The sequence below is a fragment of the Bradyrhizobium sp. SZCCHNS1050 genome, from assembly GCF_032484785.1.
Classification (GTDB): Bacteria; Pseudomonadota; Alphaproteobacteria; order Rhizobiales; family Xanthobacteraceae; genus Bradyrhizobium.
The window spans coordinates 1-56,208 of record NZ_JAUETR010000004.1; the positions used below are offsets into that span (position 1 = coordinate 1).

The window sequence follows — 56,208 nt, forward strand, 5'->3', positions numbered from 1 at the left end:
AGGCGGCAGGTACCACAGGTGCAGCCGAGAACGCCCGGCCTTCCCTGCGCGATGGTCTTCACGCTTATACGCAGTCTGCCTGGTGCGCCGGGCTTGTTGGCCACCTCCGCGCGAGGCGAAGCCTCGTCGCGATCGCGACAACGCGCAGAGCGCGTTGCGCGGGTAACACCAGCGTCGGGGTGTCAGCACGCTGCGACTTCACGTCCGCGCCGAGCCGTTCGTCCGCGCACCCGAGAGGATACGCTGCGGCTCCATCGCGGCCATCGCTCCCCGCCTCGCGTGTCGTGACGATCGCGCGCAACGCCCCTTCCGAGTGAGGCGGGATGGCGGCATCCAAAGCACAATTTCCGGAAAAGCGAAAGCGTTATTTCTGGAATGACGAACTTTTCTCGCCGTGACCGCGATGACCCGTCTGCCTGCTCTGCTTAAAATTCACCAAGGGGATCCCGAAGCAGGCGCCGCGGCACGGCGGTGGTTGAAGCGACCATCGGGCACCGCGGCTAACGCGAATCTTCCCGGCCCTTGCTTTCCCGTACCATTCCGGCCCCGGACTCGCCGAGCGGGCGGAGAGTCACCATCGCGACCTCGCCGATTCGTCATATTACGATAAAATTCAATATCTTAACCAGTTATCCCCAAGCCGCTGTACAACCTATTGGATTCCTAATAGAGTCTAAAAAGTTACTTTTCTGTACACCGGTTACGGACTAGCTTTTAGGCATGGCGACGGAAAAAGCCGAAACTGACCGCATCCCCGTAACCCTAGCCCTGGCAACCATCGGCTATCTCGAAAAGCTCGTGAAACAGGGAACCCACGGCACCAGCGTTCCGGGTGTCTGCAGAACGTTGATTGAAGAAGGCATCCGGCTCGCCATCAAGGATGGGCTGCTGTCGATTCGCGACAACGGACGGGCGTAAGCTAGGGACACGCAACGCGGACAACAGTTTCGGTGCAGCCGTCGGCCAGGACGATCCAGGACGGATCAAACTTGGAAGCGACAACAATGCCCGCCGAACGACAGACACTCCCCACCTGGACCGAGGAACGGCTCCAGGCCCTGAAGCAGCACTTTGAGGCCGGGCTGACCTGCCGAGAGATCGCCGCCGAGCTTGGCGTCAGCCGCAACGCCGTGATCGGCAAGATCTCCCGCCTGGCGCTGACGCGCGACAATGGCGGCGACACCAGGCGCGTGGTGCGCGCCGAGACGACACGCGATGGCGCACGCCGTCCCGTGCCGAAGCTGCGTCGCCGCATCCTGCGCGCGGTCCAGAACGACCCGCCGCCTGTGATCGTCGAGGAGCCGGTCGGCACCGTCGTAAACGGCTGCTCGCTGTTCGAGCTCTCTAAGGAACGCTGCCGCTGGCCGATCTCGACGCCCGGCGCGGATGATTTCTGCTTCTGCGGATCGAAGCCGATCGAGGGGCTGCCGTATTGCCCGAGCCACACGCGGATGGCGTACCGGGTGGCGTCGTCGCGGTAGGCAACAATCTGCCGAGCTCCTTGTCGGAGCCTTCCCCGCGCGGGCAGCAGAGCCCGCATAGAGCTAGCTGACGCGCTACGCCTTGCTAAGTCTCCGCGTTCTGCGGGGACGGCGCGGCGGTCTCGTCTCCCCTCCCCCTTGCGGGGAGGGGTCGGGGGTGGGGTCCACGCGCACCGGACTTCGTGAAGCACACCTTCGAATGTTGCCCAGCACGTCATTGTTCCAGAAGCGAAGAACGCGATAGCCGGCGGCTTCGAGCTGCCTGGTGCGCACAGCGTCCTCTTCTTTCCGCCAGTCATGCTGGCCACCATCAACTTCGATCACCAGCTTCGCTTTGCGGCTAGCGAAGTCGACGACGAAGGGACCAATCTGCGCCTGGCGGCGGAAGTGAGAGCCCGCCAGCTTGAGGTCGTTGCGAAGATGCTGCCAGAGGACGCGCTCGGCTTCGGTTGGCTCGGCGCGCATGTGGCGGGCGAAGGATCGTCGGCTGTCGTCCATGGCATCCGGTTTCATCATTGGCAGCGGGACTCGTGGACCCCCACCCCCGACCCCTCCCCGCAAGGGGGAGGGGAGCTCACCGTCTGCGTAGCGAGAGCAGCGATCTTTAACTAACAACAATCCCCTACCCCAGCTTCCACCCCGCCTCCTGCGCGAAGCGCTGGAAGAACTCGGGCTCGTAGGCCTGCTCCGGCGACTGGCGGACGCGCAGGTCCAGCAGCTTGGCGTCCTCGCCGACGAGGATGCGCCATTGCTCGGCCTTGACGCCGTCAAGGATGATCTTCGCCGCCTGTGCCGCCGTGGTCGGGGCGTCCTCGAGGAAGCTGCGGGCGCGCTCGCGGGCGGCAGCCTGGATGTCGGCATCGCTCATGGCGGCGACGTCGATGCCCATGCCCTTCATGCGCTGGCGCGCAAGCCCGATCTCGGTCTCGCTCAGCTCGTCTGACTCGGTGCCGCTCTGCACCTTGCGCGAGTTCGACACGATCGAGGTGCCGATGTGGCCGGGCATCACCACCGAGCATTTGATGTGCGGGGCGTTGAGGCGGAGGTCGTTGATCAGCGCTTCGGTAAATCCCTTCACCGCGAACTTTGCGGCGCTGTAGGCGGTGTGCGAGACGCCCATGCCGACCGAGGCCCAGAAGCCGTTGACGCTCGAGGTGTTGACGATATGGGCCTCGTCTGCCTTCAGCAGCATCGGCAGGAAGGTGCGGACGCCGAGATAGACGCCGCCCCAGCAGATGTTGAAGGTGCGCTCCCACTGCTCCCGGGAGTTGGTGAACAGGCTGCCGCCGCCGCCGATGCCGGCATTGTTGAACAGCAGGTGGATCCTGTCCGTGGCCTGCTGCTCGGCGAGCTCATCGCGAAAGCGCTGCAGCTGCGCTTCGATCGAGACGTCGGCGACATGGGTGGTGACACGCAGGCCCTGCGGCAGCTTCTCGGCCTCGCACAGCCGCTTGGTTTCGGCCATCGCCTCGGCCGAGACGTCGCACATGGCGACGTTGCAGCCTTCGGCAACGAGCTGGCGCGCGAGCTCGCGGCCCATGCCCGTGCCGCCCCCGGTGATCACGGCGATCCTGCCGGCGAAATCCTTCATTGGATGGTCTTCCTTCCCTGCTGCGGGACGGCCATGCCGTCCCGGCGACTTGCTCGTTCTCTTCGCGGAACGCGTTCCGAGCTTAGGACGTTTCGCCGGCCTGACCAGAGGGGATGTCGGGGATTTGCGTTGCAGCGCATGCAACGAAGATTTCAGCTTGGGGTTGAACCTTCTCGAGGGGCGTCCGACTTATTCCACGGGGAGGCAGGCTCGAGGAGGTTCGCATGGCGTACCAACAGGGGCACTGGCAGGACGAAGGCTGGCGCGACACGATGGTCGATCCCGCGGGATCTGACGACGGCGCCTATGTGACGGGCTGGACGATCAGCGGGCTCGCAGTGATCGGCACCATCGTCGCGGTCTGGCTGCTCGGGATCTGAGACCCCGAGACCGTCTGCAGCAGATATGAAAAGGCTCGCCACCGGCGATCGGCCTGCGCAGGACGATTGCGCCGCCGCTCCTCCTCGCCGCGACGTTCGTTCTGCACCGCTTTGAGCTGGAGGCCGCCGCCGCGTCGCAGGCAGCGGTACAGGTCCCATCCGGTCGAACTCGTTGCATACAATTAAAGTCAATTGACTAAATTTTAGGCTGATATCAGGCAGGAAATTCGTCTGCCTAAGCTGCGATCATCTGCAAAATGTTGCCATTTCAACAGCTTGGTGCGCCTGCCTTCCCGCGCGCCGCTGGCACAAAGCTTGCGATCACTCCCTTCAAGGCTCCGCCGTGGCGGTGAAGCCGAGATGACAGCGCGGGCGGACCGACCCGCCGAGGGAGCTCACCAATGGACTTTGGCAGGATTTCACGACGGCATCTGTTGCAGGGTGGCGCGGCGCTGACGCTCGGCGCAGCCGCGGGCCTGCGGCCGGCCTTCGCAGCGGAGACGACGATCGGCTTCATTTATGTCGGCTCGCGCGACGACTACGGCTACAACCAGGCGCATGCGCAAGGCGCGACGGCGCTGAAGAAGCTGCCCGGGCTGAAGGTGATCGAAGAGGAGAAGGTGCCGGAGACCGACGCGGTCGAGAAGACGATCGAGTCGATGATCAATCTCGACGGCGCCACGCTGCTCTTCCCGACCTCGTTCGGCTACTACAATCCGCACATGATCAAGATGGCCGCGAAGTATCCGAAGCTGCGCTTCGAACACTGCGGCGGCCTGTGGAGCGAGAAGGACCCGAAGAACGCCGGCTCCTATTTCGGTTATATCGACGAGGCGCAATACATTGCCGGTATCGTCGCCGGCTATACGAGCAAGAGCGGCAAGCTCGGCTTCGTCGCCGCCAAGCCGATCCCGCAGGTCCTGCGCAACATCAACGCCTTCACGCTCGGCGCCAAGCTCGCCAATCCCAAGGCCACCACGCAGGTGATCTTCACCGGCGACTGGTCGATGCCGGTCAAGGAGGCCGAGGCCACCAACAGCCTGATCGACCAGGGCGTCGACGTGCTGACCTGCCATGTCGATGGTCCCAAGACGATGGTGGAGAATGCCGCGCGCCGCGGCGCCTTCGTCACCGGCTATCACGTCAACCAGTCGCCTTTGGCACCGAAAGCGTATCTCACGGGCGCAGAATGGAATTGGGAAGCGCTGTATCCGAAGTTCGTCAAGATGCTCCAGGCTGGCGAGAGCATTCCGAACTTCTATCGCGGCGGCCTCAAGGAAGAAGTGGTCAAGATCTCGGCGTATGGCGAGGCGGTGTCCGAGCAGGCGCGCAAGCATGCCGACGACATCAAGAGCAAGTTCCTCGGTGAGGGCTACACCATCTTCAAGGGCCCGATCAAGGACAACAAGGGCAACACCGTGATCACCGCCGGCACCGAGCGCGGCCAGAAGGATCCTGAGCTCGAGAAGATGGACTACCTGGTCGAGGGCGTGATCGGAGCCACGTCGTGACATCGGAGGCGGCCGATCCGGTTGATGCGGCCGCCATCGCGCCGGCCGCCGACGCAGGTTTCCTGCAACGTTATGGCGCGAGCATTGAATACATTCTCATCCCGGGCGCGGCGCTGGTCGCCGCGCTCATCGTGTTCGGCATCTTCGTCGCGCTGTTCGGCAAGAACCCGCTCGATCTCTATTGGTACATGTATTACGGCGCGTTCGGCACCTTGTTCTCCTGGCAGAACACGCTGACGCGGGCAGCTCCCTTGATCCTGACAGCGCTGTGCACCGCCCTGCCCGCGCAATTGGGCATGGTGATCATCGGCGGCGAAGGCGCGCTGCTGATCGGCGCGCTCTCGGCAACCTCGGCGGCGCTGGCGCTGCAGGGCATGCCGCCGCTGATGGTGCAGATCGCGATGGTGATCGCCGGCATGACCGGCGGCGGGTTGTGGATCCTGCTGTCCGGGGCCTTGCGGCAGTATCGCGGTGTCAACGAGACGATCTCGAGCCTGCTGCTGGTCTATATCGCGCTCGCGATCCTCAACCATCTCGTCGAAGGCGCGATGCGCGATCCGGCCAGCCTCAACAAGCCGTCGACGCGCGAGATCGGCGCCGCCAACATGATCGGCAGCATTCCCGGCACCGACGTGCATTGGGGCCTGGTATTCGGCCTGATTGCCGCCATCGCGGCCTATGTGCTGATCTACCACACCACCTTCGGCTTTGCCGCGCGCGTCGCCGGCGGCAACATCCGCGCCGCCAAGATCGTCGGTCTGTCGGTCGGCAAATTGATCCTCACCGTCTGCTTTCTCGCCGGCGCCTGCGCCGGCCTTGCCGGCATGGTCGAGGTCGCCGCCGTGCAGGGCCGCACCAACGCCAACCTCGCGGTCGGCTACGGCTTCACCGGCATCCTCGTGGCGTTCCTGGCGCGGCAGAATCCGCTCGCCATCATTCCGGTCGCGATCCTGCTCGGCGGCATCAATGCGTCGGGCGGACTGCTGCAGCGCCGGCTCGGCCTGCCCGACGCCTCGGTGCTGGGGCTTCAGGGCATCATCTTCATCTCGGTGCTGGCGAGCGACGCGCTCTACGGCCGCATCGGTTTCCTCAAGGGAAAGTCCTGATCCATGGCTGACGGCAATATCGGGCTCTGGACCGTGCCGCTCGCGGTGCTCGGCGGCGCCATCCGCGTCTCCACGCCGTTCCTGTTCGTGAGCCTAGGGGAATGCATCACCGAGCGTTCGGGCCGCATCAATCTCGGCCTCGAGGGCACCCTGGTGATGGGCGCAATGAGCGCCTATGGCATCTCCTATCTCACGGGATCGCCGTGGGCAGGCGTGCTCGCCGCTGGCCTCACCGGCGCGCTGCTCGGCGCGCTCCACGCCGGCATCTGCTCGCTGCCGCGCGTCAACGACGTCGCGGTAGGAATCTCGCTGATGCTGTTCGGCACCGGCCTCGCCTTCTTCCTCGGCAAGCCGCTGATCGAGCCCACCGCCGCGCGGCTGCCGGCGATCGATTTCGGCTGGTGGAGCGACGTGGCGCAGGTTCGCGCCGCGCTGCGCATCAACGTGCTGTTCCTGCTTGGCGTGGGACTCGCGCCGTTGCTGCTGTGGGCATTCAAGACCACGCGCTGGGGCCTCCTGATCCGCACTGCCGGCGAGAGCGCCGACGCAGCGCGGGCGATGGGCCATTCGGTGCTGATGATCCGACTGCGCGCCACCATGGCCGGCGGCTTCCTCGCCGGCATCGGCGGCTCGTTCCTGTCGCTGTTCTATCCCGGCAGCTGGAACGAGGGCTTGTCGTCGGGACAAGGCATCACGGCGGTGGCGCTGGTGATCTTCGCACGCTGGGACCCGATGCTGTGCCTGTGGGCCTCGCTGGCGTTCGGCGGTGCTGCCGCGCTCGGACCGGCGCTGCAATCCGTCGGCGTCACCTCCGGCTATCATCTGTTCAATGCCGCGCCGTATATCCTGACGCTGCTGATCATGATCATCACCTGCTCGCCGAAACGCACCCTGAGCGGCGCGCCGGCTGAATTGTCCATCACCCGCTGATTTCGGAGGTCCATCATGACCGCGCGCACCATCCGCTCCGAGCCCTATGCCTGGCCCTACAACGGCGATCTCCGTCCAGAGAACACGGCACTGATCGTGATCGACATGCAGACCGACTTCTGCGGCGTCGGCGGCTATGTCGACAAGATGGGCTATGACCTCTCCTTGACCCGCGCCCCCATCGAGCCGATCAAGACGCTGCTGACGGTGATGCGCGCGCAGGGCTTCCTGATCATCCACACCCGCGAGGGCCACCGCACCGATCTCTCCGACCTGCCCGCCAACAAGCGCTGGCGCTCGCAGCAGATCGGCGCCGGGATCGGCGATCCCGGGCCGTGCGGCCGCATCCTGGTGCGCGGCGAGCCGGGCTGGGAGATCATTCCCGAACTCGCGCCGGCTCCGGGCGAGATCGTCATCGACAAGCCCGGCAAGGGCTCGTTCTGCGCCACCGACCTCGAGCTGATCCTGCGCCTCAAGGGCATCCAGAACATCGTGCTGACCGGCATCACCACCGACGTGTGCGTCCACACCACGATGCGCGAAGCCAATGACCGCGGCTTCGAATGCGTGCTGCTGTCGGACTGCTGCGGCGCCACCGACAAGGGCAATCACGATCACGCGCTGAAGATGATCAAGATGCAGGGCGGCGTGTTCGGCGCGGTCGCGACCTCCTCCGCGCTGATCGAGGCGCTGTCGTGATCGGCGACGATCCGACGCCTGCGGGCGCGTTCGGCGTCGAGGCCATCGCGATGACGATGCGCTTCGGCGCGTTCACCGCGCTCGACAATGTCGAGCTGAAGGTCAGGCCCGGCTCGTTCCACGCGCTGCTCGGCGAGAACGGCGCCGGCAAGTCGACCTTGGTCAAATGCATCATGGGCTACTATCGGCCGACCGAGGGCGATGTGCTGATCGCCGAGCGCGAGCGCGCAATCGACAACCCCAGGGATGCGCATGCGCTCGGCCTCGGCATGGTCTACCAGCACTTCACGCTGGTACCGGCGATGACGGTGGCCGAGAACCTGGTGCTGGCGCGTGACGACGTACCGGCAGTGGTCAACTGGGCCAAGGAGAAGAAGGAGCTGGAGACCTTCCTGGCGCGCATGCCGTTCCGCGTGCCGCTCGACGCCAAAGTGTCGGACATCTCCGCCGGCGAGCGGCAGAAATGCGAGATCCTCAAGCAGCTCTATCTGAAGCGGCGCTTCCTGATCCTGGACGAGCCGACCTCGGTGCTGACGCCGGGCGAGGCGGATGAAGTCCTGGGCATGCTGCGCAAGATGGTCGAGGCCGGCGAGCTGACCATTTTGATGATCACCCACAAATTCCGCGAGGTCATGGCGTTCGCCGACGAGGTCACGATCCTCCGGCGCGGCAAGCTCGCCGGCCGCGGCAAGGTCGGCGAGCTCACCCCCGACGACATGGCGCGGATGATGATCGGCGCCGAGCAGCTCACCGTACAGCCGGCGCGCACCGGCGAGGCCGGTGCGATCAGGCTCGCGATCGACAAGCTGGTCGCCCGCGACGACGCCGGAGGCCTGGCAGTGCATGACCTGTCGCTGACCGTACGCGCCGGCGAGATCGTCGGCATCGCCGGCGTCTCCGGCAACGGCCAGCGCCAGCTGGTCGAGGTGCTCGCCGGCCAGCGCGAGGCCGAGAGCGGCGCTGTCAGAGTTTCCGGCGCAGCCTATTCCGCCACGCGCGACGAGATGCGCCGGCACAAGATGTCGCTGCTCCCCGAGGAGCCACTGAGGAACGCCTGCGTCGGCGGCATGAGCGTCGCAGACAACATCGCGCTCCGCGAGTTCGACCGCGCTCCGTTCGCGCGCGGCGGCTGTTGGCTGAACAAGTCCGCCTTCCGAAAGGACGCGACCGCCAAGATCAACCGCTACAAGATCAAGACCCGCACGCCGGACACGCCGATCTCGGCACTCTCAGGCGGCAACGTGCAGCGCGCCGTGCTGGCGCGCGAGCTCGGCCACGACGTCGAGGTGCTGATCGCCGCCAATCCCTGCTTCGGCCTCGACTTCGCGGCGGTGGCGCAGATCCATGCCGAGATCATGGCCGCCCGCAACCGCGGCGCAGCCGTGCTCCTGGTCAGCGAGGACCTCGACGAGCTGCTCGAACTGTCGGACCGCCTCGTGGTGATGTTCCACGGCCAGCTGGTCTACGAGACCCGGGCGAGCGGTGCCGATCTCACCGAGATCGGCCGCCACATGGCGGGGCATTGAGCCGGCCCCGCGAAACGACTTCAACGTGTTGACGACTAATTCATCGCGCCGGGGTAACATGGCTCCCGGCGGGCTTTGATCGGCCTGTGATACGCCGCGCCTGCCCGCATTTTCGTTATTGTGTTTCAAACCCTTAGGTTGCAGGTCGGTCTCATGAAGGCCTATTTCATCGGCGGCGGCATCGGTTCGCTCTCAGGCGCAGCATTCATGATCCGCGACGGCGGCATCTCCGGATCGGACATCACCGTCTTCGAGAAGCGCCTGCCCTATGGCGGCAGCCTCGACGGCACGCGTCTTCCGGACGGCTCCTACTCGATGCGCGGCGGGCGCATGCTGACGACCGAGCAATACGAATGCACTTGGGACCTGCTGTCGACCATTCCCTGCGAAACCAACGCTCAGGAGACCATCCTCCAGGAGACCGTGGCGTTCAACAAGCTCCACGTCACCCACGCGCAGGCGCGGCTGGTCGACGGCAACCGGCACAAGGTCGACGTCTCCACCATGGGCTTCTCGATGCAGGACCGCATCGAGATGACCAGGCTCACCGAGGCCTCCGAGGAGAAGCTCGGCAATTCCTTGATCTCGGACTGGCTGTCGCCGCCTTTCTTCACCACCAATTTCTGGTACATGTGGCAGACGACGTTTGCCTTCCAGACCTGGCACAGCGCGGTCGAGTTCAGGCGCTATCTGCGCCGCTTCATGAACGAATTCCCGATGATGGATACGCTTGGCGGCGTCAAGCGGACGGTGCACAATCAGAACGACTCGATCGTCAAGCCGCTGGTCCGCTGGCTCGAAGGCCACGGCGTCAACTTCGTCGGTGGCACGGATGTCACCGATATCGAGCTCGTCACCATCAGCGGCAAGCACCGCGCCGTCAGGCTTGCTCTGACGCAGGACGGCGCGAGCCGCACGATCGATCTCGCCGACGACGATCTGGTGTTCTACACGGCCGGCTCCATGACGGATGCGACCAGCCTCGGCAGCCACGGGGCTCCGCCGCAACAGCTCACCAAGGACGACAGCCACGGCTGGACCCTGTGGGAGAAGCTCGCACAGGGCCGCCCCGAGTTCGGCAATCCGGCCGCGTTCAATTCATCGGTCCCGGAATCGAGCTTCGAGTCGTTCACGGTGACCTGCCGCAATGCGCGCTTCTTCGATGCGATGCAGACTTTCACCGGCAATGTCGCCGGCACCGGCGGGCTCGTGACGTTCACGGATTCGAACTGGCGGATGTCGATCGTGCTCTACACCCAGCCATACTTTCCGGACCAGCCCGACAACATCAGGATCTTCTGGGGCTATGGGCTTTATCCCGACCGCGTCGGCAATTTCGTGGGGAAGCCGATGTCCGAGTGCAGCGGCGCCGAAATCCTGAAGGAGCTGTGCGGGCATCTGCGCTTCGCGCTCACCGTGTTCGACGAGGCGACCTGCGTGCCGTGCTGGATGCCCTACATCATGAGCATGTTCATGCCGCGCAGCTATGGCGACCGGCCGCTACCGGTGCCGCTCACCTCGCAGAATCTCGCCTTCATCGGCCAATATGTCGAGCTGCCTGAGGACGCCGTTTTCACGATCGAATATTCGGTGCGCGCGGCCATGCATGCGGTCTATCAGCTCTTGAAGATCGACCGGGCCATTCCGCCCGTGACGCCCTACGACAAATCGCTGAAGGTGCTGCTGCAGTCGGTGGTGAAATCATTCGCCTGACGGACCACGCGAGATCGTGATCACCGCGCGTCGCAGCGCTTGACCTGGATCAGTTCCATGAGGGAACACAGCGGCTAAGCCCCGGATCGTAGCACACGATCCCGGGTGAACCATCATGAAGGCGTATTTCATCGGCAGCGGCATCGGCGCATTGGCCGGCGCGGCATTCCTGATCCGTGACGGCGGCGTCGAAGGCCGCGACATCACGATCTTCGAAAAGCACCTGCCCTATGGCGGCAGTCTCGATGGTGCGCGGCTGCCCGACGGCTCCTATTCGCTGCGCGGCGGCCGCATGCTGACGACCGATCACTACGAGTGCACGTGGGACCTGCTCTCCACCATCCCGGATGCCGGCGATCCCAACCGCACCGTGCGCGACGAGACGATCGCCTTCAACAAGGTCCATGTCGCGCATTCGCAGGCGCGCCTCGTCGACCGCAACCGGCACAAGGTCGACGTCTCCACCATGGGCTTCACCATGCAGGACCGTCTCGAATTGGTGCGGCTGACCGAGGCCTCCGAGGAGAAGCTCGGCAACTCCCGCATCACCGACTGGCTGTCGCCGCCGTTCTTCACCACGAACTTCTGGTTCATGTGGCAGACGACGTTCGCGTTCCAGCCCTGGCACAGCGCGGTCGAGTTCAAGCGCTATCTGCATCGCTTCATGAACGAGTTTCCGCGCATCGAGACGCTGGCTGGCGTCAAGCGCACCGTGTTCAATCAGTACGACGCGATCGTCGTGCCGCTCGTCAAATGGCTGGAGGGCCGTGGCGTGAATTTCGCTGGCGGCGTCGACGTCACCGACATGGAGATCGCGACGGAAGCCGGCAAGCACGTCGTCAAGCGCCTGATGCTGGATCGCAGCGGCCAGCCGGAAACGATCGCGCTGTCGAGCGACGATCTCGTCTTCCTGCAGAACGGCTCGATGACGGACGCGACCAGCCTGGGCACCCAGGATGCACCGCCGCCGCGGCTCACCAAGCAGGACAGCCAGGGCTGGACGCTGTGGGAGAAGATCGCGAAGGGCCGCCCCGAGTTTGGCAATCCCGCCGCGTTCAACTCATCGATCCCGGAATCCTGCTGGGAATCGTTCACCGTCACCTGCCGCAATCCGCGCTTCTTCGACGCGATGGAGGCGTTCAGCGGCAACGCCGCAGGCACCGGCGGGCTCGTCACCTTCACGGAATCCAACTGGCTGATGTCGGTCGTGCTGTATCACCAGCCGCATTTCGCCGATCAGCCTGCCGACGTGCAGGTGTTCTGGGGCTACGCGCTGCATCCCGACCGCATCGGCAATTTTGTGCCGAAGGCGATGGCCGATTGCGGCGGCGCCGACATTCTCAAGGAGCTCTGCGGCCACCTCAACTTCGACCTCTCGGTGTTCGACCAGGCGACCTGCGTGCCCTGCCGCCTGCCCTACATCACCAGCATGTTCATGCCGCGCAACAAGGCGGACCGGCCGCTGCCGGTGCCGGCGAACTCGAAGAACCTCGCCTTCGTCAGCCAGTTCGTCGAGATCCCCGACGACGTCGTGTTCACGGTGGAATACTCGGTGCGCGCGGCGCAGATGGCGGTCTATCAGCTGCTCGGCATCACCCGGGCGATCCCGCCGATCACGCGCCACGACAAGTCGTTCCGCGTGCTGATCGAGACGATGGAGAAAGCCTTCGCATAGCGCCTCTCGCATCGGCAAGAACGAGCGCGCCCGGATCAGTCTCGATCCGGGCGCGCTTTCCGTCTCGCGAGGCACAGATGCGCCTCGATCCTTGTTGCGTGAATTGTCAGTAACCGAGCAGTGCGAGACCGACCCAGCTGACGGCAAACAGCGATACCACCGAGGTTGCAGCGGCGAAAACGGACAGCGAAACTTTCAAAGTCCTGAGGACCATACGCGCCTCCTTCAACGACAATGAACAGCACATCGGGGTGAACCCCGATGTCAGTCTGAAATTTCCTGGAACCGGCTCCACAACGAGCCGAACACAGGTTTGGTGCGCGCGTGCGCGCAAAGGTTCAATGTCAGGGTGTGGGGCCTCAATTGAGCTGCTCGATCGTTAACGGACATGGCCGATCGCGGTTCCCGAATGGAACAGGAATCGCTCCAACGAAGGCCCCTCTCCCCTTCAGAGCCGCCTTCTGCGGGGCTCGAAGGTTGAGAAGGCTCCTGGCTGCAAGTTTTTAGGATGGATCCGGCCGTCAGGCGCTATTTCAGCGGCAGGAACAGGTCCGCAGCCATTTCGTGCTCGGGAACCTCCGGGAAGAAGTTCAGCCGCTGGCAATAGATCGGGAAGTCACGCGCCTCCTCGCCGCTGGCCGGAAGCCAGTCGCGATAGAGGAACAGCGCGGCCGGCTCCAGATTGTGGGTGTTGCCGACGACACGCAGCACCGCGCAGCGTCCGCCGGGGATCACGCCGGCCCTGATTGTCGCGTCCTGCGTTTCGACCGGCTGGTCGGTCCCGACACAAAGGTCCACGCTGTAGTCGGCAGGCGAGGCCGGGCGACGCTCGGAGCGCCAGACCGTGAAGGTTGGATTGGCTCGGGGATGTAGGCCGGCGGCCTTGCGCCAGGCGATGAAGCGCTGGATCGTGGCGCCGAGCGTGGCCGGGTCGCCGCGATGCTCCATGATCGCCACCGGCGTGGTCGGCACCTCGCGAATCGTCACGTCGTCAGGGGTATAGGTCGTCCGCATCAGCTTGCTCCTTGCGTCGTCGAGAGGCCCGAAGGCCGCAAGCCACGGCTCCCAGTCGGGAGATTTCCGGAACGATGACGGCGATTGCCCGAACCGTTGCCGAAAGGCGCGGGCAAAGGCGTCCGGCGCATCGTAGCCGGCCTCCATCGCGACCTCGGTGACGCTTTGGGCATCGCTGTAGGCCAGCTGATAGGACGCCCGCTTCATGCGGGCGAGCTGGATGTAGCGATTCACGGACAGACCGAAGGTCGCCGTGAACTGCCGGTGGAAATGATATTTCGAGTAGGCCGCGATGCTGCTCAGCGCGTCCAGATCGAGATCATCCTCCAGATGCCGGTCGATATGATCCAGCACCCGCTGCATCCGCGCATGGTAGTTTCGCAGCGCCGCCTTCATCGTTCCGTGCTCCGTGGCGGCTGCAGCTAAGCGCAGGCGGACATGACGCGCTCGACCGATCTTGCGACTTTGTCACGGGACGCAGTGATCAAGACCGACTTTCACGGATCGACGGCCGTCACGGTCCAGAACGAAGCGGGCACCATGACGCCCGGGCCCTTGGCGTAGCGCGCCAACGCCTTCCTCACGGCGGCCGTCGCGGCCTCCACCGCCTCGGACGACTGCCCGGCCACGGCACGGCCGGCGGGCCCGATCGCGAGAGCCGTCTGCACCGCGCTATCGAGGCCGGCGCCCGCGCCGAAGTCGAGCGCGACGTCGTGACGCTCCAGCCGGATGCGCCGCAGCCCGGCATCGGTCGTCACCTTCTCCATCCACTCGGGAGCACCGAACGCGAAATCGTCCGGCGCGTGCGGCGGCAAGCCCGGCAGCTTCGGCACGTGGTCATAGGCCGCCTGCAGCGGCTCCAGCGCCCACGGGTTGTCGCGCAGCTCGCCCCAGCAGGCGAACGCGACGCGCCCCTCCGAATGCAGCGCATTGCGGATGTTGAGCACGGCGCGCACCGGATTGGCGAAGTACATGACGCCGAGGCGCGAGATCACGAGATCGGCGCTCGCGGCCTTGAAGTGGTGCACCATGGCGTCGCCTTGCACGAAGCTCACCGGCGCATCGGCAGGGGCGAGCTCGTGGGCCGCGGTCAGCATGGCTGCGGACACGTCGAGGCCGAGCACGCTGCCGCCGGGGCCGACCTTCTCGGCCGCCGCGATCAAGGTCGCCCCGCAACCGCAGCCGATGTCGAGCACCCGTTCGTCCGCCTGAATTGCCGCGCGCTCCAGCAGCGCCTCCTGCACCGGCGCCAGCAGCGCATCGATCTCGGCGCGGCGCGCGACCCAGCGCCCGCCGCCCGCACCGTTCCAGAAGGCGATCTGCTCGGCGTTCTCGAAATGCCCAAAGGAGATGTCGGCGACGGCGGCGTCCATGAGGGAAGTCTCGGCAACAAAGTTCACAAATGAAACGAGCCGGCTCGAACAGTGTCCAGCGGCGCCCAGTTCGGGGAGTTTAGGGGGCGGTCTGCAGCTTGAAAAGCCAATCTCACGGACGAAGCGGTCGTGGCAGGTGCGCGCAAAACCGCATCGGCCGACGTCAAATACAGCGATTTGAGAAAAATGGTCGGAGCGGCGGGATTCGAACCCACGACCCCTAGTCCCCCAGACTAGTGCGCTAACCGGGCTGCGCCACGCTCCGATGGCCGTTCCTCTAGCCGTGATCGGGGCGGGATGCAAGGCGCGGCGGGAGGGTTTCATAGTGTGATCGGATGGAGCGGAGATCGTGGCCCTCCGCCCCCTTCCAGAACGGTGGAGAGTGCACAGCCGACTCGCGGCGCTCGGCGTGGCTCAATGCAACGGACACCTGCCGCCATGCTGGCGCATTCTGACGACCAGCCCCGCCCTCAGACTTCCCTCATCGCCCGGTCGAGCAGCGCGCGGCAGTCGACCAGCTCCTTGAGCACGCCCTGGAGCTTCTCCCGCTCCTCCGGCTTCATGCCGGCGCGGGTCGGTGGGCCGACGCGAAAGGTGTCGAGAATGTCGTCCTCGGTGTCGACGAAGCGGAAGTCGATGCCCTCCTCGTCGGAAGCCTCCTCCTCCTCGTCCTCCGATTCGACCTCGGCCTCGCCGATCGGCTCCTCTTCCATCATCGCCTGGCCGAGCGTCTCCTCCATCGCGCCAAACGAGACCGCGGCCGAGCTGTCGGCCAGTCCCTGGACCGATTTGACGCCGTGCTCCTTCAGGATGCGCTGCACACCCTTGATGGTGTAGCCTTCGCCATAGAGCAGACGCCGGATGCCCTTGAGCAGGTCGACGTCGTCGGGCCGGTAATAGCGCCGGCCGCCGCTCCGCTTCATCGGCTTGATCTGGGCGAACCGGGTCTCCCAAAACCGCAGCACGTGCTGCGGAATGTCGAGCTCCTGCGCGACCTCGCTGATCGTCCGAAACGCATCCGGCGCCTTGTCCAAATGCCCGTTCCCCTTCGACCGTGCTGACAAGAAAGTGGGAGACTACGCTGAAAAGACTGGACGAACTGTACGCGGGACGAACGATACGCGTTCGACACGGCCCTGCCGACATGCGGCGGGGCGACGGCCTCGGCCCTAATCCGGCTCGGCGCCGAACTCGGCGCTGGCCTCGCCGTTCATCTTGCCGCTGCCCTGCTGGCCGTTGATGCGCTGCTTCAGGATCGCGGACGGCTTGAACACCATGACCCGCCGCGGCGAGATCGGCACTTCCGTGCCGGTCTTGGGGTTTCGTCCGATGCGCTGTCCCTTCTTGCGCACCATGAACGACCCGAAGGACGATAGCTTGACCGTCTCGCCGCGCTCGAGGCAGTCGGTGATCTCCTTCAAGACCAGCTCGACGAACGCAGACGACTCCGTCCGCGACAGCCCCACCTTCTGGTAGACTGCCTCGCAGAGATCGACGCGTGTGACTGTTTTTCCGGTTCCCGCCATCGCCTGCCCCAAACTCACGGCGAATAATTCGCTCCGGAAATTAAGAGGTTAAGCGTCGGTGGTCAACAGCAGCGTGAATAGAAGTACAGGCCGTAGTGCCAATCTCAGGCGTAATCCCGCCGCGCGGCAGGCTCACCAGCGCACCAAAGCCGAGCCCCAGGTGAAGCCGCCGCCCATCGCCTCCAGCAAGACCACGTCGCCCTTCTTGATGCGGCCGTCCTTGACGGCCACGTCGAGAGCCAGCGGGATCGAGGCAGCGGAGGTATTTCCATGCCGATCGACCGTCAATACAACCTTCTCCGGCGCGATGTGCAGCTTGTGCGCCGAAGCGTCGATGATTCGCTTGTTGGCCTGGTGCGGCACGAACCAGTCGATGGTCTCGGCCGACAGGCCGGTGGCATCGAAGGCGTCGACGATCACGTCGGTGATCATGCCGACGGCGTGCTTGAACACCTCGCGGCCTTCCATCCTCAGATGCCCGACGGTCTGGGTCGAGGACGGACCGCCGTCGACATAGAGCTTGGCCTTGTGACGGCCGTCGGAGCGCAGATGCGTGGTCAATACGCCGCGATCGGCTGCCGTGCCGCCCTGCTCCTGGGCGTCCAGGATCAGCGCGCCCGCGCCGTCACCGAACAGCACGCAGGTGGTGCGGTCGTTCCAGTCGAGGATGCGCGAGAAGGTCTCGGCGCCGATCACGAGCGCACGCTTGAACGAGCGGCTGCGCAGGAAATTGTCGGCGGTCGCGAGCGCAAAGACGAAGCCCGAGCAGACCGCCTGCAGGTCGAACGCCGCGCCATGATGGATGCCGAGCCCGTCCTGAACCGCCACCGCAGTCGCCGGAAAGGTGTTGTCCGGGGTCGAGGTGCCCAACACGATCAGATCGATCGACTGCGGATCGACGTCGGCCGCGGCCAACGCGGCACGGGCCGCGTTGATCGCCAGATGCGAGGTGAACTCGCCGTCGGCTGCGACGTGGCGCTCACGGATGCCGGTGCGCTGCACGATCCACTCGTCCGAGGTCTCGATGCGGCTTGCCAGCTCGGCATTGGTCACGACCCGCTGCGGGAGGTACGAGCCACAGCCGAGCACGACCGAACGAATTGTCACGAGACAGCCTCCTGGGCGACGGGTTCGGACGCTGGCGCGCCGCCGTCGGGATTGAGTGTTTGATTGATCTTGGTCAGGAGATCGTAGCGGGCCATCTCATAGCCAACCCTGACCGCCGAGGCAAAGCCCTCGGCATCGGTTCCGCCGTGGCTCTTGACCACCATGCCCTTGAGGCCGAGCACCACGCTGCCATTGGATTTGCGCGGGTCGAGCCGGGCCCGCAAAGCGGCGAAGGCGCCGCGAGCCAACAGATAGCCGATCCGGGCAAGCCAGCTCGCCTGGATCGCGCCGCGCAGGAAGTCCGTGACCTGGCGGACGGTGCCCTCGGCCGTCTTCAAAGCGATGTTGCCGCTGAAGCCTTCGGTCACGACCACGTCGGCGGCGCCCTTCCCGATGCCGTCGCCCTCGACGAAGCCGATATAATCGAGCTGCGGCAGGTTCATCGCGCGCAGCTGCTCGGCCGCCTCGCGGATCTCCTCATGGCCCTTGATCTCCTCGACACCGATGTTGAGAAGGCCGACGGTCGGCCTCGGCTTGTTGAACAGCACGCTCGCCAGCGCGCCGCCCATCACGGCCAGCGCGACGAGGTGGTGGGCATCGCCGCCGATCGTTGCCCCGAGGTCGAGCACCACCGATTCGCCGCGCGCGGTCGGCCAGATCGCGGCCAGAGCCGGCCGGTCGATCCCGTCCAGCGTGCGCAGGCAGAAGCGCGCCATCGCCACCAGCGCGCCGGTATTGCCGGCGGACACGGCGACGTCGGCCTCTCCCTTCTTCACCGCCTCGAGCGCGAGCCACATCGACGAGGTCTTGCGGCCGCGCCGGAGCGCCTGGCTCGGCTTGTCCTCCATGCTGACGGCGACATCGGTGTGAATGACGCGCGAGACCGCCTTCAGCCGCGGATGCCGGTCGAGCTCGGGAACGATCTTGGCACTGTCGCCGAACAGCAGAAACTCTGCATCCGGATGGCGGCTCAGCGCGATCGCGGCACCGGGGATGACGACGGCCGCGCCGAAATCCCCGCCCATGGCGTCCAGCGCGATTCGAACCTTTTGAGGCATGACGTCCCGGAAACCTGATCTCGAGCTTTGTCTCGTCTTGGCCTTGACTTAGTTGGCCGTGTTTGGCGGTCGTTCAGAGGCATTGCGCGGCCGGTGGACGGGCCAGAGGCCGTCCGGGCCTTTTCGTCGCACCCCGACCCGGGCGCGACAATAGCGTCTCTCCGTGTCGAAACAACCTCCCGGGAGCGATGCATTTTGCAACCGCCGCGCCGGGCCGGGGCCGGCAGGGACCCGCCTTTGCCATCGAAATCAGCAGCTTGAGAGGATTTCGAGAGGCTTTGTGACAGGATCGATCGTTTCCGGCCTGCCCAACGGCGCGTCAATCCTCACCCGTTTTCTTCGCTTTGACCGCGCCCGGCCCGGCGGCATCTGCCGATTTCAGCGCCTTCAGCGCCGCGAAGGGATGGTCCTCCGGCTCGGCGGCCGCAGCCACCGGCTGCTCGAACACGGCGCCCGGCTTGCGCGGATAGGGATCGATCCCCAGGAGCAGCGCGTCGGCGGCGAGCCGGCCGAGATCGATCTGCCCGCCGATGATCGGCTCCGGCGGATCGGCCGTCTCCACCTCGCTGTTGGGATCGTCCTCGACCAGATCGGCAAGCTCCGGAATCTGCTCCGGCGGGGCGAACATCTGGTCGATCGGCTCGTCGATCTCGATCTCGATCGGATCCAGCGTGACGACGCAGGTCTGACCGATCCGGGCCTGCACACGGCCCTCGACATGCACCTTGCCGTCCCGCTTCTGGACGACGTCGAACGAGGCATGGGCCGAGATGACCTCGCGCAGATCGGCAATCGCGGCGAGCGCGTTGCGCGTGGCCTCGTCGGCCTCGATCTCGCGATGCAGGCCGGCATCCGGAATCTGCGCCACGATCACCGGCGGTGCCCGCCAGGGGTCCTTGGAAGGGTCTCGCGCCGTTTCGCGCGAGGTGTCTCTGTTTCTGGTCATGTCGCTAGTCCTGCTGAACCGGCCGCGGGAAGCTCCAGCCGGCGCCGAGCAGCCTGTTGTCGTCGAGAGCGGCGAGGTGCGCGGCCACCCGCGCCGCATAGGCGGCAAGTCCGGCCGCGCTGTCCGGATGCTCCCCGTTCAAGATATTCTTCTGCAATGCGTCCGCCAGCCGGGCCTCGCTCTCGGACCAGGCAAGGTCATAGGCGGCGGTGCGGCCATAGAACGCCTCGCCGAACTTCTGCATCCGCTTGGGCACGGTGAGATCCCCCACCCCCATCTCGCGCAGATTGTCGTCCATGTCGTCGCAGAACCGGTCGAACAGCGCCTGCGACAGGTCCGATCCCACCCCGCGCAGCCGCCGCAGCACCAGCCAGAGGTGCAGAATCAGCAGATCGAACCGCCCGTCGACCGTGTCAGGGACATTCAAGTGTCTATAAAACAACGGGTCTCGGGTTTGTGCCACGATCGTGCCATAGATCGGCTCGATGGTCCCGCGCGGGGACGGTCGGGATTTCCTGAGATGGTTGAATGGCCAGAGCATGACGGTTCCGCGGTCGAGTTTCCCTGACCCTGTTCAGGGGCATGTTGCAATCCGCAAGTTTGCCCGGTACGTCAACGCCCTGCCCGACGCAAGGGGACGGGATCCGATCTGAAGAAGATGACCCAGACAATGCGAACGACTGCCCGCCTGCTCTCCCGTGGCTTGAGCTCCCGTCTGCGCACCCTTGGTGCGATCGCGCTGACCTGCCTGGCGCTCGGCGCCTGCACCGGCGAGCAGTTCCAGAAGGGCTACATCATGCCGCCGGGCGCGCTGGAGCAGATCCCGATCGGCGCCAGCCAGGACCAGGTGCTGATCGTGATGGGCACGCCCTCGACGGTGGCGACACTCGACGGCGAGGTATTCTACTACATCTCCCAGCGAGCCGAGCGCCCGGTTGCCTTCATGAACCAGAAGGTGGTCGATCAGCGCGTCATTGCGATCTATTTCGACAAGAACCGCCAGGTCCGCCGCCTCGCCAATTACGGCATGAAGGACGGCAAGATCTTCGACTTCGTCAGCCGCACGACGCCGACCTCCGGCCAGGAGCTCAGCTACCTGACGCCGCTGTTCAAGCTGCTCAGCTTCAACTGATCCGGGCCCGATCGCCGCGGTCCGGAATATGTTTCCGGGTGACGGCACAAAGCCGGTGAACTGCGCTGATTGGCGCAGCTCGTGCGCCATTCGCCTGCTTGCTCTGGCGCCGCAATCTTCCCTACCCTGCCGCAAAACACAGGCAGGGAGGAATCATTGGCTCTTCGTATCGCGCTGTCGCGCCGCAAGCTGCTGTCCGGAGCCGCCGCGCTGTCCACAGCCGCCATCCTGCCGCGCGCGAGTCTCGCCGACTGGCGTCCGACCGAGACGGTCAAGCTGATCGTGCCCGCCGCGCCCGGCGGCAGCACCGATGTGATGGGACGCTTGCTGGCCGCGCATCTGCAGACGGCGTGGGGACAATCGGCGGTGGTCGAGAATCGCTCCGGCGGCGGCGGCACGATCGGCGCCGCCGAGGTCGCGCGCAACACCAAGGGCGACGGCCATACGGTCCTGATCGGCAACCCCGGTCCCAACGCGATCGCCTATTCGATCTTCCGCAACCTCGCCTACAAGCCGGATCAGTTGCAGGCGGTCTCCAACATGATCCGCATCCCCAACATCGTCTCGGCGCATCCCTCGACCGGCCTCAAGTCGATCCCGGAGCTGATCGCTTTTCTGAAGGCCAATCCCGACAAGCTGAACTACGCCTCGTCCGGCGTCGGCCAGAGCCCGCATCTGACCGGCGCCTGGTTCCTGCAGCTCACCGGGCTGAAGATGACGCACATTCCGTTCCGCGGCGCCGGCCCGGCGCTGCAGGCCGCCCTCGCCGGCGACATTCAGATTCTGTTCGATAATCTGTTTCCATCGCTGCCGCAGGTGCAGGAGGGCAAGCTGACTGGCCTGTGCGTCACCACGCCGGAACGCAGCGCCAATGCGCCTGACCTGCCGACGATGCGCGAAAGCGCGCCGGAGCTGGCCAAGTTCGACGTCTCGTCCTGGTTCGGCGTATTCCTGCCCAAGGCCTGCCCGCCCGAGATCGTCAGCGCGCTCAACCTGCAGGTCAAGGCGATGCTGGAGCGCGAGGACATCCGCAAGAATATCGCCGCGATGGGCGCGCGGGCCGATTACGGCACGCCGCAGCAGTTCGGCGACTTCGTCCAAGCCGAGACAGCCAAATTCGCGTCGATCATCCAGAAGGAAGGCCTGCAGATGGACGTGAAATAGCCCTGGGCCCGGCGGCGCCGCGTCTCGGCGGAGCATTGGAATGGGGGGTCGTGGTGTAACGGCACCTTAAGCGGGATGATGCGATAGATGGCGGCCGCGTGTCTTTGATCTGGTTGCGAGATACCGTCGGCGGATGCCGGGCCGACAACCTCGCGTGGATGCGGTCCGATCATCGTCCGAGGGGCAGGCGTCGGCGTCGTCCATCGCGTGAGCCGTGCCTTGCCCAACAGCGTCCTCCATCAGCTCGAAGACATTCTCGCCAGCCGCTACGTCTCCCGGCGCGCCGAGATCCTGGAGCGCGTCACCGACCTGTTCGTGGTGGGCTCGGGCAAGTTCACCGAAGAACATGTCGATCTGTTCGACCACGTGCTGTCCAAGCTGCTCGACAACGTCGCCATTGCGGCGCGGGCGCAGCTCGGCAGCCGGCTCGCGGTCCTGCCTGATGCACCGCCGCGGCTGCTCCGGCTGCTCGCCAGCGACGAGACCATCGCGGTGGCCGGTCCCGTGCTGCGCCGGAGCGACCGGCTCGACGACGAGACCCTGGTCGCGACCGCGCAGACCCGGGGCCAGGAGCATCTGCTTGCGATCTCCGACCGCAAGCTCCTCACCGAATCCGTCACCGACGTTCTGGTCGATCGCGGCAATCAGGCCGTCGTTTCGAACACCGCCAACAATGGCGGCGCGCGCTTCTCCGATCACGGCTTCTCCGGCCTGGTGACGAAGGCGTCCGACGATCCCGGCCTCGCCTTGAAACTCTGGAGCCGGCCCGACAGCCCACGCGAGGTGCTGGTTCGGCTGTTCGTCGAAGCCTCCGACGCGGTGCGCAGCCAGCTCGCCAGCGCCGACGCGGCGCGGACCGAGATCGTCGAGCTCGCCGTGGCGCAGGCTTCGGATCATCTGCATGCCGCCGCGCGGACACGCTCGGCCGATTTCGTCACCGCCAGGGACTATGTCGAGCTGCTGCACGCGACCGGCCAGCTCCACGAGGCGCAACTGCACGGCTTCGCCAAGGAAGCCAGCTTCGACAAGGTCACGCTGGCGCTGTCATTGATGTGCAAGCTGCCGCTCGACGTGGTCGAGCGCGCCTTCGTGCGCAACCAGCCGGACCAGCTCCTGGTGCTCGCCAAGGCGCTCGACTTGTCCTGGGTCACGACGACGACGCTGCTGTTCATGCAGGCGAGCGCCAGCGGCAGCGCACGCCCACAGCTCGACCAGCATCTGGCGAGCTTCTCGCAGCTGCAGCCGCGCATGGCGCAGAGCACGTTGCAGAGCTATCGGACGCGGCAGCGCGCGGCCGAGTAGCAAACAACCAAACAACACAGCCTCATGAAAAGACCCCGCGGCTCGCGCCGCGGGGTCTTCGCTCGTCAAGACGCGTCGGCGCGCCTCAATGCGCGAGGATCGCCAGCAGCAGCAGGGCCACGATGTTGGTGATCTTGATCATCGGGTTCACCGCGGGGCCCGCGGTGTCCTTGTAGGGATCGCCGACGGTGTCACCGGTGACCGCAGCCTTATGAGCATCGGAGCCCTTGCCGCCGAAATGGCCGTCCTCGATGTACTTCTTGGCGTTGTCCCAGGCGCCGCCGCCGGAGGTCATCGAGATCGCGACGAACAGGCCGGTGACGATGACGCCGAGCAGCATGGCGCCGACGGCCGAGAACGCTGCCGACTTGCCGGCCGCGCCACCGCCTGCGATCGCGTAGATCAGGAAGTAGACGACGATCGGCGACAGCACCGGCAGCAGCGAGGGAATGATCATCTCCTTGATCGCCGCCTTGGTCAGCAGGTCGACGGCCTTGCCGTAATCCGGCTTGTCGGCGCCCTGCATGATGCCGGGCTTCTCGCGGAACTGGCGGCGCACCTCCTCGACGATCGCGCCGGCGGCACGGCCGACCGCGGTCATGCCCATCGCGCCGAACAGATACGGCAGCAGGCCGCCGAACAGCAGACCGACCACGACATACGGGTTGTTCAGCGAGAAGTCCGGCTTGATCCCCGCGAAATAGGGATGGTGCGCCGAATCCGCGATGAAGAACTGCAGGTCCTGGTTATAGGCCGCGAACAGCACCAGGGCGCCGAGACCGGCGGAGCCGATCGCGTAGCCCTTCGTGACCGCCTTGGTGGTGTTGCCGACTGCGTCGAGCGCGTCGGTCGACTTGCGGACCTCCTTGGGCAGGCCGGCCATTTCGGCAATGCCGCCGGCGTTGTCCGTCACCGGGCCGAAGGCGTCGAGCGCGACGATCATGCCGGCCAGCGCCAGCATCGTCGTGGTCGCGATCGCGATGCCGAACAGGCCGGCGAGGCTGTAGGTGACCAGGATGCCGGCGATGATGACGATCGCGGGCAGCGCAGTCGACTCCATTGAGATGGCGAGGCCCTGGATCACATTGGTGCCGTGACCGGTGACCGAGGCGGCCGCGATCGACTTCACCGGGCGGAAGTCGGTGCCGGTGTAGTATTCGGTGATCCAGATGATCAGGCCGGTGACGACGAGGCCGACGACACCGCAGACGAACAGCGCCGTGCCCGTGTAGTCGACGCCCTCGAGCTTGCCGAAGCCGATCAGCCACCCGATCGCCAGCGCGACGCCGCCGAGCGAGAGCACGCCGGTCGCGATCAGGCCCTTGTACAGCGCGCCCATGATCGACTGGCTGGCGCCGAGCTTGACGAAGAAAGTGCCGGCGATCGAGGTGATGATGCAGATGCCGCCGATGGCGAGCGGCAGGGTCATCATGTTCGCCAGCAGCGACGACTTGGCGAAGAAGATGGCCGCCAGCACCATGGTGGCGACCGCGGTCACCGCGTAGGTCTCGAACAGGTCGGCGGCCATGCCGGCGCAGTCACCGACGTTGTCGCCGACGTTGTCGGCGATGGTCGCGGGGTTGCGCGGATCGTCCTCGGGAATGCCGGCCTCGACCTTGCCGACGAGGTCACCACCGACGTCGGCACCCTTGGTGAAGATGCCGCCGCCGAGACGGGCGAAGATCGAAATCAGCGAGGCGCCGAAGCCGAGCGCGACCAGTGCGTCGATGACGGTGCGGCTGTCGGGTGCGAGCTTCATGAAGCCGGTGAGGATGCCGAAATAGATGGTGACGCCGAGCAGCGCGAGACCGGCCACGAGCAGACCGGTGATGGCGCCGGCCTTGAAGGCGAGCTCCAGGCCGCCGGCGAGCGAGGTGATGGCCGCCTGTGCCGTGCGGACGTTGGCGCGCACCGAGACGTTCATGCCGATGAAACCGGCCGCGCCGGAGAGGATCGCGCCGATCGCAAAGCCGATCGCGACGAGCATGCCGAGGAAATACGCAAGGAGCACGAAGATCACGACACCGACGATTCCGATCGTCGTATATTGGCGGCGAAGATAGGCCTGCGCGCCCTCACGCACGGCCGCCGCGATTTCCTGCATGCGCGCATTGCCGGCGTCCGCGCTGAGCACCGATTGTGTGGCCCAGATCGCATAGACGATCGACAGCGCTCCGCAGAGCACGATCACCCATAAAGCTGACATTTAGTTTCCTCGGCTCTTTGCTTTTTCTAACTACGTCACGCCGCGATGGTGCGACGCACGCCCCCTGTCAGGCCGCTCCGGGCGGAGCCGCCTCGAACATCATGAAGCTTGCCAAAATCGCCATGATGACGCAACGCCGCGACGCCTGAACCGCTCCAAATTCAGACGCTTCTTTGGTCGCATTGTGCGGTGCAAATAGGTGTCAGAAGTGGCTGAAGGACAACCGCGTCAGTGTGACGGGACGGCCCTGCCCGTCCAGGAAGCGCGGGGCTCGCGCCCCTTCGACGATGGCGCCGATGTCGGTGACGGCAACGCCCGCCGTCTCGGCTGCGGCACGGAACGCTGCGCATTGCGCTGCGGGAACAGTGCAGAGGATCTCGTAATCGTCGCCGCCGGAGATCATGCTTTCAAGCTGCGCGGCCCCGACAGCAAGCAGCTTCGCCGCTGCCGGCGATCGTGGAATATCGGACAGCGCGATGTCGGCGCTCACGGAAGAGGCGGCGCAGAGCTTTGTCAGGTCGCCTGCGAGGCCATCAGAGACGTCCATCGAGGCGGTCGCGCAGTCTCTCACGGCCGCGGCCAGTGCATTGCGCGGCTGCGGCGTGCGATAACGGCCGATCAGCATATCCCGCGCGGCGGCATCGTCGGCCAGCGCCGTGGCCTCGGCTGTGCCCGTCAGGATGCGCAGGCCGAGCAAGGCGTCGCCGATGGTCCCGGTCACCATCACCCGGTCGCCGGGACGCGCGCCGAAGCGATGCACCATCCGGCCCCTGGGCACCCTCCCCCAAGCCGCGATCGAGATCATCACGGGACCGGGCGTCGACACGGTGTCGCCGCCGAGCAGCGGACAGCCGAACGCCGCCGCGTCCTCGCCGAGGCCACGCGCGAACTCCGACAGCCACGCGTCGTCCTTCTCGCGCAGCGCCAGCGTCAGGACGAAGCCGGCGGGCACCGCACCCTTGGCGGCGAGATCGGACAGGTTCACCCGCAGCGCCTTGCGCGCGATGGTGTCGGGGGGATCGTTGGCGAGATAATGGACGCCTTCGACGATGGCGTCGGTCTTGACGACGATGTCGTCACCATTGGCCGGAATGATCGCGGCATCGTCGACGAGGCCGAAGGCGCCGGGGTCGGTCGCCAGCGGCTTGAAGTAGCGGGCGATCAGGGAATCTTCGCCGGAGGCGTCGCGGGTCACGCGCTCGTCCCCCACACTTTGCACACTCTGCTGTCATCGCCCGGCTCGACCGGGGGATCCAGTACGCCGCGGCCCTTCCCTATCCCTTGAACGTCTGTGGAATACGGGATCACCCCCCGTCGCGGGAGATGACAGTCGAGGAAAGAGACTGGCATCGCGCCGGTTCGCAGCGATCGTGCTCCGGCGCCGCCCATCGCTACTTCGGCCCCATCTCGTCGGCGCGGTATTGCCGGGCGAGTTGCTCCAGCACGGCGTTGACCATGCCGGTCTCGTCGCGCTCGACAAAGGCATGGGCGATGTCGACATATTCGGACACGACGACCCGCGCCGGAATGTCCTTGCGCCGCTCCAGCTCATAGGCGCCGGCGCGCAGCACCGCGCGCAAGATCGCCTCGATCCGCTGCAGCGGCCAGCCGCGCTCCAGCGCCGTATCGAGCACCGGATCGATCTTGGTCTGGTCGCGCACCACGCCGGAGACGATGTCGCGGAAGAAGGCGGCCTCGGCCGGCAGATACTGCTCGCCCTCGACCTCGTTGCCGAGCCAGTGGCTCTCGAACTCGGCCAGGACGTCGTTGATGCCGGCGCCCGCGATGTCCATCTGGTAGAGCGCCTGCACGGCGGCGAGACGGGCGGCGCCACGGCGATTGGCCTTGCGGTCGCCGGCACGGACCGGGCCCTTGAATGGCTTGCTGCTCTCGGCCATGTCAGCCTCGCGCCAGACGGCGTTTGATGCGCAGCACGGCGAGCGCGGCGCGGGCGGCATCGCCGCCCTTGTTCATCTCGGAGACGCGGGCGCGCGCCCACGCCTGGTCCTCATTGTTGACGGTGAGGATGCCGTTGCCGAGCGGCAGGCCGCGCGCCACCGACAGATCCATCAGGGCTCGCGAGGATTCCTGCGACACGATCTCGAAATGGATGGTGTCGCCACGGATGACGCAGCCGAGCGCGATCGCGAGGTCATAGGGCTTGCCGGCCTTCGCGGCAGCATCGAGCGCAATGGCAATAGTCGCCGGAATCTCCAACGAGCCGGTGACGGTGAGAACATCATAGCCCACGCCCGCCGCCTTCAGCTCGGCGGTGGCGCCCTCCAGCAGGGCGTCCTGAAGGTCATCGTAGAAGCGGGCCTCGACGATCAGCGCGCGGGCGCCGGAGATGTCGGTCTGGTCTTTGAGCGGCGCGCGCCGTGCGTCTGCCATGGTTCTGTTTCCATTGTCTTCAGGTGCCTCGCCCCAATGGAGCGGCCATCCGGCCGCGTCGCGAAGGGCGAGATGAAATCGGCCTCATGCTGCGAGACGACACATCGGCGCCTCCTCGCCATGAGGGCTGGCCTTGTAGGCGCGAGCGCCCGCAAAGCCAAGACGGAAAGCCCCCTTCGAGGCTACTTCATTTCCGTGAGGCGCGCGGCATAGCGCGCCATCAGGTCGACCTCGAGATTGACCTCGCTGCCGGCCTGCCAGGACGACAGCGTGGTGACCGACAGCGTATGCGGAATGATCAGCACCGAGAAGACCAGTTCGTCGACGGTGTTGACCGTGAGCGAGACGCCGTCGAGGGTTACTGAGCCCTTGGTGGCGATGAAGCGCGCCAGATCCCGCGTCGTCCTGAAAACGAACCGCGCCATGTCCGGCAGGTTCTCTCGGCTGACGATGGTCGCGATGCCATCGACATGGCCGGAGACGATGTGGCCGCCGAGCTCGTCGCCGATCTTCAGCGCCCGCTCGAGGTTCAGCTTCGTGCCGACGCGCCAGTGCTTGGCGGTGGTCAGCGCCAGCGTCTCCGCGGCGGCATCGACCTCGAACCAGGTCTTTCCATCGGTGACGCCGGACTGCACGACCGTGAGGCAGACGCCGTTATTGGCGATCGACGCGCCATCGGCGATGCCGGCCTGATCATAGTGGCAGGCAATGCGCAGCCGATGCAGCTTTCCTTCGGTCCGCGGCGTCAGGCTGACGATCTCGCCGATGTCGGTGACGATGCCTGTGAACATTAGGCGCGCTCGTAAATCGTAAGGGTATCGGGATCGAGCGTCTCGCTAGCACGAACGCGATAGGCCGGCGACTGCGTGATTGCGGTCAGCGGCAATGCGTCCAGCGCAGCGATCCCGTCACCTCCGATCTCGCCGGGGCCGCGCAGGAGCCAGATCTCATCGACCAGGCCGCTTGCCATGAAAGATGATGCGACGCGGCTGCCGCCTTCGATCATCAGACGCGTGACGCCGCGTTCCGCCAGCGCCTTGAGCACGGCCGGCGGCTCCAGCGCCGACGGGTCGGCCTGCGGCGGGACACGGATCACCTGCGCACCGGCGGCGCCCAGCCGGGTCGCCGTGGCCGGCTCGGCCACCTCGGACGCGACGAGCCAGAGCGGCGTCGTGCGTGCGGATTGCATCAATCGGCTCGCAGCCGGAAGGCGGAGCATCGGATCGAGCACGATCCGGACCGGCGAGCGCGCCTCCATGCCCGGCAGCCGGCAGGTCAGCAGCGGATCGTCGGCGATCGCGGTGCGCACCCCGATCAGGAGGGCGTCGCTCTGGGCCCGCAGCAGATGCACGCGGGTCCGCGCTGCCTCGCCGGTAATGGCCACCGGCTTGTTGCCGGCGGCTGCGATCTTGTCATCGGCGGAGACCGCGAGCTTCAGGATCACGTGCGGCCGTCCGTCGCGGATGCGGCGGAAATGGCCGGCATGATCACGCTTGGCGTCCGCCGAGCAGAGGCCGACCTCGACCTGAATACCCGCGGCGCGCAGCTTCGCATGCCCCTGCCCTGCGACCTCGGGATTGGGGTCCTCGATCGCCGAGACGACGCGGCTGATGCCGGCGGCGATGACCGCATCCACGCAAGGCGGCGACTTGCCGAAATGCGAGCACGGCTCCAGCGTCACGTAGAGGGTGGCGCCCTTGGCGGCCTCGCCGGCGCGCTTCAAGGCCTCGGGCTCGCCATGAGGGCGTCCACCGGGCTGGGTCCAGCCGCGGCCGACGATCACGCCGTCCTTGACCACCACAGCGCCGACGGCGGGATTGGGCCAAGTCCGCCCCAGCCCACGACGGCCGAGCGACAGCGCCAGCTGCATGAAGCGGCGGTCGGCGTCCTTCTGCGCCTTCAGCTTCTCGCCGACCTGATCGACCAGAACCCGGAAGATCATTTGCGGACCGGCGCGAGGCGCGGTGCTTCGTCCTCGGCCGAGAGCTCGCCGAGCACGGCCTCGAAATCCTTGGCCTCGCGGAAATTGCGATAGACCGAGGCGAAGCGGACATAGGCGACGTCGTCGAGATCGCGCAGATGCTCCATCACGATCTCGCCGATCGCCTCCGAGGACACCTCGGATTCGCCGCCACTCTCGAGCTCGCGCACGATCGCCGAGACCATCTTCTCGACCCGCTCCGGATCGACCGAGCGCTTGCGCAGCGAGATCTGCACCGAGCGCATCAGCTTGTCGCGGTCGAACGGCACGCGACGGCCGTTGCGCTTGATGACGGTCAGTTCGCGCAGCTGCACCCGCTCGAAGGTCGTGAAGCGGAAATTGCAGGTGACGCAGACCCGCCGCCGCCGGATCACCGAGGAATCCTCGGTGGGGCGGGAGTCCTTCACCTGCGTATCGAGGCTGTTGCAGCTCGGGCAGCGCATTGTGGCTTCAAGCCTTACTGGTAGATCGGAAACCGGTCGGTCAGCGCCTTCACCTTCTGCTTGACCGCGGCTTCGACCAGCGGCGCGCTGCCGTCCGGCGCCTGCGCGATCGCGTTCAACACCTCGGCGATCAGGCTGCCGACCTGCTGGAATTCGGCGACGCCGAAGCCGCGGGTGGTCGCCGCCGGCGTGCCGAGGCGCAGGCCGGACGTGACGAACGGCTTCTCGGGATCGAACGGGATGCCGTTCTTGTTGCAGGTGATGCCGGCGCGGACCAGGGCCTTCTCCGAGATGTTGCCCTTCAGCCCCTTGGGCCGGAGGTCGACCAGCATCAAATGGTTGTCGGTGCCGCCGGAGACGATGTCGAAGCCGTGGGCGCGCAGCGATTCCGCCAGCGCCTTCGCGTTCTCGACGATGTTCTTCGCGTAAGTCTTGAACTCCGGCCGCAGCGCCTCGGCGAACGCCACCGCCTTGGCGGCGATCACGTGCATCAGCGGGCCGCCCTGCAGACCCGGGAAGATCGCCGAGTTGAACTTCTTGGTGAACTGCTCGTCGTTCCACAAGATCAGGCCGCCGCGCGGGCCGCGCAGCGACTTGTGCGTGGTGGTGGTGGTGACGTGGGCGTACGGCACCGGCGAGGCATGGACGCCACCGGCGACGAGGCCCGCGAAATGCGCCATGTCGACCAGAAGGTAGGCTCCGACGTGGTCTGCGATCTCGCGGAAGCGCTTGAAATCCCACGGGCGCGAATAGGCGCTGCCGCCGGCGATGATCAGCTTCGGCTTGACCTCCTCGGCCTGCTTGGCGACCGCATCCATGTCGATCAGCTGGTCGTCGCGGCGGACCGTGTAATGCGCGGCCTTGAACCACTTGCCGGACATGTTGACCGGCGAGCCGTGGGTCAGATGGCCGCCGGCGGCGAGGTCGAGGCCCATGAAGGTGTCGCCGGGCTGCAGCAGCGCCAGGAACACGGCCTGGTTCATCTGGCTGCCCGAGTTCGGCTGGACGTTGGCGAAATTGGCGCCGAACAGCTTCTTGGCGCGGTCGATCGCGAGGTTCTCGGCGACGTCGACCCATTCGCAGCCGCCGTAATAGCGCGCGCCCGGATACCCTTCCGCGTACTTGTTGGTCATCACCGAGCCCTGGGCCTCGAGGACCGCCCGGCTGACAATGTTCTCCGAGGCGATCAGCTCGATTTCGTGCCGTTGCCGACCGAGCTCACCCTTGATGGCGGCGGCGATCTCGGGATCGGCCTCGGCCAAGGTGGCGGAAAAGAAGGAATCGACGGACGAAGCGGGCTTGGCGCTGGAAGCGGTCATCGGCGGAATATCTCCACGTCCGCAAGGCCTTAGGCGGCCGGCGGTCGGTTCAGTGAAGGCGGTCGGAAAAGACCCCTGCCCTTACCATACGGGCGGCGGCAGGCCAAGGGACAGGCCAGCCGTTGGGGTCGCCCTCGGGCGTTTATGCCAGATATGGTGGACGAGCGGCAGACAAAAGACCTGCGCTGGACGCTAGGCCCCGCCGCACATATGGGGATCATCCTGCATGGTCCAGGACTCGTTCGTTCTCAGATTGGTGGTCTCATGGACGCGGCCGCGATTGTCGCCGGGCGGACAATCCTTGGGAAACGAGACCAGGCACATCCGGACGCGATCGCCGACCTTGGAATGCGCCAGCGCCGCGTTCCACTCTCGAGAGACCTGGGTATCCTTGTTGGTGTACCGGACATAGCTGCCGCGATCCTTGCCGGGCTTGGGTCGCTTGCTCGGGAGCCGGTCATTGGGACCGTCCGCGTAGGACACGCCGATTTCGGCGATCGTGCGCTCTGCGCATTCGCCGACCTTGGTTGGGTTCTCTACCATCACCGGTGCGGCCGCAGCCACCGGCGCTGCCGCATCGATCGCCGGAGTCTCGTTCTGCGAGCAGGTCGCGATCATCAACAGCGGTACGAAAACGACGCGTGACATCCCGAACATGTGCCCCCAAAAACAAACAACCTGCATGAAACCGGACGGTCTCATACAGGTTGTCGGTATCATGAGGCAAGCGTCGCGCGAGCAATCTCGCGCCGAAGACATCAGAGGCCGGTGTAGCCCGCCTTCACCGGATCGACGCGACCGTCGAGCTGGCGAAGATAGGTCAGGCCGCACACGGTGAGACGATGCGGGTCGCGCTCGCCGGCTTCGAACAGCGTCTGGATGTAGGCGCTCACCTTGCGGCGCGCCTCGTCGCTCGCCGCAGCGGTGCGGTTCGCCAGCAGGTCGTAGGTGTGCATGATGCGATCGATGGCGGCTTCCATATCATCCCCTCTTGAACGTCAGGCCGTCAGGCAGACTTGAACATCGAAATCGCCTTGTTGGCGAGCTTGAGCTTGTTGAATTCTCCGCGGTGAATCAGTTGAACGATGATGTCGACAAGTCTTTCGTTCGGCGTGAACTCCTCCGGCATCTCGCCAGAGAGACGCAGATAGTTGGAGGCGATGGCATAAGCATCGCCGACCATCGCCACGTTCATGACTTGCATTCCGGCATCGTGCAGCATGGTCCGACCTCCGGTCCAAGGACATAAGCCCAGGAGCCTTGATTGGTTCCAATTCGGACCGGGGATTTTGCCAAACGAACACGAAAAAGCGCCGGCCGAAGGGGCCGGCGCAAGAACGACTTCCAGACGATCAACGACTGTCCGGTCTTGGCTCTCGAGGTCGGAGCCGGCTCAACCGAGACGATGAGGCCTGCTCAGAGGCGATAGAGGATCTGATCGGTCCAGAACCGCTCGAGACGATGCAGCGACTTGTTCAGCGTCGAGAACTCCTCGCTGGAAATGCCGCCGACCTGCTCCACGGTCTTGACGTGCTTCTGATACAGCGAGTCGACGATGCGGCGGATCTCCTGGCCCTGCGGGGTCAGGCGGATGCGGACCGAGCGGCGATCGACGCGCGAGCGCTGGTGATCGAGGAAGCCGAGCTCGACCAGCTTCTTCAGGTTGTAGGAGACGTTGGAGCCGAGATAGTAGCCGCGCGTGCGCAGCTCGCCCGCGGTCAGCTCCTTGTCGCCGATGTTATAGAGCAGCAGCGCCTGGACCGAATTGATGTCGGAACGACCACGGCGGTCGAACTCGTCCTTGATGACGTCGAGCAGGCGGCGATGCAGCCGCTCCACCAGCGTCAGAGCTTCCAGATAGAGCGACTGGACGGTGCCGCCCTGGCCCGGCGCAGCAGTCTCCACGGCCGTCGCAACGGCTTTCATCATGACACTTCCCCTGTCGTCGTTTTTGTCGACTTATTCGACGAAACTTTTGTCCCGTCTGATAGAACGAACTTAAGGGGCGTGCTTTGAAGATCGCCTTAAATAAGAGCATAAAGAGAGAATGAATCGCGGAGAGTGAATCCTCTTTTAATTCAGTAATTACAGAGGCTTTTGCAATAGTCCGTTGACGGTCGAGGCGCGATGTTCGCGCTCTGTTTCACCCACCTGTCGCATTACAAAACACGCTTGGGTAGCGCCGCTAAGGTCTCTGTAACAGCTGTGGCAGGCGCTCTTAAGGTGTTCGAAACATTACTTGCATGGCGCTGAAAAGATTTACAGCGTGCAACGAATTTTTCGCACGACCTATGGTGGCCGCTCCCGGGCCGCCATCCAGGCCAGCACGAGGTAGGCGGCGAGCATGATTGCCTCGCCCGCGACCACCAGCAGATTGCCGCCGTAGATGCCCGGGAACATCAGCTCGATCACCGCCATCGACACCACCGTGGTGAGCCACACCACTGCGCCCCACGGCGTGGCGAGCCACAGGCCCACGGCGGCGACGAGCTCGATGACCGCGAAATAGACCGTCGCAGCCTGCCAGGCCATCGCCTGGTTTTCGAACGCGTCGTCCTCGCCGCCGATGAAGCCGGTCACCTGGGCCCAGTGGTACAGGCCCTTGGCGATCGAGAGCATGGCCATGACCCGCAGGAACAGCACGAGCCGCCGCGTCCAGACATTGTCGTCGCTCTCGCGCCGATCCGAGGACATGGCGGCAATCGACATGGCGGCGTTGTCACGTGCCAGATCTCGCGCCGAGGGAATCTCAGCCATGGCGGCTCGAGCAGAACAGGATGGTCGTCATTGGGGCCTCTCAAGACCAGGAGCGTGGCGATTCTTGGCCGGCCGGCACCGTGAAAGCAACCGGGCCGGAAATCAACCCGGGCCGCTTGCGTCAGGTCAAGTGACGGGCGACGGCCGAAGTGCTACAGATTGTTGGAATTACAACAAATCAAATCCGGCTCGCCGGCCAGCTCAAGGAGCCAGCACCCATGGCGATCAAATTCGGCCGCCCGATCGACCTGCGCGACACCGCGCGCAATCCGGCCACTGCACCGACACCGGCGCTCGAGCTGACCATCCGTCCCCGCCGCAACCGCAAGGCCGAGTGGGCCCGCCGGCTGGTGCGCGAGAACGTGCTCACCACCGACGATCTGATCTGGCCCCTGTTCGTGGTGCAGGGCGACCGGACCCGCAGCACCGTCGCCTCGATGCCGGGCGTGGAGCGGCTGAGCGTCGACGAGATCGTCCGCGATGCCGAACGCGCGGTTAGGCTCGACATCCCCTGCATCGCACTGTTCCCCTATACCGAGCCGTCGCTGCGCGACGAGCACGGCTCCGAGGCCTGCAACCCGGACAACCTGGTCTGCCAGGCGGTGCGCGCGATCAAGAAGGAGTTCCCGGAGATCGGCGTGCTCTGCGACGTCGCGCTGGACCCTTTCACCAGTCACGGTCATGACGGCCTGATCCGGGACGGCCGCATCCTCAACGACGAGACCGTCGCCGTGCTGGTGCGCCAGGCCCTGGTCCAGGCCGAGGCCGGCTGCGACATCATTGCGCCGTCCGACATGATGGACGGCCGGGTCGGCGCGATCCGCCAGGCTTTGGATCAAGCCGGTTTCCTCGACGTGCAGATCATGGCCTATGCAGCCAAATATGCATCCGCCTTCTACGGCCCGTTCCGCGACGCGATCGGCTCGGCCAAGACGCTCACTGGCGACAAGCGCACCTACCAGATGGACAGCGCCAATAGCGACGAGGCCCTGCGCGAGGTCGAGCTCGACATCGCCGAGGGCGCCGACATGGTGATGGTCAAGCCGGGCATGCCCTATCTCGACGTCGTCAGGCGCGTGAAGGACACGTTCAGCATGCCGACCTTCGCCTATCAGGTGTCGGGCGAATACGCGATGATCGCGGCGGCCGCCAACAATGGCTGGATCGACGGCGATCGGGCGATGATGGAGAGCCTGCTGGCCTTCAAGCGCGCCGGCGCCGACGGTGTGCTCACCTATTTCGCCCCGCAAGCCGCCGAACGGCTGCGGCAGCAGCGTTGAGGAGGCGCTGGGATCTTTCGGGACCCGCCGGTCTTTGAGCACGCCGATCCTTTCGCGTGCGCGAACCGCCGGGTCGCGGAGAGGGCTCAGAAGTCGCGAAATGGCCGGAAATTTGCCGCGCCTCCTGCAAGAACGGCCCTTGCAAGCGCAAGTCGGGTTCCCATGTGCTGGGTGCCAATCCGGAGGGCTTATTCATGGCGTATATGGGCTCAGGCGATAGCAATGGCGGTCCCGGCCCTCGGCCGCACGCCTACGATCCCTATCAGCAGCCGGAATTGTTTCGCGGCGTGCTGACGCGGCGGATGATCGCATTCCTGATCGATCTCCTGGTGCTCTCGGTCCCGGTGATCCTGGCGGTGATCTTCATTGCCGTGTTCGGCGTGGTCACGCTGGGTCTCGGCTGGGCGTTGTTCTGGCTGGTGTCGCCGGCTTCAGTGATCTGGGCCATCGTCTACTACGGCGCAACGATCGGCGGGCCGAACTCGGCGACGATCGGCATGCGGGTGATGGATCTGGAGGTGCGGACCTGGTACGGCGCGCCGGGCTACTTTGTGCTCGGTGCCGTGCATGCCGTCTGCTTCTGGATCTCGGTCTCGGTGTTGTCGCCGCTCGTGCTGCTGGTCGGACTGTTCAACAGCCGCCGCCGGCTGCTGCACGATTTCGTGCTCGGCACCGTCGTGATCAACACGTCCGTGCGCTCGCAAGTGACTGAACCGGCTCGTACCTGATGAGACGTCCGGTGGCACAGCAAAAGCGATTGACCGGCCGCCTCCGGAGCGCAATTCTGTTGATGATCGCCTCGGAGGCTCACGACGTTCCTTGACCCAGCATTCGCGTGACACCCCGCAATTCTACCTGACCGCGCCCTCGCCCTGCCCGTATCTGCCGGGCCGGCAGGAACGCAAGGTGTTCACGCATCTGGTCGGCGACAAGGCGACCGATCTCAACGACCTTCTCACCCATGGCGGCTTCCGTCGCAGCCAGTCGATCGCCTACCGACCGGCCTGCGACCAGTGCCGCGCTTGCGTGTCCGTCCGCGTGATCGCCAACGAATTCCGCCCCTCGCGCAACTTCCGGAAGGTGCTCGCGCGCAACTCCGATCTGGTCGGCGAGCAGCGCAGCGCCGTGCCGACCTCCGAGCAATATTCGATCTTCCGCGGCTATCTCGATCAGCGCCATCGCCATGGCGGCATGGCCGACATGACGGTGCTCGATTACGCCATGATGGTCGAGGACAGCCATGTCGAGACGAGAATCATCGAGTACCGCCGCCGCAATCTGAGCAACGGTCCGAACGCCAGGGGCGGCGAGTTGGTCGCGGTCGCCCTGACCGACGTGCTCAGCGATGGCCTGTCGATGGTGTACTCGTTCTTCGACCCGTCGGAGACCACGCGCTCGCTCGGCACCTTCATGATCCTCGACCACATCGCCCGGGCGCGGCGCCAGGGCCTGCCCTACGTCTATCTCGGCTATTGGATCGAGGGTTCGAAGAAGATGGACTACAAGAGCCGCTATCTGCCGCAACAACGGCTCGCGGCTGCCGGCTGGCTGCGCGTGGATGCCGAAGGCGACATCGCACCCGAGCCGCAGGACTAGAGGGATGCAGTAGCGAGTGGGGAGTAGAGGTCCTTCGAAATCTCCTGTTCGCTCCTCCCTGCGCGCCACCTCTAGCCCGTGGCCAGATCCCACACCAGCTTGGCATTGAGCGCGATGATCACCACCGCGATCAAGGTCGCAATCGCCGTCAGCCAGCGCGGCGCCACGAACTGCCCCATCTTGGCCCGGCTCGCGGTGAGCAGCACCAGCGGCACGATGGCGAACGGCAGTTGCAGGCTGAGCACGACCTGACTGAGGATCAGGAGCTGCCCGGTCGCCTTCTCGCCGGCCCAGATCGTCACCACCACGGCCGGCACGATTGCGATCATGCGGGTGATCAGCCGGCGCAGCCAGGGCGCGACCCGCCAGTGAAGAAAGCCCTCCATCACGATCTGGCCGGACAGTGTCGCGGTGATCGTCGAATTCAGGCCGCAGCACAACAGCGCGATCGCAAACAGCGTCGGCGCCAGCGTCGACCCGAGCAGCGGCGCCAGGAAGGAATACGCCTGGTCAAGCTCGGCGACGTCGCGTTGTCCGGTGCGGTGGAACGTCGCCGCCGCCAGGATCAGGATCGAGGCGTTGATGGTCAGCGCCAGGCACAGCGCGATGGTGGAATCGATCGTGGAGAGCGTGATCGCCTCGCGCTTGTCCTCTGGGCTGTCGCCGTAGCCGCGCGTCTGGACCAGGCCTGAGTGGAGATACAAATTGTGCGGCATCACGGTGGCGCCGAGAATGCCGAGCGCCAGATAGAGCATCTCCGGATTGGCGATCAGCTGTCCGCTGGGAACGAAGCCCTTCACCACCTCGGCCCAGTCCGGCTGCGCCATCGCGATCTGGATCGCGAAGCACAGCGCGATGATGCCGAGCAGCGCGACCACGAACGCCTCGATCCAGCGGAAGCCGAACGCCTGCAGCGCCAGGATCAGGAAGACGTCGAGTGCGGTGACGCAGACGCCGATCGACAGCGGCAGCCCGAACAGCAGGCTGAGACCGATCGCAGTACCGATCACTTCCGCGAGGTCGGTGGCCGTGATCGCGATCTCCGCCGACAGCCAAAGCGGCACCGAGACCCAGCGCGGGGTGGAGTCGCGACAGGCCTGGGCGAGGTCGCGGCCGGTGGCGACGCCGAGCCGCGTGCACAGCGACTGCAGCACGATCGCCATCAGGTTGGACAGCAGCGCGACCGAGAGCAGGACGTAGCCGAACTTGGCACCGCCGGCCAGCGACGTTGCCCAATTGCCGGGGTCCATATAGCCGACGGCGACGAGGTAACCGGGTCCGAGAAAGGCCAGCAGCTTGCGCCAGAGCGACCCTTTTGTCGCGGTTCGTACCGTCGCGAACATGTCGCCGAGAGACGGATCGCCGCGCTCACCGCGCCAGCCTCCGTTCATCAGGCGGTCGCTCGGCGGAACCATGGCGTGCAGCTGCGAAAGGTCTGACGATTTTGCGTCCATGGCGCTATCCTGGACGAAACCGACGTTTAATGCAACTTACTTGCAAGTGCGACTTGCCCATGTGGCGGTGCCACATAGAGATGCTGGAAATCCTCCGATACCGCTTCATCATTGCGAAAGCTCGTCCCTGCCGATTCGCGGCCCGCCTCCTCGAGGCGGCCCCATCGGCGACGGGCGCCACTTCCCACTGACGGGATCCACCATGCTCTCTACCCAACTCGGGCTCCGACCGGTCACGAACGCGCCCGTGCCTTGCAAGATCTGTGACGGTCCTGCCTCGCTCTACGGCGTGGTCGACATGAACCGCCCCTGCCAGACGGCCCATGCCCATCGCCCGCCGCTGGCCGGCGTACCAATCTACTACCGGCGCTGCGCGGATTGCGGCTTCCTGTTCACGGACGCCTTCGACGACTGGAGCATTGAGCAGTTCAAGACCCACATTTACAACGACGGCTACGAAGCCGTGGATCCGGACTATCGGATCAAGCGGCCGACCGACAATGCGGCGGCCGTGGCCCGCTTCTGGGCGCCACACAAGGCCGGAATGCGGGTGCTCGACTTCGGCGGCGGCAACGACTTGTTCTGCACCGGCCTGCGCGCTCAAGGCTTCGCGGAAGCGGTCACCTATGATCCGATGGTGGCCGAGCACGCAACCCGACCCGATCGCAAGTTCGATCTCGTCACCTGCTTCGAGACGCTGGAGCACGTGCCTGATCCGCTGGCGACGATCGGAGCCATGGCGGCCTGCGTGGCCGAACCGGGCGCGGTGTTCTACTCGACGTTGACCCAGCCGGACGACTTCGAAAGCCAGGGCATGTCCTGGTGGTACATCGCGCCGCGCAACGGCCACATCTCGATCTACACCCAGCATGCGCTGGCGCTGGCCTGGCACCGGTTCGGCTTCAAGACGGCGCCGCTGAATGCCGGCACGCATCTGGCGTTCCGCACGCTGCCACCGGAATGGGGATTGGCCGAGGCACCGACCGCGGCGTAGGCCGTCCGCAGCACGACGGCCGATGCCGGAGATCAGGAAGCGGGTGGGCGCAGGGAGGCTGAGCGGCGATGATGGCCACATCATCACATCAGGTTCCTCTTCATGACTCCCTCGCCCGCCCTGCCCGCCGCCTTCCACCGCCTCGCCTGGTCGAACCTCACCGCGCAATCGGCCGAGCAGATCGCGCTCGCCGCAGCGCCGATCGTCGCGGTGCTCGCGCTCGGTGTCGGCGAGGGCGAGACTGGACTCTTGCAGACGGCACTGACCGCGCCCTTCGTGCTGTTCGCGATCCCTGCGGGGCTGCTCGCCGACCGGATGTCGCGACGGCTGCTGATGGCCCTGGCAGAGATGCTTCGCGCGCTGGCGCTGCTCGCGATCCTCATCGCCTTCGCGGCCGGCGCGCTCACGCTGCCGTTGCTGGCGGCGCTTGGATTCGCAGCGGTGTGCGGCACGGTGGTGTTCAGCGTCGCCGCGCCGGCCCTGGTGCCGAGCCTGGTCGCCCCCGCCCAGTTGGCGCCTGCGAATGCGCGCATCGAGCTTGCCCGTACCGTCGCCTTCGCCGCGGGGCCCGCGCTCGGCGGCGTGCTGGTCGGCTGGATCGGCGGCGCGCCCGCCTTCGGCTGCGCCGCTGCGCTCTCGCTGGTCGCAGCCGTCTGCCTGGCCGGCATCGCCGAGCCCGCCCGCGCGCCCGTGCCGCGCCGCCATCCGCTGGCCGACATCAGGGAAGGCGCCGCCTTCGTGCTGCATCATCCGCTGCTGCGGCCGGTGTTCGCAACCCAGTTCATCTTCAACACGGCCCATTTCCTGCTGCTCGCGGTGTTCGTGCCCTATGCAGTCCACCGGCTCGGCCTGTCGGCAGGAGGCGTCGGCTCGGTGCTGTCGATGTTCGGCGTCGGCATGGTGTGCGGCGCGCTGCTGGCGACGCGCATCATGCGGCTTCTGCCGTTCGGCACCGTCATCGGGCTCGGCCCCGTCACCGGCTTCGCCGCGGCGCTCGTGATGGCACTGACCACGTTCGTTCCCTCGCCTGTCCTTGCCGGGCTCAGCTTCTTCCTGCTCGGCGCCGGGCCGATCCTCTGGGTGATCTCGACCACGACGCTGCGGCAGTCGGTGACCCCGGCCGGCCTGCTCGGGCGGGTGTCGGCCATCAACATCCTGAGCTACGGCGCCCGTCCGCTGGGCTCGCTGCTCGGCGCGGTCGTCGGCGGCCGCTACGGCGCCGACACGTGTCTCTACCTCGTCGCCGCCATCTTCGGCCTGCAGGCGCTCGTCATCCTCGCCTCGCCGGTCGTGGCGATCGCGCGGCAACCGGAGCCGCAGCCCGCCTAGCGATAGACCAGGATCGGCACGGTCGAATGCGTCAGCACCTTCAAGGTCTCGCTGCCCAGGATCGCCGAGACGCCGCGCAGCCCATGCGAGGCCATCAGCACCAGATCGCAATGCTGCTTGCGGGCGGTCTCGACGATCGCCTCATAGGGCTTGTCGTGCTCGACGCAGAGCGTGGCGCAGGCGACGCCGGCCCGCTCGGCATCGTCCTTCACATGATCGAGATATTTCGCGGTCTGATCGGCCACCAGCGACTTGTATTGCGCGAGCGCCTTGGTCGCAGCGTGAGGATCGACGACCAGCGAATGCAGCGGCGTCGACACCACCAGCGCCGTGACCTTTGCGCCGGTCGCCTTGGCGAGCGCAATGCCGTGCTTGATCGCGGCCTTGGACAGATCGGAGCCATCGGTCGGCAGCAGAATATGTTTGTACATGAGCTTTCATCTCCCGGCAGAGGGATGCTGGGCAGACTCGCTTCGGCTGGGCATTGACGTGGGTCAAGGGTGCGACATCTCGTCCGCCAAGTAGTTCTCGTAGGCCCGCGTGGCCGAGGCGCTGCCGGCAATTTCCGGATCGAGCGTGAAGAGATCCTGCGCGCGGCCGATGCCGCGCAGCGCGTAGCGGCCGGTCGACACCAGGTAGCGGCGACTTTCGTCGTCGAGCCCCTCGCAGAATTCGGCGGACGCCAACAGTTCGCGATCGACCGAGCGGCACATCGAGGCGATGCGGCTGACCTCGTTGACGGCCGGTCCCACCACGGTGAAGTCGAGCCGGTCCTCGCTGCCAATATTGCCGTAGAACACCTCGCCGACATGCAGCCCGACATAGGCCGAGGTGACGGGCCGTCCCTCGCCGGCGCGCCGTGCGTTCAGCTTCAGGATGTTCAGCCGAAAGCGATGCTCGGCACGCAGCGCAGCCCGGCGGGCCGAGGCCATGTCGCCCCCGGTGAAGATCGCCAGCACGCCGTCGCCGATCAGCTTCAACACGTCGCCGCCGGACTCGTAGATCGCGTCGATCGAGGCTTCCGCATAGTCGTTGAGCAGCGGGATGATCTCGTCCGGCGATATGCTCTCACTGATCGCGGTCGAACTGCGCAGGTCGGAGAACCACAGCACCGCATTGATGCGCTCGGTGACACCGCGGGAAATCCGGCCGCGCAGCACCTGCTCCGACGCATCGCGGCCGAGATAGACGCGGCCAAGGGTTCGCACGATGTCGACCTGCTGCGCGGATTTGATCGTCAGCGCGAGCAGCGGGACCAGGTCGCGCAATGCGCCGACCTGCGTGTCGGTGAAGCCGCCGTCACGCCGCGTCAGCCAGTTCGAATAGAAGCAGTCCATCTGGCCGAGCGTGCCGGCTTCCCCGAACCGGTGCACGAAGGCGAGATAGTGCCGATGTCCCTGTGCGGAAAGCTCCTCGATGATCGGAAAATCGAGATGCGCACAATTCATGAAGTCAATGCTGAACTCGTCATGGCCGTTCTCCAGCATGTGGTGGAAGACCGAGCGCCGCCAATTCTGGGCCGCCTCTCCCTCATTGCTGGAGCCATATTCAAAGCTGTCGGCTTCGTTCGTGTCGAAATCGTTCCAGCGGAAGCCACGCCCCTCGAAAATCGGATGCAGCGTATCGATGATCGCAAGGCTGCGCGACAGTTCAAGCCCGGCCGCGCGACAGCGCTCGCAGAAGCCGCGCAGGATCTCGTTTTCCGGCGCGCCGGTCAGGCTCTGACCTACGAGCCAGTTCGCCACTTCGAGACGGGTCGCCGTATCCATGGTTTCAACTCACCAACGCGTCACGATCCGGAAGGCTTCAGGCAGGCCGGCTCACCACCTCGCCGTCCTCCTTGGTGAAGGAGGAGACGGGATGATCGAGCAGGTCGAGCACGAGTTCGGACGGGCGGCAGAGCCGCGCACCCCTGCTGGTCACCACGATCGGCCGGTTGATCAGGATGGGATGCGCGAGCATCGCCTCGATCAGCTGGTCGTCGGTCCATTTGGGATCGCCCAGCCCAAGCTCGGCATAGGGCGTGCCCTTCTCACGCAGCACGTCGCGCACCCTGACGCCCATCGCGTTGATCAGCGCAATCAGCTGTTCGCGGCTCGGCGGCGTCTTCAGATATTCGATCACCTCAGGCTCCTCGCCCGAGGCGCGGATCATCGCGAGCGTGTTGCGCGACGTGCCGCAGGCCGGATTGTGAAAGATCGTCACGGGCATGGGCTGTCCAGTCGTTGCGTTCCGAAGGCACATTCCCGTGCCGTGCGTCTCACCCCAGACATCGTGTCCCTGATGGTGCGGCCGCGATGCGGGAGATGGTCACTGTTATCACGGCGCCGCCGCCGGCCGGAATGGGAACTCCGCCGGTCGAGGGAAATCGCCGGCGCGATGTGCAGACTGGCAGGAAGGAGCTGACCCATCGCGGCTTACACCACGTCGGCAGGAGCGAGCTTGCAGGCGCAGCCATCGGCCTCGATCTGCAGGGTCGGATGCTGGATGTTGAAGCGATGTGACAGCTCGGCGCAGACGCGATGCAGGAACGCATCATCCGTTCCGCCTGCCCGGACCAGATGCGCCGTCAGCGCGGTCTCGTTGGTGCTCATCGCCCAGACATGGAGGTCGTGCACCTCGCTGACGCCGTCGAGGGAGGCGAGATAATCGCGCACCTCCGGCAGCGCGATGTCGCGCGGCACGGCGTCGAGTGCCAGATTGACGCTGTCGCGGGCGAGCTCCCAGCCGCTCAACAGCACCACGAGCGCGATGACCAGGCTGACCGCCGGGTCGACCCACAGCCACCCCGTCCAGATCGTGACCAGTGCCGCGACGACCACGCCGAACGACACCGCGGCGTCGGCGGCCATGTGCAGGTAGGCGCCACGGATGTTGAGGTCGGTGTCGCGGCCGCGCATGAACAGCAGCGCGGTGGCGCCGTTGATGGCAATGCCGAGCGCGGCGACCCACAGCACGGTGATGCCGGCCACTTCGCCCGGATTGCGCAGGCGATCGAACGCCTCGACGGCGATGCCGCCGACCACCAGCAGCAGCAGCCCCGCATTGATCAGCGCCGCCAGGATCGAGGCGCGGCGATAGCCGTAGGTATGGCGGTCGGTCGGCCGCCGGCCCGACAGCCACAGGGCGCCCCAGGCCAGGAGCAGCGACATCACGTCGGACAGATTGTGGACCGCGTCCGAGATCAGGGCCAGTGAATGCGCGGCGTAGCCGAAAACGAGCTCGGCGATGACGAAGCCGGTATTGAGCGACACGCCGATCGCAAAGGCCGCGCCGAAGCTCGCCGGCGCATGGCTGTGGCCGGCGTGGCCATGGGCATGTGGGGGACCATGATCATGAGAATGGCCCTGGACGTGATGATGAGAATGCGAGTGCGCCATCCAACGTGTCCCCGGGCGATCGCGCACCTCGCGATCGCCCGCTGTCTGATATAGACGGCCGCCGGACGGATACTATTACGTCGCTACTCGATCGGCCGGTTGAACTTGTTCGACTTCGGCAGGCCCTGCGCGATGCGGCCGGCGTCGGCGCGGTTGCCCCGGTAGTCGGCCAATTCCTTCCAGCTCAGGCCCTGATCGCGGCCGGCGGAATCCTTCCAGGCCAGCCCCTGCTTCTGCTCGAAGGTGGTGACGTCGGACAGCTGCGCACTGGTGTATTTCTGCAGCCGGACGCCGCGGCCACGCGCCATCTCCGGCACCTGGTCGAGCCCGAACACCACCATCTTGTGGTTGGTGCCGATGACCGCAACCTGATCGCCCGCGACGGTGGTGATCGCGCGCGCTTCCGCTGGCGCGGTCACGTTGAGCACCTGCTTGCCCTTGCGGGTGTTGCTGACGCAGTCCTCTTCCTTGACCACGAAGCCCTGGCCGTCGGAGGCCGCCACGAGGAACTTGCGCTCGCCCTTGGCGACGAACATCGACACGATCGAGGCGTCCTGGTCGAGGTCGATGAACATGCGGATCGGCTCGCCATGGCCGCGGCCACCGGGCAGCTTGCCGACGTCGAGCGAGTAGAACTTGCCATTGCTGGCGAACAGCAGCACCTTCGAGGTGTTCTCGGCGAAGAACGCCTGGCCGAGCTGGTCGTCGGTCTTGAACTGCAGGTTCGACAGGTCCGCGACATGACCCTTGAGCGTGCGCACCCAGCCCTTGTCGGAGACGACGACCGTAACCGGCTCGCGCTCGATGAAGGCCTCCTCGATGGCGGCGAGATCGTGCTCGGGCGCGTCGGCGAAATTGGTGCGGCGCTTGCCGAGCGGCGTCTTCGGCCCGAACATGTCGCGCACCGTCTTGACCTGCTCGCCGACCTTGGCCCATTGCAGCTGCTCGGATCCGAGCAGCGCATTGATGCCCTTCAGCTCGCCGCGCAGGTTCTTGTCCTCGGTGCGGATCTCCATTTCCTCGAGCTTGCGCAGAGAGCGCAGGCGCATGTTGAGGATGGCCTCGGCCTGGACCTCGGTGAGCTTGAACGTCTTCATCAGGACCGGCTTGGGCTCGTCCTCGGTGCGGATGATCCGGATCACCTCGTCGATGTTGAGGTAGGCGATCAGGTAGCCGCCGAGAATCTCCAGCCGGTTCTCGATCTGCTTCTTGCGGTAGTTCGAGCGTCGCAGCAGCACGTCGCGCAGATGGTCGAGCCATTCGCGCAGGCACTCGGCGAGACCCACCACCTTCGGGATCTTGCCCTTGATCAGCACGTTGAGGTTCAGCGGAATCTTGCTCTCGAGATCGGTGAGCCGGAACAGCGATTCCATCATCAGCGCCGGATCGACGTTCTTCGACTTCGGCTCGATCACGAGCCGCACGTCCTCGGCGGATTCGTCGCGGACGTCGCCGACCAGCGGCAGCTTCTTCTCGTTGAGCAGCTCTGCGATCTTCTCGACCAGGCGCGACTTCTGCACGAGATAGGGAATCTCGGTGATGACGACGATCCAGGTGCCGCGGTTGCCCTCCTCCTGCTTCCACTTGGCGCGGACACGGAACGAGCCGCGGCCGGTGGTGTAGGCCTCGATGATCGATTCCTTGGAGTCGATCACGGTGCCGCCGGTCGGGAAGTCCGGGCCCTTCACCCAGCGCAACAGCGCGCGCGACTTGGCGTCGGGCTTCTCGATCAGATGCAGCGCGGCGTCGCACAGTTCGGCGGCGTTGTGCGGCGGGATCGAGGTGGCCATGCCCACCGCGATGCCCTGCGCGCCGTTGGCAAGCAGGTTCGGGAAGCCGCCGGGCAGCACCACCGGCTCCTTCGACTGGCCGTCATAGTTCGGCCGGAACTCGACGCCGTCCTCGTCGATGCCGTCCAACAGCAGACGCGCGACGTCGGTCATGCGCGCTTCGGTGTAGCGATAGGCCGCCGGATTGTCGCCGTCGATGTTGCCGAAATTGCCCTGGCCGTCGACCAGCGGATAGCGCGAGGAAAAGTCCTGCGCGAGGCGAACCATCGCGTCGTAGATCGCCTGGTCGCCATGCGGATGGAACGAGCCCATCACGTCGCCGACGATCTTGGCGGACTTCTTGAACGCGGTACCGGGATCGAGCCGCAGCAGCCGCATGCCGTAAAGGATGCGCCGGTGGACCGGCTTGAGGCCGTCGCGCGCGTCCGGCAGCGCGCGGTGCATGATGGTCGAGAGCGCGTAGGCGAGATAGCGCTCCTCCAGCGCCTCGCGCAGCGCGACCTCGTGAATCTCCGCCGGCTCCGGCGGAATCAGTGATTTTCCCATTAGCGTTTAGCTTTCAGTGGGTTAGCCCAGGAGCTTGAGCTGGCGTGAACGATTTGGGAACAGGCTTTATGCGATGACGCGCCGGGGCGCAATGACGGCCCTGCCCGGTTCCAGAAGGAAAAAGCCGGGTGTCCGGCCGCGGAACCGCAAAGGAGCCCGCAAATCATGCAGATCACGCGCCGCAGATGCATGTGGCTCCGCTCACGGATTGAGCAGCCAACGCGGGTCCCGTTGAGGTGCAACGCTGTCGCACACGAGTCTGTGTTGCTGAGATCGTCACGCTCCGTCGCTAAGGTGGCAGCGGGCATCCTTCGTTGCGTACCGACGCGACGAGGCGCGCCATCACGCCGCGCCTTGAACGCGGCAGATTCCATCCAGTGAGAAAGGCAGACACTCCATGAGCTCAGGATTCGTGACGACATCGGACGGCACGCAGATCTTCTACAAGGATTGGGGCTCGGGCCAGCCGATCGTCTTCCACCACGGCTGGCCGCTGTCGTCCGACGACTGGGACGCGCAGATGCTGTTCTTCCTCGACAAGGGCTTTCGCGTCATCGCGCATGACCGGCGCGGTCACGGTCGCTCCAGCCAGACGGAGACCGGCAATGAGATGGACACCTATGCGGCCGATGTCGCCGCGCTCGCCGCCAAGCTCGACCTGCGAGACGCGGTCCATGTGGGCCACTCGACCGGTGGCGGCGAGGTCGCGCGCTACGTGGCGAAGCACGGCAAGGGCCGCGTCGCCAAGGCTGCCCTGCTCGGCGCGGTGCCGCCGATCATGCTGAAGACGGAGAGCAATCCCGGCGGGCTGCCGATCGAGGTGTTTGACGGCTTCCGCGCGGCGCTCGCCGCCAACCGCGCGCAATTCTTCCTCGATATTCCGACCGGCCCGTTCTACGGCTTCAATCGCAATGGCGCCAAGGTTTCCGAAGGCGTGATCCGCAACTGGTGGCGCCAGGGCATGATGGGCGGCGCCAAGGCGCATTACGATTGCATCAAGGCGTTCTCCGAAACCGACTTCACCGAGGACCTCAAGGCGATCGACGTGCCGGTGCTGCTGATGCATGGCGAGGACGACCAGATCGTTCCGATCGACGATTCCGCGCGCCTCGGCATCAAGCTGCTGAAGCATGGGACGTTGAAGACTTATGCGGGCTTCCCGCACGGCATGGCGACGACGCATGCGGACGTGATCAATGCGGACCTGCTGGCGTTCGTCAGGGGGTAGCTCGATCATTGCACTTCGCCGAATGCGCATTCCGATGCCGATGAAGCGATAGATCTCAAATCCTGCTCGTCATGGCCGGGCTTGTCCCGGCCATCCACGCAGCACTGCACACGCCGAACGACGTTGATGCCCGGGACAAGCCCGGGCACGACGAGTTCGGGGCTACCATTGATCCACTATCTCAATTTCCGCGTCGGAGACGTCGTCCTGCCTTCTCGCGACGCGCTCCGCGCCCGAGCTATCAAGATCGATTACCCTCTTCGGACAGAGGGCACAGGGAAGGCCGGACCTCGACTGAGGCCCGTGGCCCGCCTGCTCAAAAAATGCAGGCGGCAGGTACCACAGGTTCAGCCGGACGACCCGGCCCTCCCTGTGCGATGGGCTTACGAGTTATACGCAGTCTCCCCGGTGTCCGGCTTGTGAGCCACCGTCGCCCCTGGGATCATCACCCACGGACTTGGCGCCAGCATCGGGGCGCCGGGACGCTGCGATTTCGTCGTCCTGCTGGACTCGTTCGTCCGCGCGCACATGCGCGCTGCGATCCGACAGGCCACCGCTCCCCGCTTCCTACGTCTCGTGACGATCGCGATGCGCCCCTCCTGTGGAGGCGGGATGCCGGGAAACATCGTCCTGATTTGCCCGACGACACAAGGCGAGCCCCCTGCGGCAGATTGGCTCGACGGGCAATTGGCGCATGGGAGATCGCGCCATTCTGCATATCAGAAACCGGATCGGCTGAGGCTCGGCGCGACCGCGGGAACCGATGGCGCCCGAGGCGCGTTCCCTCACCATCAACGTAATGCGTACGCGATATCCACCGAAGCACGACCTGCTGGCGGGCATCTTGCATGAAGAATTTTTCCGATGCGTCCTTTACGCCTGACGTCATCGCGCTGATGACCGAAGCCCTCAACGCGTCAGTCGCCGCGCTGCCTGAGCCGGTGAGTTCGACGAACGTGAACCTGCTTGCAGAAGCCGTGCTGCGGGCCGCCAAGGCCGGCGAGCGCGACGTCACCGCGATGCAGCGGCTCGCGCTGCTCGAACTGCAGATCATGCCGCGCATGTAGAGCGGATCACAGGCTTTCCTACAAGCGTAGAGCATTCCCAACGCGCTCACTTCCGGACCTCCTGGCTCGAGATGCGCCGCATGCGGTGCTCCTCACCATGAGGATGAGGGGTCGCGCCTGACGCGCCGCCGGCCTTCCGCGTCCATCCCCCGGCCCCCGCGCCACGTCCCACCCGTTCGCAATTGACAAATCCATTCGTCAATGTCTAACTCCCATCGCCGCCGACAGAGCGGAGCAAAACGGGGAGGATCTTCATGCGACGGCAGCTGCTCGCCTGCGCGTTCCTGGCAACGACATCATTCATCGCGACAGGCGCTTCAGCCCAGGTTTCTGACGACGTCGTACGGATCGGCGTGCTCACCGATCTCTCGAGCTGGGGCCGTGACAACAGCGGCCCGGGCTCGGTCGAGGCGGCGAAAATGGCGGTCGAGGAGTTCGGCCCCACCGTGCTCGGCAAGCCGATCGAGATCATCAGCGCCGACCACCAGATGAAGACCGACGTCGGAACGACGGTCGTGCGCGACTGGTTCGACAACGGCAAGGTCGACGCGGTCGTCGACATCCCCAATTCCGGTATCGCGATCGCCGTGCACAATATGGTGCGGGAGCGCAACAAGATCGCGCTGCTGTCAGGGCCCGGCGCGAGCTCGCTGACCGACGAGCTGTGCAGCCCGAACACCGTGCATTTCACCTACGACACCTATGCGCTGTCCAAGGTGACGACCTCGGCCGTGATCAGCCAGGGCGGAAAATCCTGGTACTTCATCACCGCGGACTATGCCTTCGGCCAGCAATTGGAGAAGGACGCCACGCGCTTCATCAAGGAGCTCGGCGGCACCATCCTCGGCGGCGTCAAGCATCCGACCAACACCGCCGACTTCTCCTCCTTCGCCTTGCAGGCGCAGAGCTCGAAGGCCGACGTCGTCGCCTTCGCCAATGCCGGGCAGGACACCGACAACGCCATCAAGCAGTCCGGCGAGTTCGGCCTGGTCAAGGGCGGCCAGAAGCTGGTCGGCCTGTTGATGTTCGACACCGACGTGCATGCGATCGGGCTCGAGGCCGCGCAAGGCACCTACATGACCACGGCGTCGTACTGGAACATGGACGACAACACCCGCGCCTGGTCGAAGAAGTTCTTCGCCCGCGCCAAGGTGATGCCGACGATGATCCAGACCGGCGTCTATGGCTCCGTGCTGCACTATCTCAAGGCCATCAAGGCGGCCGGTACCGACGATCCGAAGGCAGTGATGGCGAAGATGCGCGAGCTGCCGATCGAGGATACGTTCGTTCACGGCGGCAAGCTGCGCGAGGACGGCCGCGTCATCCGCGACATGTATCTGGCCCGCGTCAAGAAGCCGTCGGAATCGAAGGAGCCGTGGGATTATCTGGAGATCGTCAAGACCGTGAAGGGCGAGGATGCGTTCCGGCCGGTCTCCGAATCCAAGTGCCCGCTGCTGAAGAAGTAGGAGCGCGCGCATGAGCGGAGCAGATCACCCGGCCGGCGACACCCATGATTGCGACGTGCTGGTGGTCGGCTCCGGCTGCGCCGGGCTGTCGGCGGCGGTCACCGCCGCCCATGCCGGGCTGAAGGTCATCGTCACCGAGAAGGAGCCGCGCTTCGGCGGCACCACGGCGCGCTCGGGCGGCTGGCTGTGGATTCCCGGCACATCGCTCGCCAAGGCCTGGGGCATCGATGAGCCGCCGGAGCTGGCACGCACCTATCTGCGCCATGAGGCCGGCAACAGTTTCGATGCGGCGCGCGTCGACGCGTTCCTGACCAAGGGCCCGGAGGCCGTCGACTTCTTCACCAGCAAGACAGCGCTGAAGTTCGACATGCCGCTGACCTTTCCGGACTACCACGCGGAGGCGCCGGGCGGCACCCAAGGCGGCCGCTCGATGGTGACGCGGCCGTTCGACGGCCGCGAGCTTGGGCGTCACATCGAGGATCTCGGCCAGCCCCTGCCCGAGCTCACCGTGTTCGGCATGATGCTCGGCTCCGGCAAGGAGATCATCCATTTCATGCGCGCGACCAAGTCGCTGGCGTCGGCGTTCTATGTCGCCAAGCGGCTGTCGAAGCATGCGCTGGACGTGCTGCGCCATGGCCGCGGCATGACGCTGACCAACGGCAATGCGCTGGCGGGACGGCTGGCGAAGTCCGCGTTCGATCTCGGCATTCCCCTGTGGCTGTCGTCGCCGGTGGCCGAGCTGATCCGCGACGGCGAGGCCGTGCGCGGCGCCGTGGTGACGCGGCAGGGCAAGCGCATCAGGGTCAATGCGCGGCTCGGCGTGGTGCTGGCCTGCGGCGGCTTCCCGCATGATGTCGACAGGCGCAAGGCAATGTTTCCGCATGCGCCGACCGGACAGGAGCATGTGTCGCCCGGACCGGTCGGCAACACCGGCGACGGCCTGCGGCTGGCCGAAGCCGTCGGCGGCCGGGTCGAAGACGGCCTGCCGCACGCGGCGGCCTGGGTGCCGGTCTCCGTCACCACGCGCAAGGACGGCAGCAAGGGCGTGATGCCGCACTTCATCGACCGCGCCAAGCCCGGCGTGATCGCGGTCACCGCGGACGGCGTGCGCTTCGCCAATGAAGGCAATTCCTACCACGACTTCGTGCAGGCGATGGTCAAGGCGGCCAAGCCCGGCCGCGAGATCGCGGCCTGGCTGATCACCGATCACCGCTCGTTGCGCCGCTACGGCCTCGGCTGCGTGCCGCCGTTCCCGATGCCGCTCGGGCATCATCTGAGCACCGGCTATCTCAAGCGCGGCGCGACGCTCGCCGAGCTCGCGAGCACGACGGGCATCGATCCGCGGGGGCTCGAAGCAACCGTCGCCGCGTTCAACGCCGATGCCGCGCTGGGCCAGGATCCCACATTCGGCAAGGGCTCGCGCGCCTACAATCGCTACCAGGGCGATGCGCTGCACGGGCCGAACCCGTGTGTGGCGCCGATCAAGGACGGGCCATTCTACGCCATCAAGATGGTGATCGGCGATCTCGGCACCTATGCCGGCATCCGCACCGATGCGCATGCCCGCGCGCTCGACGCCCAGGGCCACCCGATCGAGGGGCTCTATGCCGCCGGCAACGACATGGCGAGCATCATGGGCGGCAACTATCCGGGCGCCGGCATCACGCTGGGACCGGCGCTGACCTTCGGCTACATTGCCGGCCGGCATCTCGCCGAACGCGCTGGCCAAAGGAGCGCCGCATGAGCGACAGTCAGATGTTGGCCGGCAAGCTTGCGCTGGTCACGGGGGCGGCGCACGGCAATGGCCGCGCGATTGCGCTCGGCCTCGCCGGCCGCGGCGCCGATGTCGTCATCACCGACATCGACTTGGAGGGTGCCGAACGTTGCGCCGCCGAGATCCGCGAGCACGGCCGCCAGGCGTGGGCGCATCGGCTGGATGTCACCGACGCCGCCGGATGCACCGCATTGGCGGCGCAATTGCGCGCCGAGGTCGGCGCCATCTCGATCCTCGTCAACAATGCCGGCATCATCATCCGCGAGAACATCGACTCGCCGCGTGCGCCACAGAACTGGCAGCGCGTGCTCGACGTCAATCTCAACGGCGTGTTCAACGTCACCTACGCCTTCCTTGCCGCCTTGCGCGCGACGCGCGGCACGATCGTCAACATTGCATCCGTCGCCTCCTTCGTCGGCATCAGCAACACGCTCGGCTATTCGCCGTCCAAGGGCGGCGTGAAGTCGCTGACCCAGGCGCTGGCGCGCGAGCTCGCCGCGGACGGCATCCGCGTCAATGCCATCGCCCCCGGCGTGATCGCCACCGCGATGACGGAGTCGACCCGCAACGATCCCGAGCGGCTCGCCGGCTTCATGAGCCGCACGCCCCTCGGCCGCGTCGGCCAGCCCGAGGAGCTCGCTGGCCCGGTGGCGTTCCTGGTCTCCGACATGGCGTCCTACGTCAACGGCGTCACGCTGCCGGTCGACGGCGGCTTCCTGGCGGTGTAGGCACGGCGCCGGACCAGGGGCACAACAAGACATGGGACGAGAGAGCCGCGGCATCCAGTCGATCGAGGTTGGCGGCACCTTGCTGCAGGCACTGGCCCGCAGCGGCGAGCCGATGATGCTGCGCGACCTCGCGCGCGAGGCCGGGCTGCCGCCGGCCAAGGCCCATCCCTACCTCGTCAGCTTCTCGCGCATCGGTTTGATCGAGCAGGACGAAACCACCGGCCGCTACGAGATCGGCCCGCTGGCGCTCGAGCTCGGCCTGATCAGCCTGCGGCGGCTGTCGGCGGTCCGGATCGCGACGCCGAAGATCGCAGCGCTCGCCGGCGCGATCGATCACGCGGTGTCGCTCGCGGTGTGGGGCACCAATGGCCCAACCGTGGTGCGGCTTGAGGAGCCGAGCCATCCGGTGCACATCGTGATGCGCGTCGGCTCGATCATGGCGCTGCTGGAGACGGCGACGGGCCGCGCGTTCGCGGCGTTCCTGCCGCCGAAGACCGTGAAGGCCGCGCTCGACACCGGCCTCGATCATCTCGGTGTCGGCTACAATCCGAAGCGCGCGCCGAAGAGCCCGAAAGTGGCGGAGATGCTGGCCGAGGTGCGCGCACAGGGCCTGGCGCGCGCCATCGGCGATCCGCTGCCCGGCGTCAATGCCTTCGCCGCACCGGTGTTCGATCACGCCGGCCACGTCGCACTGGTCATCACCGCGATGGGCCCGGCCGGCACCTTCGACGCCGGTTGGCAGTCCCCGCTCGCCAACCGCCTGCGCGCGTGTGCGGCCGAGATCTCCAAGCAGCTCGGCCACGGCATCGCGCAGCCGTGACGCTCAGGCCGCGACCGAGCGTTTCTCCGGCCACGGCTCGGCCCACGCCGGCAGCCGCATCAGGCCATCGAGCCAGCGCACGATGTTCGGAAACGACTCCATCGGCATCTCGGCCTCGCGCCAGTCGGTCGCCATCGAGGCGGCCGCGAAATCGGCGATGGTGAGCCGGTCGCAGGCGACGTGGCCGCGCGCCCGCAGATGCGCATCGAGCACGGCGGCGAAGGTCTTCAGGTTGGCGACCTTGCCGGCCAGCGTGGCACGGTCGGGCGCACCGAGGCCGAACGTCTTGCGGACGATGTGCTCGAAATAGAACGGTCCGACCGCCGGCGCCCAGTGGCAGTCGTTCCACGCCAGCCAGCGCAGCACCTCGATCTGCTCCTGCGGATTGCGCGCCGGCCACATGTCGCAGCTCTCGCGGATGCAGAGGTGCGCCATGATGGCGGTCGACTCCCACAGCACGGTGTCGCCGTCGACCAGCACCGGCGCCTTCATATTCGGGTTGAGCGCGGCGAACTCCGGCGTCTTCAGGCCGCGGCTGATGTCGATGAACTCGGCGGGCACGCCGAGATGCTTGACCAGCGCGAGCACGCGGCGCGGCGCCTGGGCCTTGATCCAGTAGATCTTCATGACGGGTCTCCATCTCCTGTGCCTTGAAGACGAACGTCGCAGCACCGGATCGACAGTGACGGAGCAAAAATTCAGCGGCGGTTCCGCCGACTCGTACGGTTCCCGTAGCCGTCACATCGCGCGCACCGCCGCCCGTGCGGTGAGAATGCAACCCGGCAGGAACGTGCCCTCCAGCGAACGCTTGCCCGACGCGCCGCCGCCGCCGAAGCCGGCGGCTTCGCCGACCGCATAGAGCCCGCCGATCGGCGCACCCGTGGTGTCGAGCACCCGGCTCTGCAGATCAGTCTTGAGGCCGCCGAGGCTCTTGCGGGTAATCAGTTGCATATGAATGGCGATGTAAGGCCCGGCGCCCGGGGCCTGCAGCGGCGCAGGCTTGCAGGTGCGGAGCTTGTCGGGGCCCCATTGCCGCGCGTGCAGGATGCGGCGCAACTGGTCGTCATTGTGGAGCTTGTCGCCATTCCCAAAGTTCGCGTCGAAGGCGTCGGCGGTGGCCTGCAGCACCTCCGGCTTCACGTCGCCGGTGCCGGTCAGCGCATTCATCTTGGCGGCGAGACCGGTCAGCGTCTCGTCGACCAGGAAATGCCGGCTCTCGCGCTGCATCTGCCTGACCAGGCGATGATTGCCGAGTAGGGTCTCCTTGAGGAACATCGGCATCTGCCGGTCGCGGATGCGCGGATTGTGCTCGGCGCCGGAGATGGCGAACTCCTTGGCAGCGATGCGCCAGTTCAACAAATGCCACGTATACGGCTTCTCCTGCGCCGCGACGCGCTGGCACAGATCATGGGTGTCGAAGCCGGTCACCAGCGGCTCGGGCCCGATGCGCTCGCCCCTGTGATTGAGCCACAATGCCGATTTGCACGGCACCAGCGACAGGCCATGGCCCTCGAAATGCGGAAACGGATGCGGGATGCCGGCGGCGTAGTTCCACATCTCGCCGGCATGCGTGATCTCGGCGCCGAACGCCTCGGCCGCGTGGTGATGCAACTTGCCGTCGGAGAACGGATGCGCGCCATTGAGCATCGCCGCCGGCAGCGGCCGGCCCTTGATCCAGTTGGCGCGGGCCTCCGCATGGCTGCCATTGAGGCCGCCCATCGCCAGCACCGTCAGCGGCGCGGCGATGCGGATTTCGGCGCCCGTCTCCTCGTTGACGGCAACAACGCCCGCCACGGCGCCGGCAGCACGATCGAGGCTGACGACGCGGTGACGGTGCAGCACCGTCAGCCTGCCGCCACCGTCGGCCGCGCGCATCGCTTCGATCATTACGCGCGTGAGCCGCTGCGAGGTGCCCCAGACGATGTGATAGCGCGGCAGCGCATTGCCGTCGCCGTGCCGGCCGCGCTCGACCCAGTTCACTGCCGGCATGAACGTCACGCCGTGCGCCAGCAGCCAGTCGTAGACCTCGCTGCGCGAATGCGTGACGTAGTAGCGCGCCCATTGCAGCGGCCAGTGCTCGGCGGCATCGAGCTCGCCAAACCTGATCCAGTCGCGCAACGCGATCTCCGGCGTATCCGGGATCTTCATGCGCGCCTGCAGCGGCGTGCCGATCAGCGCCATGCCGCCGAATGCCCACAACGCCAGCCCGCCGAGCCGCTCGGGCGTGTCCCGGTCCACGATCGTCACCGACTTGCCGGCGCGCAGTGCCTCCAGCGCGGTGACGATGCCGGCAAGACCGCCGCCGGCGATGACAACATCGGATTGCAGCGTCGCGCTCATGTCACGGCGCGATCTTGCGCTTGAGCATCCGCGCCACCGGCAGCGGAACACGGTCGAGCGATCCCAGGAGGTGCGGCAGGAGCTT

At 65.9% G+C, this 56,208-nt stretch carries 56 protein-coding genes and 1 tRNA gene (1 of these 57 only partly in view); 24 read left to right on the forward strand and 33 right to left on the reverse strand.

Translation table 11 applies throughout. From position 1 onward, the window contains the following. Nucleotides 1-720: 720 nt before the first annotated feature. Nucleotides 721-918 carry a hypothetical protein gene (locus tag QX094_RS33520; protein WP_006614936.1) on the forward strand — a complete coding sequence of 66 codons (198 nt, stop codon included), beginning with the start codon at nt 721-723 and terminating at the stop codon, nt 916-918. 86 nt (nt 919-1,004) lie between these two features. Continuing rightward, nucleotides 1,005-1,481 (forward strand): GcrA family cell cycle regulator, encoded by a 477-nt coding sequence (locus tag QX094_RS33525; RefSeq protein WP_315711481.1) that lies wholly within the window; start codon nt 1,005-1,007, stop codon nt 1,479-1,481. A 75-nt stretch (nt 1,482-1,556) separates the two neighbouring features. On the opposite strand, the gene QX094_RS33530 is transcribed toward QX094_RS33525, so the two are convergent. Both QX094_RS33530 and QX094_RS33535 read right to left on the reverse strand, forming a co-directional pair. Next, nucleotides 1,557-1,997 (reverse strand): endonuclease domain-containing protein, encoded by a 441-nt coding sequence (locus QX094_RS33530; RefSeq protein WP_316175217.1) that lies wholly within the window; start codon nt 1,995-1,997, stop codon nt 1,557-1,559. Nucleotides 1,998-2,103: 106 nt separating this feature from the next. Beyond that, entirely contained in the window at nt 2,104-3,072 is a 969-nt protein-coding gene (locus QX094_RS33535; protein ID WP_315711480.1) for an SDR family NAD(P)-dependent oxidoreductase, read from the reverse strand. Between the two features lie 224 nt (nt 3,073-3,296). Between QX094_RS33535 and QX094_RS33540 the strand changes: the two genes are divergently transcribed. The 8 genes from QX094_RS33540 to QX094_RS33575 all read left to right on the forward strand — a co-directional run bounded on the left by QX094_RS33540 (nt 3,297) and on the right by QX094_RS33575 (nt 12,612). Then, on the forward strand, nt 3,297-3,452 hold the full coding sequence (locus QX094_RS33540) for a hypothetical protein (RefSeq protein WP_315711478.1): 156 nt from the start codon (nt 3,297-3,299) through the stop codon (nt 3,450-3,452). Nucleotides 3,453-3,853: 401 nt separating this feature from the next. After that, nucleotides 3,854-4,963 (forward strand): BMP family ABC transporter substrate-binding protein, encoded by a 1,110-nt coding sequence (locus QX094_RS33545; protein WP_316188489.1) that lies wholly within the window; start codon nt 3,854-3,856, stop codon nt 4,961-4,963. Beyond that, nucleotides 4,960-6,069 carry an ABC transporter permease gene (locus tag QX094_RS33550; protein ID WP_316188490.1) on the forward strand — a complete coding sequence of 370 codons (1,110 nt, stop codon included), beginning with the start codon at nt 4,960-4,962 and terminating at the stop codon, nt 6,067-6,069. Before QX094_RS33545 ends, QX094_RS33550 begins: the two co-directional genes overlap by 4 nt. A gap of 3 nt (nt 6,070-6,072) precedes the next feature. Further along, a complete protein-coding gene (locus QX094_RS33555; protein WP_315711472.1) occupies nt 6,073-6,999 on the forward strand; it encodes an ABC transporter permease in 927 nt (308 codons plus the stop codon). Between the two features lie 15 nt (nt 7,000-7,014). Beyond that, nucleotides 7,015-7,698: an isochorismatase family cysteine hydrolase gene (locus QX094_RS33560; protein ID WP_316172050.1), complete on the forward strand. Its 684-nt coding sequence runs from the start codon at nt 7,015-7,017 to the stop codon at nt 7,696-7,698. Between the two features lie 50 nt (nt 7,699-7,748). Then, the gene (locus QX094_RS33565) at nt 7,749-9,224 is read left to right on the forward strand and encodes an ABC transporter ATP-binding protein (protein ID WP_316188513.1); all 1,476 of its coding nucleotides are present in this window, start codon (nt 7,749-7,751) and stop codon (nt 9,222-9,224) included. A gap of 153 nt (nt 9,225-9,377) precedes the next feature. Beyond that, a complete protein-coding gene (locus QX094_RS33570) occupies nt 9,378-10,937 on the forward strand; it encodes an oleate hydratase (protein ID WP_316172051.1) in 1,560 nt (519 codons plus the stop codon). A 115-nt stretch (nt 10,938-11,052) separates the two neighbouring features. Next, a complete protein-coding gene (locus tag QX094_RS33575) occupies nt 11,053-12,612 on the forward strand; it encodes an oleate hydratase (RefSeq protein WP_316175214.1) in 1,560 nt (519 codons plus the stop codon). Nucleotides 12,613-13,140: 528 nt separating this feature from the next. Here QX094_RS33575 and QX094_RS33580 read toward each other — a convergent pair. The 9 genes from QX094_RS33580 to QX094_RS33620 all read right to left on the reverse strand — a co-directional run bounded on the left by QX094_RS33580 (nt 13,141) and on the right by QX094_RS33620 (nt 20,177). Continuing rightward, a complete protein-coding gene (locus QX094_RS33580) occupies nt 13,141-14,022 on the reverse strand; it encodes an AraC family transcriptional regulator (RefSeq protein WP_315752910.1) in 882 nt (293 codons plus the stop codon). Between the two features lie 101 nt (nt 14,023-14,123). Next, a complete protein-coding gene (locus tag QX094_RS33585) occupies nt 14,124-14,999 on the reverse strand; it encodes a class I SAM-dependent methyltransferase (protein ID WP_315711465.1) in 876 nt (291 codons plus the stop codon). 187 nt (nt 15,000-15,186) lie between these two features. Then, a tRNA-Pro gene (locus QX094_RS33590) sits at nt 15,187-15,264 on the reverse strand. Between the two features lie 205 nt (nt 15,265-15,469). Further along, the gene (locus QX094_RS33595; RefSeq protein ID WP_315752911.1) at nt 15,470-16,033 is read right to left on the reverse strand and encodes a MerR family transcriptional regulator; all 564 of its coding nucleotides are present in this window, start codon (nt 16,031-16,033) and stop codon (nt 15,470-15,472) included. A gap of 135 nt (nt 16,034-16,168) precedes the next feature. Beyond that, complete coding sequence (locus tag QX094_RS33600) at nt 16,169-16,525, reverse strand: integration host factor subunit alpha (RefSeq protein ID WP_315711462.1); 357 nt, start codon at nt 16,523-16,525, stop codon at nt 16,169-16,171. Between the two features lie 132 nt (nt 16,526-16,657). Continuing rightward, nucleotides 16,658-17,632, reverse strand: a complete 975-nt coding sequence (locus QX094_RS33605; RefSeq protein ID WP_316188491.1) for a beta-ketoacyl-ACP synthase III — start codon at nt 17,630-17,632, stop codon at nt 16,658-16,660. After that, entirely contained in the window at nt 17,629-18,690 is a 1,062-nt protein-coding gene (gene plsX / locus QX094_RS33610) for a phosphate acyltransferase PlsX (protein WP_315752912.1), read from the reverse strand. Before plsX ends, QX094_RS33605 begins: the two co-directional genes overlap by 4 nt. Before the next feature lie 319 nt (nt 18,691-19,009). Then, nucleotides 19,010-19,636: a DUF177 domain-containing protein gene (locus QX094_RS33615; RefSeq protein WP_316188492.1), complete on the reverse strand. Its 627-nt coding sequence runs from the start codon at nt 19,634-19,636 to the stop codon at nt 19,010-19,012. Between the two features lie 4 nt (nt 19,637-19,640). Further along, a complete protein-coding gene (locus QX094_RS33620; protein ID WP_315711454.1) occupies nt 19,641-20,177 on the reverse strand; it encodes a ubiquinol-cytochrome C chaperone family protein in 537 nt (178 codons plus the stop codon). Nucleotides 20,178-20,306: 129 nt separating this feature from the next. Between QX094_RS33620 and QX094_RS33625 the strand changes: the two genes are divergently transcribed. The 3 genes from QX094_RS33625 (at nt 20,307) to QX094_RS33635 (ending at nt 23,234) form a co-directional block, all read left to right on the forward strand. Next, nucleotides 20,307-20,768, forward strand: coding sequence for an outer membrane protein assembly factor BamE (locus tag QX094_RS33625; protein ID WP_315711452.1), 462 nt, complete (start codon nt 20,307-20,309; stop codon nt 20,766-20,768). 156 nt (nt 20,769-20,924) lie between these two features. Next, nucleotides 20,925-21,932 carry a tripartite tricarboxylate transporter substrate binding protein gene (locus QX094_RS33630; protein ID WP_315752914.1) on the forward strand — a complete coding sequence of 336 codons (1,008 nt, stop codon included), beginning with the start codon at nt 20,925-20,927 and terminating at the stop codon, nt 21,930-21,932. A 219-nt stretch (nt 21,933-22,151) separates the two neighbouring features. Then, nucleotides 22,152-23,234: a DUF2336 domain-containing protein gene (locus QX094_RS33635; protein WP_316188493.1), complete on the forward strand. Its 1,083-nt coding sequence runs from the start codon at nt 22,152-22,154 to the stop codon at nt 23,232-23,234. Between the two features lie 85 nt (nt 23,235-23,319). On the opposite strand, the gene QX094_RS33640 is transcribed toward QX094_RS33635, so the two are convergent. From QX094_RS33640 to QX094_RS33700, 13 genes are all read right to left on the reverse strand, one after another. Beyond that, entirely contained in the window at nt 23,320-25,440 is a 2,121-nt protein-coding gene (locus QX094_RS33640; protein WP_316188494.1) for a sodium-translocating pyrophosphatase, read from the reverse strand. Nucleotides 25,441-25,642: 202 nt separating this feature from the next. Continuing rightward, complete coding sequence (gene thiL, locus QX094_RS33645; RefSeq protein WP_316175203.1) at nt 25,643-26,635, reverse strand: thiamine-phosphate kinase; 993 nt, start codon at nt 26,633-26,635, stop codon at nt 25,643-25,645. Between the two features lie 196 nt (nt 26,636-26,831). Beyond that, nucleotides 26,832-27,338 (reverse strand): transcription antitermination factor NusB, encoded by a 507-nt coding sequence (gene nusB / locus QX094_RS33650; RefSeq protein ID WP_315711446.1) that lies wholly within the window; start codon nt 27,336-27,338, stop codon nt 26,832-26,834. Between the two features lies 1 nt (nt 27,339). Continuing rightward, entirely contained in the window at nt 27,340-27,831 is a 492-nt protein-coding gene (ribH, locus tag QX094_RS33655) for a 6,7-dimethyl-8-ribityllumazine synthase (RefSeq protein WP_316175200.1), read from the reverse strand. 182 nt (nt 27,832-28,013) lie between these two features. Continuing rightward, nucleotides 28,014-28,622 (reverse strand): riboflavin synthase, encoded by a 609-nt coding sequence (locus QX094_RS33660; protein WP_315752918.1) that lies wholly within the window; start codon nt 28,620-28,622, stop codon nt 28,014-28,016. Beyond that, nucleotides 28,622-29,773 carry a bifunctional diaminohydroxyphosphoribosylaminopyrimidine deaminase/5-amino-6-(5-phosphoribosylamino)uracil reductase RibD gene (gene ribD, locus QX094_RS33665; protein WP_316175199.1) on the reverse strand — a complete coding sequence of 384 codons (1,152 nt, stop codon included), beginning with the start codon at nt 29,771-29,773 and terminating at the stop codon, nt 28,622-28,624. Before ribD ends, QX094_RS33660 begins: the two co-directional genes overlap by 1 nt. Then, entirely contained in the window at nt 29,770-30,255 is a 486-nt protein-coding gene (gene nrdR / locus QX094_RS33670) for a transcriptional regulator NrdR (RefSeq protein WP_006612773.1), read from the reverse strand. The genes ribD and nrdR overlap by 4 nt, the downstream gene beginning before the upstream one ends. A gap of 14 nt (nt 30,256-30,269) precedes the next feature. Then, a complete protein-coding gene (gene glyA / locus QX094_RS33675) occupies nt 30,270-31,574 on the reverse strand; it encodes a serine hydroxymethyltransferase (RefSeq protein WP_316175197.1) in 1,305 nt (434 codons plus the stop codon). 192 nt (nt 31,575-31,766) lie between these two features. Then, nucleotides 31,767-32,222, reverse strand: a complete 456-nt coding sequence (locus QX094_RS33680) for a hypothetical protein (RefSeq protein WP_316165169.1) — start codon at nt 32,220-32,222, stop codon at nt 31,767-31,769. Between the two features lie 110 nt (nt 32,223-32,332). Beyond that, nucleotides 32,333-32,554, reverse strand: coding sequence for a hypothetical protein (locus QX094_RS33685; protein ID WP_315711437.1), 222 nt, complete (start codon nt 32,552-32,554; stop codon nt 32,333-32,335). A gap of 26 nt (nt 32,555-32,580) precedes the next feature. After that, complete coding sequence (locus QX094_RS33690) at nt 32,581-32,796, reverse strand: hypothetical protein (RefSeq protein ID WP_315711436.1); 216 nt, start codon at nt 32,794-32,796, stop codon at nt 32,581-32,583. Between the two features lie 194 nt (nt 32,797-32,990). Then, entirely contained in the window at nt 32,991-33,503 is a 513-nt protein-coding gene (gene ldtR / locus QX094_RS33695) for a transcriptional regulator LdtR (RefSeq protein WP_008962376.1), read from the reverse strand. Nucleotides 33,504-33,863: 360 nt separating this feature from the next. Then, on the reverse strand, nt 33,864-34,331 hold the full coding sequence (locus QX094_RS33700) for a DUF6163 family protein (protein WP_315711435.1): 468 nt from the start codon (nt 34,329-34,331) through the stop codon (nt 33,864-33,866). 218 nt (nt 34,332-34,549) lie between these two features. Between QX094_RS33700 and hemB the strand changes: the two genes are divergently transcribed. The 3 genes from hemB (at nt 34,550) to QX094_RS33715 (ending at nt 37,207) form a co-directional block, all read left to right on the forward strand. Further along, the gene (hemB, locus tag QX094_RS33705; RefSeq protein ID WP_315752921.1) at nt 34,550-35,611 is read left to right on the forward strand and encodes a porphobilinogen synthase; all 1,062 of its coding nucleotides are present in this window, start codon (nt 34,550-34,552) and stop codon (nt 35,609-35,611) included. A gap of 194 nt (nt 35,612-35,805) precedes the next feature. After that, nucleotides 35,806-36,339 (forward strand): RDD family protein, encoded by a 534-nt coding sequence (locus QX094_RS33710; protein WP_316175195.1) that lies wholly within the window; start codon nt 35,806-35,808, stop codon nt 36,337-36,339. Nucleotides 36,340-36,430: 91 nt separating this feature from the next. Next, nucleotides 36,431-37,207, forward strand: a complete 777-nt coding sequence (locus tag QX094_RS33715) for an arginyltransferase (RefSeq protein WP_315711431.1) — start codon at nt 36,431-36,433, stop codon at nt 37,205-37,207. Nucleotides 37,208-37,278: 71 nt separating this feature from the next. Here the strand turns inward: QX094_RS33715 and QX094_RS33720 are convergent, their stop codons facing one another. Then, nucleotides 37,279-38,661 (reverse strand): Nramp family divalent metal transporter, encoded by a 1,383-nt coding sequence (locus QX094_RS33720; RefSeq protein WP_316175194.1) that lies wholly within the window; start codon nt 38,659-38,661, stop codon nt 37,279-37,281. 202 nt (nt 38,662-38,863) lie between these two features. Between QX094_RS33720 and QX094_RS33725 the strand changes: the two genes are divergently transcribed. Further along, nucleotides 38,864-39,655 carry a class I SAM-dependent methyltransferase gene (locus QX094_RS33725; RefSeq protein ID WP_316175193.1) on the forward strand — a complete coding sequence of 264 codons (792 nt, stop codon included), beginning with the start codon at nt 38,864-38,866 and terminating at the stop codon, nt 39,653-39,655. A gap of 102 nt (nt 39,656-39,757) precedes the next feature. Next, a complete protein-coding gene (locus QX094_RS33730; RefSeq protein WP_315711428.1) occupies nt 39,758-40,984 on the forward strand; it encodes an MFS transporter in 1,227 nt (408 codons plus the stop codon). On the opposite strand, the gene QX094_RS33735 is transcribed toward QX094_RS33730, so the two are convergent. From QX094_RS33735 to parC, 5 genes are all read right to left on the reverse strand, one after another. Continuing rightward, nucleotides 40,981-41,415: a universal stress protein gene (locus QX094_RS33735; protein ID WP_315711427.1), complete on the reverse strand. Its 435-nt coding sequence runs from the start codon at nt 41,413-41,415 to the stop codon at nt 40,981-40,983. The genes QX094_RS33730 and QX094_RS33735 overlap by 4 nt on opposite strands. A gap of 63 nt (nt 41,416-41,478) precedes the next feature. Then, entirely contained in the window at nt 41,479-42,753 is a 1,275-nt protein-coding gene (locus tag QX094_RS33740) for an adenylate/guanylate cyclase domain-containing protein (RefSeq protein WP_315711426.1), read from the reverse strand. Nucleotides 42,754-42,790: 37 nt separating this feature from the next. After that, nucleotides 42,791-43,195, reverse strand: coding sequence for an arsenate reductase (glutaredoxin) (arsC, locus tag QX094_RS33745; protein ID WP_315711425.1), 405 nt, complete (start codon nt 43,193-43,195; stop codon nt 42,791-42,793). Nucleotides 43,196-43,401: 206 nt separating this feature from the next. Beyond that, nucleotides 43,402-44,364 (reverse strand): cation diffusion facilitator family transporter, encoded by a 963-nt coding sequence (locus QX094_RS33750; RefSeq protein ID WP_315711424.1) that lies wholly within the window; start codon nt 44,362-44,364, stop codon nt 43,402-43,404. Nucleotides 44,365-44,447: 83 nt separating this feature from the next. Further along, entirely contained in the window at nt 44,448-46,700 is a 2,253-nt protein-coding gene (gene parC, locus QX094_RS33755) for a DNA topoisomerase IV subunit A (protein WP_315752929.1), read from the reverse strand. A 397-nt stretch (nt 46,701-47,097) separates the two neighbouring features. On the opposite strand from parC, the gene QX094_RS33760 reads away from it, so the two are divergent. The 6 genes from QX094_RS33760 (at nt 47,098) to QX094_RS33785 (ending at nt 53,783) form a co-directional block, all read left to right on the forward strand. Continuing rightward, complete coding sequence (locus QX094_RS33760; protein ID WP_315827213.1) at nt 47,098-47,928, forward strand: alpha/beta hydrolase; 831 nt, start codon at nt 47,098-47,100, stop codon at nt 47,926-47,928. A gap of 848 nt (nt 47,929-48,776) precedes the next feature. Next, nucleotides 48,777-48,995, forward strand: a complete 219-nt coding sequence (locus QX094_RS33765) for a hypothetical protein (RefSeq protein ID WP_316175190.1) — start codon at nt 48,777-48,779, stop codon at nt 48,993-48,995. A 254-nt stretch (nt 48,996-49,249) separates the two neighbouring features. Then, on the forward strand, nt 49,250-50,461 hold the full coding sequence (locus QX094_RS33770; RefSeq protein ID WP_316165162.1) for an ABC transporter substrate-binding protein: 1,212 nt from the start codon (nt 49,250-49,252) through the stop codon (nt 50,459-50,461). Nucleotides 50,462-50,471: 10 nt separating this feature from the next. Further along, nucleotides 50,472-52,205 (forward strand): FAD-dependent oxidoreductase, encoded by a 1,734-nt coding sequence (locus tag QX094_RS33775; protein ID WP_316175188.1) that lies wholly within the window; start codon nt 50,472-50,474, stop codon nt 52,203-52,205. Continuing rightward, nucleotides 52,202-52,963 (forward strand): glucose 1-dehydrogenase, encoded by a 762-nt coding sequence (locus QX094_RS33780; RefSeq protein WP_316175187.1) that lies wholly within the window; start codon nt 52,202-52,204, stop codon nt 52,961-52,963. The genes QX094_RS33775 and QX094_RS33780 overlap by 4 nt, the downstream gene beginning before the upstream one ends. A 31-nt stretch (nt 52,964-52,994) precedes the next feature. Further along, complete coding sequence (locus tag QX094_RS33785; RefSeq protein WP_316165159.1) at nt 52,995-53,783, forward strand: IclR family transcriptional regulator; 789 nt, start codon at nt 52,995-52,997, stop codon at nt 53,781-53,783. A 3-nt stretch (nt 53,784-53,786) separates the two neighbouring features. Here QX094_RS33785 and QX094_RS33790 read toward each other — a convergent pair whose 3' ends face one another. The 3 genes from QX094_RS33790 to QX094_RS33800 form a co-directional block, all read right to left on the reverse strand. Continuing rightward, nucleotides 53,787-54,410, reverse strand: a complete 624-nt coding sequence (locus tag QX094_RS33790; RefSeq protein WP_316175185.1) for a glutathione S-transferase family protein — start codon at nt 54,408-54,410, stop codon at nt 53,787-53,789. Between the two features lie 111 nt (nt 54,411-54,521). Continuing rightward, a complete protein-coding gene (locus tag QX094_RS33795; RefSeq protein ID WP_316175183.1) occupies nt 54,522-56,123 on the reverse strand; it encodes an FAD-binding protein in 1,602 nt (533 codons plus the stop codon). Nucleotide 56,124: 1 nt separating this feature from the next. After that, nucleotides 56,125-56,208, reverse strand: partial view of an acetolactate synthase large subunit gene (locus tag QX094_RS33800; protein WP_316175181.1) — the 3' end only. Its footprint extends 1,578 nt past the window's final position; the window shows 84 of its 1,662 coding nt (coding positions 1,579-1,662); its start codon lies beyond the right edge, outside the window; it ends in the stop codon at nt 56,125-56,127.

Coding starts and splice junctions, on each gene's coding strand:
- QX094_RS33685 (WP_315711437.1), bottom strand. CDS start 32,554: ATGGAAGCCGCCATCGATCGCATCATGCACACCTACGACCTGCTGGCG.
- QX094_RS33640 (WP_316188494.1), bottom strand. CDS start 25,440: ATGTCAGCTTTATGGGTGATCGTGCTCTGCGGAGCGCTGTCGATCGTC.
- QX094_RS33570 (WP_316172051.1), top strand. CDS start 9,378: ATGAAGGCCTATTTCATCGGCGGCGGCATCGGTTCGCTCTCAGGCGCA.
- QX094_RS33540 (WP_315711478.1), top strand. CDS start 3,297: ATGGCGTACCAACAGGGGCACTGGCAGGACGAAGGCTGGCGCGACACG.
- QX094_RS33525 (WP_315711481.1), top strand. CDS start 1,005: ATGCCCGCCGAACGACAGACACTCCCCACCTGGACCGAGGAACGGCTC.
- QX094_RS33530 (WP_316175217.1), bottom strand. CDS start 1,997: ATGATGAAACCGGATGCCATGGACGACAGCCGACGATCCTTCGCCCGC.
- glyA (WP_316175197.1), bottom strand. CDS start 31,574: ATGACCGCTTCCAGCGCCAAGCCCGCTTCGTCCGTCGATTCCTTCTTT.
- QX094_RS33795 (WP_316175183.1), bottom strand. CDS start 56,123: ATGAGCGCGACGCTGCAATCCGATGTTGTCATCGCCGGCGGCGGTCTT.
- hemB (WP_315752921.1), top strand. CDS start 34,550: ATGGCGATCAAATTCGGCCGCCCGATCGACCTGCGCGACACCGCGCGC.
- QX094_RS33750 (WP_315711424.1), bottom strand. CDS start 44,364: ATGGCGCACTCGCATTCTCATCATCACGTCCAGGGCCATTCTCATGAT.
- QX094_RS33740 (WP_315711426.1), bottom strand. CDS start 42,753: ATGGATACGGCGACCCGTCTCGAAGTGGCGAACTGGCTCGTAGGTCAG.
- QX094_RS33720 (WP_316175194.1), bottom strand. CDS start 38,661: ATGGACGCAAAATCGTCAGACCTTTCGCAGCTGCACGCCATGGTTCCG.
- QX094_RS33560 (WP_316172050.1), top strand. CDS start 7,015: ATGACCGCGCGCACCATCCGCTCCGAGCCCTATGCCTGGCCCTACAAC.
- QX094_RS33520 (WP_006614936.1), top strand. CDS start 721: ATGGCGACGGAAAAAGCCGAAACTGACCGCATCCCCGTAACCCTAGCC.
- QX094_RS33785 (WP_316165159.1), top strand. CDS start 52,995: ATGGGACGAGAGAGCCGCGGCATCCAGTCGATCGAGGTTGGCGGCACC.
- QX094_RS33710 (WP_316175195.1), top strand. CDS start 35,806: ATGGCGTATATGGGCTCAGGCGATAGCAATGGCGGTCCCGGCCCTCGG.
- QX094_RS33545 (WP_316188489.1), top strand. CDS start 3,854: ATGGACTTTGGCAGGATTTCACGACGGCATCTGTTGCAGGGTGGCGCG.
- QX094_RS33620 (WP_315711454.1), bottom strand. CDS start 20,177: ATGCTCTGGCCATTCAACCATCTCAGGAAATCCCGACCGTCCCCGCGC.
- QX094_RS33735 (WP_315711427.1), bottom strand. CDS start 41,415: ATGTACAAACATATTCTGCTGCCGACCGATGGCTCCGATCTGTCCAAG.
- QX094_RS33555 (WP_315711472.1), top strand. CDS start 6,073: ATGGCTGACGGCAATATCGGGCTCTGGACCGTGCCGCTCGCGGTGCTC.
- QX094_RS33580 (WP_315752910.1), bottom strand. CDS start 14,022: ATGAAGGCGGCGCTGCGAAACTACCATGCGCGGATGCAGCGGGTGCTG.
- arsC (WP_315711425.1), bottom strand. CDS start 43,195: ATGCCCGTGACGATCTTTCACAATCCGGCCTGCGGCACGTCGCGCAAC.
- QX094_RS33690 (WP_315711436.1), bottom strand. CDS start 32,796: ATGCTGCACGATGCCGGAATGCAAGTCATGAACGTGGCGATGGTCGGC.
- QX094_RS33575 (WP_316175214.1), top strand. CDS start 11,053: ATGAAGGCGTATTTCATCGGCAGCGGCATCGGCGCATTGGCCGGCGCG.
- QX094_RS33760 (WP_315827213.1), top strand. CDS start 47,098: ATGAGCTCAGGATTCGTGACGACATCGGACGGCACGCAGATCTTCTAC.
- QX094_RS33765 (WP_316175190.1), top strand. CDS start 48,777: ATGAAGAATTTTTCCGATGCGTCCTTTACGCCTGACGTCATCGCGCTG.
- QX094_RS33680 (WP_316165169.1), bottom strand. CDS start 32,222: ATGTCACGCGTCGTTTTCGTACCGCTGTTGATGATCGCGACCTGCTCG.
- QX094_RS33780 (WP_316175187.1), top strand. CDS start 52,202: ATGAGCGACAGTCAGATGTTGGCCGGCAAGCTTGCGCTGGTCACGGGG.
- plsX (WP_315752912.1), bottom strand. CDS start 18,690: ATGCCTCAAAAGGTTCGAATCGCGCTGGACGCCATGGGCGGGGATTTC.
- QX094_RS33585 (WP_315711465.1), bottom strand. CDS start 14,999: ATGGACGCCGCCGTCGCCGACATCTCCTTTGGGCATTTCGAGAACGCC.
- QX094_RS33600 (WP_315711462.1), bottom strand. CDS start 16,525: ATGGCGGGAACCGGAAAAACAGTCACACGCGTCGATCTCTGCGAGGCA.
- QX094_RS33770 (WP_316165162.1), top strand. CDS start 49,250: ATGCGACGGCAGCTGCTCGCCTGCGCGTTCCTGGCAACGACATCATTC.
- QX094_RS33615 (WP_316188492.1), bottom strand. CDS start 19,636: ATGACCAGAAACAGAGACACCTCGCGCGAAACGGCGCGAGACCCTTCC.
- nrdR (WP_006612773.1), bottom strand. CDS start 30,255: ATGCGCTGCCCGAGCTGCAACAGCCTCGATACGCAGGTGAAGGACTCC.
- parC (WP_315752929.1), bottom strand. CDS start 46,700: ATGGGAAAATCACTGATTCCGCCGGAGCCGGCGGAGATTCACGAGGTC.
- QX094_RS33725 (WP_316175193.1), top strand. CDS start 38,864: ATGCTCTCTACCCAACTCGGGCTCCGACCGGTCACGAACGCGCCCGTG.
- QX094_RS33775 (WP_316175188.1), top strand. CDS start 50,472: ATGAGCGGAGCAGATCACCCGGCCGGCGACACCCATGATTGCGACGTG.
- ribD (WP_316175199.1), bottom strand. CDS start 29,773: ATGATCTTCCGGGTTCTGGTCGATCAGGTCGGCGAGAAGCTGAAGGCG.
- nusB (WP_315711446.1), bottom strand. CDS start 27,338: ATGGCCGAGAGCAGCAAGCCATTCAAGGGCCCGGTCCGTGCCGGCGAC.
- QX094_RS33790 (WP_316175185.1), bottom strand. CDS start 54,410: ATGAAGATCTACTGGATCAAGGCCCAGGCGCCGCGCCGCGTGCTCGCG.
- QX094_RS33535 (WP_315711480.1), bottom strand. CDS start 3,072: ATGAAGGATTTCGCCGGCAGGATCGCCGTGATCACCGGGGGCGGCACG.
- QX094_RS33730 (WP_315711428.1), top strand. CDS start 39,758: ATGACTCCCTCGCCCGCCCTGCCCGCCGCCTTCCACCGCCTCGCCTGG.
- QX094_RS33625 (WP_315711452.1), top strand. CDS start 20,307: ATGCGAACGACTGCCCGCCTGCTCTCCCGTGGCTTGAGCTCCCGTCTG.
- ribH (WP_316175200.1), bottom strand. CDS start 27,831: ATGGCAGACGCACGGCGCGCGCCGCTCAAAGACCAGACCGACATCTCC.
- QX094_RS33700 (WP_315711435.1), bottom strand. CDS start 34,331: ATGGCTGAGATTCCCTCGGCGCGAGATCTGGCACGTGACAACGCCGCC.
- QX094_RS33565 (WP_316188513.1), top strand. CDS start 7,749: ATGACGATGCGCTTCGGCGCGTTCACCGCGCTCGACAATGTCGAGCTG.
- ldtR (WP_008962376.1), bottom strand. CDS start 33,503: ATGATGAAAGCCGTTGCGACGGCCGTGGAGACTGCTGCGCCGGGCCAG.
- QX094_RS33660 (WP_315752918.1), bottom strand. CDS start 28,622: ATGTTCACAGGCATCGTCACCGACATCGGCGAGATCGTCAGCCTGACG.